At 60.1% G+C, this 55,646-nt stretch carries 54 protein-coding genes, 1 tRNA gene and 1 pseudogene (1 of these 56 running past the window's edge); 26 read left to right on the top strand and 30 right to left on the bottom strand.

Annotated features, from left to right (window positions below):
• From BFQ00_RS04940 to BFQ00_RS04930, 3 genes are all read left to right on the top strand, one after another.
• A protein-coding gene (locus tag BFQ00_RS04940; RefSeq protein WP_065932784.1) for a hypothetical protein crosses the window boundary here: on the top strand, positions 1–1,920 show its 3' portion. The gene continues 45 nt to the left of window position 1, outside the view; only the last 1,920 of its 1,965 coding nucleotides appear in the window; its start codon lies off the left edge, out of view; it ends in the stop codon at positions 1,918–1,920.
• Between the two features lie 292 nt (positions 1,921–2,212).
• Positions 2,213–4,411: an autotransporter outer membrane beta-barrel domain-containing protein gene (locus BFQ00_RS04935; protein ID WP_242527088.1), complete on the top strand. Its 2,199-nt coding sequence runs from the start codon at positions 2,213–2,215 to the stop codon at positions 4,409–4,411.
• 150 nt (positions 4,412–4,561) lie between these two features.
• A complete protein-coding gene (locus tag BFQ00_RS04930; protein WP_065932783.1) occupies positions 4,562–4,849 on the top strand; it encodes a hypothetical protein in 288 nt (95 codons plus the stop codon).
• Positions 4,850–5,005: 156 nt separating this feature from the next.
• On the opposite strand, the gene BFQ00_RS04925 is transcribed toward BFQ00_RS04930, so the two are convergent.
• The 5 genes from BFQ00_RS04925 to BFQ00_RS04905 all read right to left on the bottom strand — a co-directional run bounded on the left by BFQ00_RS04925 (position 5,006) and on the right by BFQ00_RS04905 (position 12,459).
• Positions 5,006–8,164 carry a hypothetical protein gene (locus BFQ00_RS04925; RefSeq protein ID WP_065932782.1) on the bottom strand — a complete coding sequence of 1,053 codons (3,159 nt, stop codon included), beginning with the start codon at positions 8,162–8,164 and terminating at the stop codon, positions 5,006–5,008.
• A 168-nt stretch (positions 8,165–8,332) separates the two neighbouring features.
• Positions 8,333–9,361, bottom strand: coding sequence for an AbrB family transcriptional regulator (locus tag BFQ00_RS04920; RefSeq protein WP_065932781.1), 1,029 nt, complete (start codon positions 9,359–9,361; stop codon positions 8,333–8,335).
• Complete coding sequence (locus BFQ00_RS04915; protein WP_065932780.1) at positions 9,354–10,868, bottom strand: tripartite tricarboxylate transporter permease; 1,515 nt, start codon at positions 10,866–10,868, stop codon at positions 9,354–9,356. Before BFQ00_RS04915 ends, BFQ00_RS04920 begins: the two co-directional genes overlap by 8 nt.
• A gap of 1 nt (position 10,869) precedes the next feature.
• Positions 10,870–11,328: a tripartite tricarboxylate transporter TctB family protein gene (locus BFQ00_RS04910; protein WP_065893465.1), complete on the bottom strand. Its 459-nt coding sequence runs from the start codon at positions 11,326–11,328 to the stop codon at positions 10,870–10,872.
• Positions 11,329–11,475: 147 nt separating this feature from the next.
• Positions 11,476–12,459 (bottom strand): Bug family tripartite tricarboxylate transporter substrate binding protein, encoded by a 984-nt coding sequence (locus tag BFQ00_RS04905; RefSeq protein WP_065897738.1) that lies wholly within the window; start codon positions 12,457–12,459, stop codon positions 11,476–11,478.
• Between the two features lie 230 nt (positions 12,460–12,689).
• Between BFQ00_RS04905 and BFQ00_RS04900 the strand changes: the two genes are divergently transcribed.
• Positions 12,690–13,361 carry a response regulator gene (locus BFQ00_RS04900; RefSeq protein WP_057723066.1) on the top strand — a complete coding sequence of 224 codons (672 nt, stop codon included), beginning with the start codon at positions 12,690–12,692 and terminating at the stop codon, positions 13,359–13,361.
• Positions 13,354–14,745 (top strand): sensor histidine kinase, encoded by a 1,392-nt coding sequence (locus tag BFQ00_RS04895; RefSeq protein ID WP_065886228.1) that lies wholly within the window; start codon positions 13,354–13,356, stop codon positions 14,743–14,745. Before BFQ00_RS04900 ends, BFQ00_RS04895 begins: the two co-directional genes overlap by 8 nt.
• Here the strand turns inward: BFQ00_RS04895 and BFQ00_RS04890 are convergent.
• Together BFQ00_RS04890 and BFQ00_RS04885 are read right to left on the bottom strand one after the other, a co-directional pair.
• Complete coding sequence (locus BFQ00_RS04890; protein WP_065886229.1) at positions 14,739–15,560, bottom strand: HDOD domain-containing protein; 822 nt, start codon at positions 15,558–15,560, stop codon at positions 14,739–14,741. The two genes, BFQ00_RS04895 and BFQ00_RS04890, sit on opposite strands and share 7 nt — an antisense overlap.
• A 38-nt stretch (positions 15,561–15,598) precedes the next feature.
• Positions 15,599–16,540, bottom strand: a complete 942-nt coding sequence (locus BFQ00_RS04885) for a CAF17-like 4Fe-4S cluster assembly/insertion protein YgfZ (RefSeq protein WP_065932779.1) — start codon at positions 16,538–16,540, stop codon at positions 15,599–15,601.
• A gap of 140 nt (positions 16,541–16,680) precedes the next feature.
• Between BFQ00_RS04885 and BFQ00_RS04880 the strand changes: the two genes are divergently transcribed.
• Both BFQ00_RS04880 and BFQ00_RS04875 read left to right on the top strand, forming a co-directional pair.
• Entirely contained in the window at positions 16,681–16,935 is a 255-nt protein-coding gene (locus tag BFQ00_RS04880) for an FAD assembly factor SdhE (RefSeq protein WP_003189444.1), read from the top strand.
• A complete protein-coding gene (locus BFQ00_RS04875) occupies positions 16,919–17,365 on the top strand; it encodes a protein YgfX (RefSeq protein ID WP_065932778.1) in 447 nt (148 codons plus the stop codon). Before BFQ00_RS04880 ends, BFQ00_RS04875 begins: the two co-directional genes overlap by 17 nt.
• Here BFQ00_RS04875 and nadB read toward each other — a convergent pair.
• The gene (gene nadB / locus BFQ00_RS04870) at positions 17,334–18,950 is read right to left on the bottom strand and encodes an L-aspartate oxidase (protein ID WP_065893471.1); all 1,617 of its coding nucleotides are present in this window, start codon (positions 18,948–18,950) and stop codon (positions 17,334–17,336) included. The genes BFQ00_RS04875 and nadB overlap by 32 nt on opposite strands.
• 461 nt (positions 18,951–19,411) lie before the next feature.
• On the opposite strand from nadB, the gene rpoE reads away from it, so the two are divergent.
• From rpoE to BFQ00_RS04850, 4 genes are all read left to right on the top strand, one after another.
• Positions 19,412–19,993, top strand: coding sequence for an RNA polymerase sigma factor RpoE (gene rpoE, locus BFQ00_RS04865; RefSeq protein ID WP_003172477.1), 582 nt, complete (start codon positions 19,412–19,414; stop codon positions 19,991–19,993).
• Between the two features lie 32 nt (positions 19,994–20,025).
• Positions 20,026–20,613: a sigma-E factor negative regulatory protein gene (locus BFQ00_RS04860; protein ID WP_057723059.1), complete on the top strand. Its 588-nt coding sequence runs from the start codon at positions 20,026–20,028 to the stop codon at positions 20,611–20,613.
• Positions 20,614–20,629: 16 nt separating this feature from the next.
• Entirely contained in the window at positions 20,630–21,589 is a 960-nt protein-coding gene (locus BFQ00_RS04855) for a MucB/RseB C-terminal domain-containing protein (protein ID WP_065932777.1), read from the top strand.
• A 234-nt stretch (positions 21,590–21,823) separates the two neighbouring features.
• Positions 21,824–23,263: a DegQ family serine endoprotease gene (locus BFQ00_RS04850; RefSeq protein WP_065886235.1), complete on the top strand. Its 1,440-nt coding sequence runs from the start codon at positions 21,824–21,826 to the stop codon at positions 23,261–23,263.
• Positions 23,264–23,327: 64 nt separating this feature from the next.
• On the opposite strand, the gene BFQ00_RS04845 is transcribed toward BFQ00_RS04850, so the two are convergent.
• Positions 23,328–24,761: a M48 family metalloprotease gene (locus tag BFQ00_RS04845; RefSeq protein ID WP_065886236.1), complete on the bottom strand. Its 1,434-nt coding sequence runs from the start codon at positions 24,759–24,761 to the stop codon at positions 23,328–23,330.
• Positions 24,762–24,856: 95 nt separating this feature from the next.
• On the opposite strand from BFQ00_RS04845, the gene BFQ00_RS04840 reads away from it, so the two are divergent.
• Entirely contained in the window at positions 24,857–25,096 is a 240-nt protein-coding gene (locus BFQ00_RS04840; RefSeq protein WP_065886237.1) for a sulfurtransferase TusA family protein, read from the top strand.
• Positions 25,097–25,114: 18 nt separating this feature from the next.
• Here BFQ00_RS04840 and BFQ00_RS04835 read toward each other — a convergent pair whose 3' ends face one another.
• Both BFQ00_RS04835 and BFQ00_RS04830 read right to left on the bottom strand, forming a co-directional pair.
• The gene (locus BFQ00_RS04835) at positions 25,115–25,588 is read right to left on the bottom strand and encodes a peroxiredoxin (RefSeq protein WP_065932776.1); all 474 of its coding nucleotides are present in this window, start codon (positions 25,586–25,588) and stop codon (positions 25,115–25,117) included.
• 10 nt (positions 25,589–25,598) lie between these two features.
• Positions 25,599–26,159, bottom strand: coding sequence for a glycine cleavage system protein R (locus tag BFQ00_RS04830; protein WP_003189463.1), 561 nt, complete (start codon positions 26,157–26,159; stop codon positions 25,599–25,601).
• A 262-nt stretch (positions 26,160–26,421) separates the two neighbouring features.
• On the opposite strand from BFQ00_RS04830, the gene dapA reads away from it, so the two are divergent.
• The 5 genes from dapA (at position 26,422) to BFQ00_RS04805 (ending at position 30,110) form a co-directional block, all read left to right on the top strand.
• Entirely contained in the window at positions 26,422–27,300 is an 879-nt protein-coding gene (gene dapA, locus BFQ00_RS04825; RefSeq protein WP_065886239.1) for a 4-hydroxy-tetrahydrodipicolinate synthase, read from the top strand.
• A gap of 17 nt (positions 27,301–27,317) precedes the next feature.
• Positions 27,318–28,433: an outer membrane protein assembly factor BamC gene (gene bamC / locus BFQ00_RS04820; protein ID WP_065932775.1), complete on the top strand. Its 1,116-nt coding sequence runs from the start codon at positions 27,318–27,320 to the stop codon at positions 28,431–28,433.
• Between the two features lie 4 nt (positions 28,434–28,437).
• Positions 28,438–29,196, top strand: coding sequence for an MBL fold metallo-hydrolase (locus BFQ00_RS04815; RefSeq protein ID WP_065932774.1), 759 nt, complete (start codon positions 28,438–28,440; stop codon positions 29,194–29,196).
• A gap of 27 nt (positions 29,197–29,223) precedes the next feature.
• Positions 29,224–29,937 carry a phosphoribosylaminoimidazolesuccinocarboxamide synthase gene (gene purC, locus BFQ00_RS04810; protein ID WP_057723050.1) on the top strand — a complete coding sequence of 238 codons (714 nt, stop codon included), beginning with the start codon at positions 29,224–29,226 and terminating at the stop codon, positions 29,935–29,937.
• An 83-nt stretch (positions 29,938–30,020) separates the two neighbouring features.
• Positions 30,021–30,110 (top strand) — tRNA-Ser (locus tag BFQ00_RS04805).
• A 78-nt stretch (positions 30,111–30,188) separates the two neighbouring features.
• Here BFQ00_RS04805 and BFQ00_RS04800 read toward each other — a convergent pair.
• The gene (locus BFQ00_RS04800; protein ID WP_065932773.1) at positions 30,189–30,476 is read right to left on the bottom strand and encodes a type II toxin-antitoxin system RelE family toxin; all 288 of its coding nucleotides are present in this window, start codon (positions 30,474–30,476) and stop codon (positions 30,189–30,191) included.
• Entirely contained in the window at positions 30,466–30,705 is a 240-nt protein-coding gene (locus tag BFQ00_RS04795; protein ID WP_065932772.1) for a type II toxin-antitoxin system RelB/DinJ family antitoxin, read from the bottom strand. The genes BFQ00_RS04800 and BFQ00_RS04795 overlap by 11 nt, the downstream gene beginning before the upstream one ends.
• A 643-nt stretch (positions 30,706–31,348) precedes the next feature.
• On the opposite strand from BFQ00_RS04795, the gene BFQ00_RS04790 reads away from it, so the two are divergent.
• Entirely contained in the window at positions 31,349–31,606 is a 258-nt protein-coding gene (locus BFQ00_RS04790; RefSeq protein WP_065932771.1) for a DUF6124 family protein, read from the top strand.
• A gap of 71 nt (positions 31,607–31,677) precedes the next feature.
• On the opposite strand, the gene BFQ00_RS04785 is transcribed toward BFQ00_RS04790, so the two are convergent.
• From BFQ00_RS04785 to BFQ00_RS04775, 3 genes are all read right to left on the bottom strand, one after another.
• Positions 31,678–32,904: an MFS transporter gene (locus tag BFQ00_RS04785; RefSeq protein WP_065932770.1), complete on the bottom strand. Its 1,227-nt coding sequence runs from the start codon at positions 32,902–32,904 to the stop codon at positions 31,678–31,680.
• A 161-nt stretch (positions 32,905–33,065) separates the two neighbouring features.
• Positions 33,066–33,437, bottom strand: a complete 372-nt coding sequence (locus BFQ00_RS04780) for a helix-turn-helix domain-containing protein (protein WP_065932769.1) — start codon at positions 33,435–33,437, stop codon at positions 33,066–33,068.
• Between the two features lie 3 nt (positions 33,438–33,440).
• Positions 33,441–33,743 (bottom strand): type II toxin-antitoxin system HigB family toxin, encoded by a 303-nt coding sequence (locus BFQ00_RS04775; protein WP_065932768.1) that lies wholly within the window; start codon positions 33,741–33,743, stop codon positions 33,441–33,443.
• A gap of 302 nt (positions 33,744–34,045) precedes the next feature.
• Here BFQ00_RS04775 and BFQ00_RS30310 point away from each other — a divergent pair.
• Positions 34,046–34,813: pseudogene (locus BFQ00_RS30310) on the top strand (MCP four helix bundle domain-containing protein); the annotation flags it as partial.
• Positions 34,808–35,671, top strand: coding sequence for a methyl-accepting chemotaxis protein (locus tag BFQ00_RS30305; protein WP_371914183.1), 864 nt, complete (start codon positions 34,808–34,810; stop codon positions 35,669–35,671). The pseudogene BFQ00_RS30310 and the gene BFQ00_RS30305, both read left to right, overlap by 6 nt.
• Here BFQ00_RS30305 and BFQ00_RS04765 read toward each other — a convergent pair.
• The 7 genes from BFQ00_RS04765 to BFQ00_RS04735 are packed head-to-tail and all read right to left on the bottom strand — an operon-like array spanning position 35,662 to position 41,404.
• Complete coding sequence (locus tag BFQ00_RS04765) at positions 35,662–37,605, bottom strand: response regulator (RefSeq protein WP_065932766.1); 1,944 nt, start codon at positions 37,603–37,605, stop codon at positions 35,662–35,664. The two genes, BFQ00_RS30305 and BFQ00_RS04765, sit on opposite strands and share 10 nt — an antisense overlap.
• Complete coding sequence (locus tag BFQ00_RS04760; protein WP_065932765.1) at positions 37,595–38,458, bottom strand: sensor histidine kinase; 864 nt, start codon at positions 38,456–38,458, stop codon at positions 37,595–37,597. The genes BFQ00_RS04765 and BFQ00_RS04760 overlap by 11 nt, the downstream gene beginning before the upstream one ends.
• The gene (locus BFQ00_RS04755) at positions 38,451–39,458 is read right to left on the bottom strand and encodes an ATP-binding protein (protein WP_083208069.1); all 1,008 of its coding nucleotides are present in this window, start codon (positions 39,456–39,458) and stop codon (positions 38,451–38,453) included. Before BFQ00_RS04755 ends, BFQ00_RS04760 begins: the two co-directional genes overlap by 8 nt.
• Positions 39,449–39,853, bottom strand: a complete 405-nt coding sequence (locus BFQ00_RS04750; protein WP_065886285.1) for an anti-sigma regulatory factor — start codon at positions 39,851–39,853, stop codon at positions 39,449–39,451. The genes BFQ00_RS04755 and BFQ00_RS04750 overlap by 10 nt, the downstream gene beginning before the upstream one ends.
• A complete protein-coding gene (locus tag BFQ00_RS04745) occupies positions 39,850–40,212 on the bottom strand; it encodes an STAS domain-containing protein (RefSeq protein ID WP_065932764.1) in 363 nt (120 codons plus the stop codon). The genes BFQ00_RS04750 and BFQ00_RS04745 overlap by 4 nt, the downstream gene beginning before the upstream one ends.
• Before the next feature lie 2 nt (positions 40,213–40,214).
• Entirely contained in the window at positions 40,215–41,066 is an 852-nt protein-coding gene (locus BFQ00_RS04740) for an STAS domain-containing protein (RefSeq protein WP_065886286.1), read from the bottom strand.
• Between the two features lie 59 nt (positions 41,067–41,125).
• A complete protein-coding gene (locus tag BFQ00_RS04735; protein WP_065932763.1) occupies positions 41,126–41,404 on the bottom strand; it encodes a type II toxin-antitoxin system RelE/ParE family toxin in 279 nt (92 codons plus the stop codon).
• Between the two features lie 182 nt (positions 41,405–41,586).
• On the opposite strand from BFQ00_RS04735, the gene BFQ00_RS04730 reads away from it, so the two are divergent.
• Positions 41,587–42,489, top strand: a complete 903-nt coding sequence (locus BFQ00_RS04730) for a LysR family transcriptional regulator (protein WP_065932762.1) — start codon at positions 41,587–41,589, stop codon at positions 42,487–42,489.
• Here BFQ00_RS04730 and BFQ00_RS04725 read toward each other — a convergent pair.
• Positions 42,481–43,239: a substrate-binding domain-containing protein gene (locus BFQ00_RS04725; RefSeq protein WP_065932761.1), complete on the bottom strand. Its 759-nt coding sequence runs from the start codon at positions 43,237–43,239 to the stop codon at positions 42,481–42,483. The two genes, BFQ00_RS04730 and BFQ00_RS04725, sit on opposite strands and share 9 nt — an antisense overlap.
• The gene (locus BFQ00_RS04720; protein ID WP_065932760.1) at positions 43,236–44,543 is read right to left on the bottom strand and encodes an MFS transporter; all 1,308 of its coding nucleotides are present in this window, start codon (positions 44,541–44,543) and stop codon (positions 43,236–43,238) included. Before BFQ00_RS04720 ends, BFQ00_RS04725 begins: the two co-directional genes overlap by 4 nt.
• Positions 44,544–44,799: 256 nt before the next feature.
• On the opposite strand from BFQ00_RS04720, the gene BFQ00_RS04715 reads away from it, so the two are divergent.
• Positions 44,800–45,723 (top strand): LysR substrate-binding domain-containing protein, encoded by a 924-nt coding sequence (locus BFQ00_RS04715; protein WP_065932759.1) that lies wholly within the window; start codon positions 44,800–44,802, stop codon positions 45,721–45,723.
• A 68-nt stretch (positions 45,724–45,791) separates the two neighbouring features.
• On the opposite strand, the gene BFQ00_RS04710 is transcribed toward BFQ00_RS04715, so the two are convergent.
• The 4 genes from BFQ00_RS04710 to BFQ00_RS04695 form a co-directional block, all read right to left on the bottom strand.
• Complete coding sequence (locus BFQ00_RS04710; RefSeq protein ID WP_065886290.1) at positions 45,792–46,748, bottom strand: LysR family transcriptional regulator; 957 nt, start codon at positions 46,746–46,748, stop codon at positions 45,792–45,794.
• A 137-nt stretch (positions 46,749–46,885) separates the two neighbouring features.
• Positions 46,886–48,073 carry a cyanate transporter gene (locus BFQ00_RS04705; protein WP_065932758.1) on the bottom strand — a complete coding sequence of 396 codons (1,188 nt, stop codon included), beginning with the start codon at positions 48,071–48,073 and terminating at the stop codon, positions 46,886–46,888.
• A gap of 274 nt (positions 48,074–48,347) precedes the next feature.
• Positions 48,348–48,962 carry an NAD(P)-dependent oxidoreductase gene (locus BFQ00_RS04700; RefSeq protein ID WP_065932757.1) on the bottom strand — a complete coding sequence of 205 codons (615 nt, stop codon included), beginning with the start codon at positions 48,960–48,962 and terminating at the stop codon, positions 48,348–48,350.
• Positions 48,963–48,997: 35 nt separating this feature from the next.
• Positions 48,998–49,864: an MBL fold metallo-hydrolase gene (locus BFQ00_RS04695; RefSeq protein WP_065932756.1), complete on the bottom strand. Its 867-nt coding sequence runs from the start codon at positions 49,862–49,864 to the stop codon at positions 48,998–49,000.
• 106 nt (positions 49,865–49,970) lie between these two features.
• Between BFQ00_RS04695 and BFQ00_RS04690 the strand changes: the two genes are divergently transcribed.
• Entirely contained in the window at positions 49,971–50,876 is a 906-nt protein-coding gene (locus BFQ00_RS04690) for a LysR family transcriptional regulator (protein WP_065886294.1), read from the top strand.
• Positions 50,877–50,976: 100 nt separating this feature from the next.
• Positions 50,977–51,156: a hypothetical protein gene (locus tag BFQ00_RS04685; RefSeq protein WP_057723028.1), complete on the top strand. Its 180-nt coding sequence runs from the start codon at positions 50,977–50,979 to the stop codon at positions 51,154–51,156.
• Between the two features lie 178 nt (positions 51,157–51,334).
• Here BFQ00_RS04685 and BFQ00_RS04680 read toward each other — a convergent pair whose 3' ends face one another.
• Positions 51,335–52,201, bottom strand: coding sequence for a helix-turn-helix domain-containing protein (locus BFQ00_RS04680; protein ID WP_065886295.1), 867 nt, complete (start codon positions 52,199–52,201; stop codon positions 51,335–51,337).
• A gap of 180 nt (positions 52,202–52,381) precedes the next feature.
• On the opposite strand from BFQ00_RS04680, the gene pobA reads away from it, so the two are divergent.
• Both pobA and BFQ00_RS04670 read left to right on the top strand, forming a co-directional pair.
• Positions 52,382–53,575, top strand: a complete 1,194-nt coding sequence (gene pobA / locus BFQ00_RS04675; RefSeq protein WP_065932755.1) for a 4-hydroxybenzoate 3-monooxygenase — start codon at positions 52,382–52,384, stop codon at positions 53,573–53,575.
• 66 nt (positions 53,576–53,641) lie between these two features.
• Complete coding sequence (locus BFQ00_RS04670; RefSeq protein WP_065932754.1) at positions 53,642–55,144, top strand: MDR family MFS transporter; 1,503 nt, start codon at positions 53,642–53,644, stop codon at positions 55,142–55,144.
• Positions 55,145–55,646: the final 502 nt, after the last annotated feature.

Here is a 55,646-nt window from a genome sequence, read left to right as displayed (position 1 = left end):
CCTCATGGGCTTGCGCCTCCCGCATCGCGAGCTGTGAACGACATTAGAGTCACCAATGCCCTGCCGCCCGCACCGGGTCTGCCGCCTAATCTGATGGAAACTATTGTCGCGCAAACCGTAGGGGTTAATATTGAGATTGATATGTGGAAGGATACATTTCCTACTCCTGGCACTAACCCGGATGAACTACAGGTTTCTGTTAATGGTGTGCCCTACGGAAATCGCATCCAATTTCCCAAACCATTGGAGGACTTGACGTGGCCCTATAAAACAAACATCAAGGGCGACGATGTAGCCAATCACGGGGAGTATCGCTTAAGTTACGAGATTTTTTTGGGGCCAGGTGGTAATGAGCCGTCCGGCACCACGTTGGTGAACGTCGATACGGTTGGCCCTGCCGGCGGTCTTCTATTGGACGCAATCACCTTATTGGCGGGTGCAGCGGACGGGAAGGTGACGCTGAGTTCTCTGGCAGCCAATGGCGATCAGTTGACCTGCAGAGCCCCGGGGCGTTTGATTGCGCGTCCGCTCGATTCACTTCATATCTATAAAACTTATACGGATGCCGATCCGATAAAAGTAATAACAAACTTACCGGTGGACACATTGCCCGTCGAATTTTCGCTGACCAAAGATGAAGTTGTCGTCGGCGGTACGCGGTTAGATCGTATGGCGTTTCGTTATTTTGACTATTCAAAAAATTCAACCATTTATCCGCCAAAGCTGAGAGAAATTGAGTATATATTGACACCGCAACCGGAGAATTTGAGCGATCCGGCGGTACCGGCGGCGCCGTTGGATCTTCGGGACGCGCAATTGAAATTGGCAGAAGTGCATATTTTTGGCTATGACAATTTCAGATCCGGCCAGATCGTACAAATCGAACTCGATAGTGCCCTCGGTAGCCAGGTATTCCCGCATACATTGCTTACCGAGCCTACGCCCGCTGACCCCGCAAAAATTGAAATTCCCTGGCTCGTTCTCGTCGCGATCTATGGAGTCACCGGGCCGGGCACTGCCAGCCTTCGCTACCGCGTGGTAGAGGGAGGGAACGCTTCAGCGTGGTCCAACACGATCACGGTGGCTGCGGACTTCAGCTCCGCTGCCGGACGCCCTGACGATCCGGGCCCGGTCAGGGATTACCTGCCGTTGGTCACCGTGACGTCCAGCGAGGGACTTACCAATAAAATCGGGCCTGGCGACACGGGTAACGCGACGGCTGAATTTAACGTGTATACGGGCGCGGTCGCGGGACACAAGCTTCAGTTTTACTGGGATGGTATACCAATTTACCCCGCCCCTCGTACCGTGACTCAGACGGACATAGACTCCGGAAAATTCACCGTCATTGTTACTGCCGCCGTCATCGCACAAGGCGCAAACGGACTGGGCAAGAAGGTGTGGTACAGCCTGACGAATGGGGTTAACTCAAACGTGGACACCTCCCTGGCGACGCTGGTCGATGTGCTTGCCAGTGAGCTGCAGAACGTGACGGCGCCGGAGTTCCCCAAGTCTGTCAATGCAGGCGGCGGGATTCGCTCGATCAGTTGCAAACAGTTTGTCGAGCTTGGTATCGATACGAGCATTGTGGACACGGTCAACTTGAAACAGGGTGACACGATCAGGCGCTTCTGGACCCTTTACGGAGAAGGACTGACGTCCACCAACAAGCTTGTCGAAGCGGAAATATTGCCGCCGATTGTCGTCGCGAATGATCATAGCCTGCCCGGCGGTGGGGAGTATTTCCTCGTGGACTTTGCCACTTATGTGCAACCGGCAATTTTGGGCCGTGTTGAATTCTATTACACAATACTCAAGGCCGACGGCGTCACACAGGGCAAGTCACCGACGACCGTGCTTTATGTGAGCCGGCGCAATGCCGATAACAGCGTTTGCGGCGCCCTGCCCGCTACTCCTTAAGGGCATCAATATACGAACCGTCATTGGCAGTACTGACGGTTCGTATCCTTCGCTCGTTGTAAATACCTATCCGCTCTAAACTTGCTACCTACGCATATTTAGGATTAGTCCTACGGTTACAGGGACTTTACCTACATGAACCTATCCGTCTGATACGTACCCTTGCCGCTTCTGAAAGCCTGAGTCGATGGTCCTTAAATCGCTTGGCTTGTTCAGTCACCGACTAGAGGTACTTATCATGATTACTGAAACAACATTTTGTCTTTCTCGCTTATCGCTGGCTATCAAAGTAATGGCTGCGATGCCCATGGCGTTCGTGGCCACACAGGCCAACGCAGTGAACATCAACCCAGGCCAGAACGTGGTGATAGACGGCTCCTCGCAGAATGATCGCTATGTCGTCAAAGAGGCGACCCTGACCTCCAATGGGGCGTCGATGGTGGGCGTCCAGGCGCATGACTCCACGTTCATCATGAATGGCGGCACGGTCAAAAATACCGCGGGCAAGGAAGTTGGCGTGGCGCTTTATGGCAGCAAGGGCACGCTGCGCGATGCTTCTGTATACAGCAGCGGGGCCGCAGGCATGATTGTCGGCACTCAATCGAATCGTGGCTCGACGGTGGAGGTGTCCGACAGCACGATAACCGGTGGCACAGATGGCATCCTGCTCAGCGGCTCCAGCACGTTGTTCTTGAACAACACCCAGGTCAGTGGTGCAAAAGCCGGCTTGAGCGCGTACGACGGGCAACTCACCACCCAGGGCGGCCGGATATACGGCGGCACCAACGGGATCGTGGCGTATCGCTTGCCCACGGTGGACAACCCCTCGGTGTTGAATCTCAACCAGACCGAGGTGGTGGGCGGCACAGGCGCCGCCATCCTGGTGGACTATCCCGGCGGCACCCAGATCAATATCAACGATGGCACCACCCTGGTTGGCGGTAATGGCAACATGCTCGAAATCGACCATGGCGGTGCAGCCGATGTGAATGTGTTCAACAGTGCGCTGAGCGGTAACGTTCAGGTCGGCAAAGACAGCGTCCTGGACTTGAAGATGGATGCCGCCTTCATGAATGGCGATATCGTCAACAGCGGCGGCACCGCCAACGTTGGTCTGAACAACGGCTCGGTGCTGACCGGGCGCCTGGACAATGTCGACAAACTGTCGGTCAACAGTGACGCCACCTGGGTGATGGTCGACGGGCAGCAGGCACTCAATGCGCTGTCGATGAATGGCGGCAACGTCAAGTTCGGCGATTCGGGAGCCTTCTATAAGTTGGATGTGGACAACCTGTCCGGCACGGGCGGTACGTTCATCATGAAGGCCGATTTTGGCCAGATGACCGGTGACTTCCTGAATGTGACGGGCACCTCTTCCGGCGATCATCAACTGCTGATCGCCAGCACGGGAGCGGACCCGCTGTCCGAGCGCCTGCAAATGGTCCACACCGCCGACGGTGTCGCGAACTTCAGCCTCGTGGGCGGGCGGGTCGACCTCGGCACCTATTCCTATGACCTGGTGGCCGACAATCAAAACCATGACTGGTACCTCGACCCGGAGAACAAGGTCATAAGCCCCAGCACCAACTCCGTGTTGGCGCTGTTCAACGCGGCGCCAAGCGTCTTGTTGGGTGAAATGACTACCTTGCGCACGCGCATGGGTGAACTGCGTTTCAATGGTGGCCAGAGCGCCGGCTTGTGGACCCGCGCCTATGGCAACAAATATGAAGTGTCCAACGACAAGACAGGCCTGGGCTATAACCAGAGCCAGCGCGGGTTCACCCTGGGCGCGGATGCGCCGCTGGAGGCCGGCGACGGGCAATGGTTGATCGGTGTCATGGCCGGGCACAGCCAATCGGACCTGGACCTGAACCGGGGCAGCAAAGCGACCATCAACAGTTACTACATGGGTGGCTATGCAACCTGGCTGGACAGCGAGAGCGGCTTTTACTTCGACGGCGTGCTCAAGTTCAACCGCTTGCACAATGAGTCCAATGTCGCCATGAGCGACGGCAAGAAAAGCAAAGGCAACTACACCCAGAATGCCACCGGCGCTTCGGCGGAATTCGGCCGGCATATCACACTGGATGATGGTTACTTCGTGGAACCCTATGGCCAGTTGTCGGCGGTGATCACCCAGGCCCAGAGCTATACGCTGGACAACGGCCTGAAAGCCAAGGGGGACCGCTCAAGTTCGGTCATCGGTGAAGTGGGGGTGACTGCCGGCAACAACATCCAACTCGACAGTGGCGGCATTCTGCAGCCCTACTTGAAGGCCGCCGTCAGCCATGAGTTCGACCAGAGCAACAAAGTGTTCGTCAATGACAACTCGTTCAACAACGACCTGTCGGGCTCACGGCTGAAGCTTGGCGCGGGTGTGGCGATGTCGGTCTCCCAGCAATTGAGCGTGCATGCGGACCTGGAGCGCAGCGTGGGCAAGAATATCAAGCAGCCGTTGGGTATCAACGTCGGGTTGCGCTACGCATTCTAAGTAGCGCGGGTAACCTGGGCGGGCGCCTCCATGGCGTTGAAGGAGGTGCATTCCGTTCGTCGGTCAAGTTTCAAACCTGTCAGATATGACAGTAGGCGGTTATTTTTTTTGACGCTAACTGGGTGGGCATTCTTTTATAAGGAGATTCCCATGGGTTATTCGTTGAAGAGCAAAATGACGCGGGCCGTACCTGGGGTGCTGGTGGCGGCAGGGTTGGCTGTGCTGCTCGCTGCCTGTTCCAGCAGTCCTGAAGAGATAGGCGTGGAGGGTTATCCAGGTGTGGACCCAGCCTGCACCAGTGCGGGCTACTTCAAAAGCGTCTCGCCGGGTTGGTATTACAGGTGCCTCTATCGCACAAGTAGCCAGCGTTGGGAAAGGTATCCGTATCAATGCCCAGCCGGCCAGGAATTCAATCAAGCCAAACAGAAGTGCGAATAAAATAAATGATGCTTGAATAAGCCTCTCTTCCTTACGGCTGAGAGGCTTTTTTTGTTTGCTGTATAAGGGCGCCGGGTGGCGTTGAAGTGCGTATTGAATAACGTCCGGGAACGTTCCGCGCAACATCGCCACTCGGCACCGCTTCTGAAAATGAAGCTATTTAAGTTCTTCCACGAAAATATCATCCAGTGAAAAATCTGCCGGTGAGTACGTGCTTTTGAAGTAGATACGTATCGGCAAGTACTGAGACGGTGCCCCGGCAGGCAACGCAAAGTCCAGTTGGTAGGTGTGCCAATTACCCTCGTGAACATAGACGAAGTTTTTTGACTGACTACCAAACTCAACGAACACCTGGGGTTGGTAAGGGGCCAGATCAACTTTCATTTTGAAGCTGATACGGTAGGTTTTGCCGCTTTTGATTAGAAAGGTTTTAATCACGCCAGGCGCCAGAGCCGTGCCGTTGGGCAGTTTTGCATACCAGTAATTATTGTTATTGAAGTTCCTGATCACGCCGAGCCCATTGATCAAATTGGCCCAGCCATTCCAGAAGGACACTTCAAAATCCGTGAAGTCAGAGAGGCGCAGCGCTTTGATGGAGTAAGTACTCGATGGAAAGGGCGTCGCGTCCGCTTCATATTTGCTGCGGGTATACCCCACTGCGGCCGTCACCTTAACCGTGCTGCCCTCCGGGAGTGCCGTGAACCAACCGATTTGCGCCGGCTCGCGAATAATCCCGCGTTCGGCCTGCTCTTGAGTGACGAGGTGGCCGTTAAGCAGCGTCAACGGTGTTGACGCATCCGTGCTATGGCATTTGAGCCAGATCGGTTGGTCTTTCGCGCTGAGCAGCCATTTTGTCAGGTCCACCCAGCAGTTGAAGGGGCTGACTGTATTAAGGTCTACGACTGAGCCCGATTTCAAACCGTTGAGTGTGGGCTGCGGCAGCGGATTGCCGCCCGGTATCTCATCGAAGCCCAGGACTCGCAGGTTCAATACCCTCGAGTCACGGGTGGGGCCGTTGTTTGTTACGTGGTACTGAATGCGCAGAACGCTTGCGAGGTGGTAGGCCAGTACCCAGTTGGGAAACACAAATTGCACATAGCCTACACTTGAGTTGCCGTATTGAGGCTCAATGGTTGGCAGCGCGATACCGGGCCTGCCTATCAATTCCAGCTTGATGAGGTCCTTATCGGACATTGCAAACTGTACTCGAACGGTCACATTTGGCGTGCCGTCGGCAACCCTCGGATCAATCGTAGCGTTTTCGTCGTCCACGGGCGTGCTGTTGAAGACAAAAGGTGCGGGTAAATGCCGTAATGCGAAGACGCTCATAGGCACGGTTTTTGAAAAGCGCGTTGCAACGCCTGGGCGCGAGCGTTCGTAGAAAATATCCATATTTTGATTGGGCAGGATGTCCTGGCGCTTAAGGGTGAAGGGCAGCGGCCGGTCTTTCCAGGAGCCTGAGACATAGAAGGGTTGAGGTGCAGGGCTTACGACGTTGCCTTGCGCATAGAGGGTGATCGTATCCCTCTCTTTGATATCGCTATGGGCGTCGACCTCAATGTTGGCATCACCAGTGGATTGGTTCGCATCAAACACGTAACCAGGCGGCGGTGCCTCATGCACCGTCGGTTCGGGCAGTACCGCCGTGGAGGCGCCTACATAAACCGTTGTGTCCGGGGATAGCCGTGTTCCCTCGCTATTCTGACGGGTATATGAGGCGGTCAGGCTGCCATCTGCCAACTTGGCAATATCACCGTCGGGGCCATTGATAATCGAGAACAGCACATTGCCTGTGCCTGCATTTTTGGATTCTTCGTAGTAGTAAAACTTGCCGTTAGGGTAGCGCCCCAACAGTATCAGCGTGATGCGGTCAAAGAAGTCCTGTCCGTGATATTTAGAGATGTCGATGTTAACGATGAGGGTATCGGCAGGCAGTGTTCCATCGACAGCCTCCCTGAAAATCGGGGCGTGGAGCCCACCGGGAATGGCGGTGCCGATCACACTGACCGTCGTGATGAGCGAACCTCTATTCGGCGCGCCAAAGCGGACTCGCTCATAGCGAAGTCGAGCCTGGCCTCCGATCAACGGTACCAGGTCGCTGACCGGGCATGGGATCCTGAGCTGGCGCGTCGTGGTGGATGTCAGTGGAGGGGAACTGTAGGTTTTCCTCACCGTTTGCCCGTCTGCCGTCCTGCCGGTGAGGGTCACCTTGATCACGTCGCCCAACGCGTAGCCGTTACGCGCGATGGGAACGATGATGGTCACGCTATCGCCACTGACCTCGTCGAGGTTGAGAATGTCTTCTGGCGCCTCATCGAAGAAACAATGGGGCAACAATGGCTCTGAACCGTCGTTCAGGTATACCTCGAGAAATTCGGGCACCGACCAGCCATCCGAATAGTTTCCGCATTCGTCAATCACGTTCCACTCGACGACGTGAGCGCCGCTGCCGATCTGGTACCAATCGTCAAGGCGCAACCTGAAGACAAGGTCGTCATAGCCATCTGCTTCTGGCTGCGACACCGTGTGCTCAAACACGGCGTCGCCGATTTTCAGGCGAACACTATCGCGCACTGCTCGGTAGGTGCGTGGTGACAATGAGGTATCGGCGGGGTAGTAGGGGACGCGAATGTCTATGCCGTTTCGGGCGTCCTCCTCTGTAACGCCAAGTTCGAGGAATTCCGGAGGAATGATCGGCTTGGGCAGGTTCGTGTTTACAAAACTGTTTCCGTCCGGGTTGTCCCCGCCGGGTTTCACCTTATCGACCTTCAGCGCGAGTTTCTTTGTTTCCCCCACCGCATTGCCCAGGCGTGTCACCCTGATGAACACCGGGTAGACATTTGCGTCGGTGATCACACTTGGCGGTACGAACAGCACAATCAACTCAGCGTTATCCACTTCATGCGGGTGGATGGTGGTAGAGGCGACGGGATTGCTCAGGTTGCCATAGTACAGTGCCACGAGATCCAGCGCTGCCATCTCCAGAAATGGCAGCAGGGCGAACAACAACCCCTCCTTATGCGATGTTATCGCGGCAAGATTGATACCTGCATCGACACCTTGCACCGGTTGGGTGCTTGCGGGGATGTACAGTGCCAAATCCTGGAGGGGAACCTTTTTGAAGGCTTGTGTTGAGTTCAGGGATACGTCGGACGGGCGTGGCACCAGGTAAAGAGGGTCGATGAACGTACGTCGCACTGGCGGTGGCTTTTGCGGGGGCAGCGTGCTTGAGTAGGGCGCCAGCAGTGAGCGGCCCTCTGGGAGGTGGATCAATTTCTGGTCTGGATTTCCGGAAAGCTCTTTGTCGTTATCCATGGTGGAACCCTCTGCAGTCAGTGAGGAACTCATGTCTACGGCCCAACTACTGAGTGGGAGTAGCTGCGCAGAGGTGTAGCGCGGAAGTCGGGGAGCAACCAGCTGTGAGAATTGACAGTGCCGACAAGTGGTAACGGCCCAAAGGCGGGCCATTACCGTCGCGCAGGATCAGGGTTGGCGGTTCCAGTGACGGAAAAGGGGTTCGGCGAGGAATAGGACGAACAGCAAGCGCATCACCTGCATGGCTGTCACCAACGGGACGGACAATTGCAGTGTTTCGGCGGTAAGGCTCATCTCGGCAATGCCGCCCGGCATCATGCCCAGGGTCAACGAGCGCAGATCCAGGTGCGTCAGTGCACTCAGGCCCACGGCCGCCAATGTCGCCAGTACCATGGTCAAGACTGTGCCGATCAAAGTGCGGGCCATGAACGACGGCGCCCGGCGAAAAAACTGACGGTTGAAGTGACAGCCCAAACCGCTGCCGATCAGCCATTGGCCGATCTGGCTACCGCCATCGGGCAGCCCGATATGCAGGTCAAACACCACACTGGCCGTTGCACTCACCAGCAATGGCCCGAACAACCAGGGGTTCGGCTGACGCAAGCGCTGCCAGCCCCAGGCTACCAGCGCGCCGATCGGAAACAGCATCAACAGCCAGGGCCAGCTCACCGGTGCCGGATGAAACTGCGGCGCGCCGCCGCCCAACACATACTTGAAAATCGCCGGTACGCACAGCACCACCAGCAGCACACGCAAACTCTGGCCGGCGGCAACACGGCTAAGCACCGCGCCGTTTCGCGCGCCGAGGTTGACCATCTCGCCGGACCCGCCCGGCATGCTGGAGAAAAACGCGGTGGCGCGATCTTCGCCACTGCGGCGCATCAGCCACACACTGACCACACTCGACAGGCTGGTGACCAGCGCGCCGAAAAAGATCAGCCCGAAGTGGCTCATCACTTGCTCGATCACCACCGGTGTGAAGTGCAGGCCGATGCCGATGCCCACCACCCATTGGCCGCATTTGCGCCCGCCGGGGATTTCCGCCAACTGCCACGGCGTCAGGCAACGCACCAGGATGATCGCCAGCAACGAGCCGACCATGTAGGGCAAAGGCCAGCCGACGAGGCTGGCCAGGTAACCGCCGGCCAGGCCGACCAGCGGTGTTCCCCACCAATGTTTGAAGGTGACCTCAGACATCGGCCACGGCACGACGCTGCAGGGCGCGTTTGCGGTAGATGCGTACCAGCGGGAACATCAGCATCAGTGCGGTCAGTACCCACACGCCAAAGGTGATCGGGCTCGACCAGAGGATTTCCAGTGCGCCGTTGGAGATCGACAGCGCGCGGCGCAGGTTCTGTTCCATCAGGCCGCCGAGGATAAAGCCGAGCAATACCGGCGACAGCGGGAAGTCCAGCTTGCGCAGGATGTAGCCGAAGATGCCGATCCCGACCATCAGGAACAGGTCGAACGTGGTGGCGTGAACCGCGTACACACCGATCGCGGTAATGATGGCGATCACCGGCACCAGCGCCCAGTTCGGCACGGCGAGGATACGGGTGAAGATGCGGATCATCGGGATGTTGAGGATCACCAGCATGATGTTGGCGATAAACAACGACGCGATCAGGCCCCAGACAATGTCCGGTTGCTGTTGGAACAGCAGCGGGCCGGGCGTGATGTTGTACAGCGACAGGGCGCCAATCATTACGGCGGTGGTGCCCGAGCCGGGAACGCCCAGGGTCAGCATCGGCACCAGTGCGCCGCAGGCGGAGGCGCCGATCGCGGTTTCCGGGGCGGCCAGGCCACGCATGTCGCCCTGGCCGAATTTGCCGCCGGCACCGGCCAGGCGTTTTTCGGTCATGTAGGCCACGGCGGACGCCAGGGTTGCACCGGCACCCGGCAACACGCCCATGATGAAACCGAGCAAGCCGCAGCGGATGTTAACCACGAACACCGCACCGGCTTCCTTGAGGTTGAACATCATGCGCCCGGTGGCCTTGACCGCTTCCTGGCCACGGTGGGTTTTTTCCAGCAGCAACAGGATCTCGCTGATGGAGAACAGGCCCAGCACCAGCACCACAAACTGGATGCCATCGGTGAGGTGGATGTTGTCGCCGGTAAAGCGGTACACGCCGCTGTTGGCATCGATGCCCACCGCCGAGAGGAACAGGCCAATCAGCGCTGCCACAAAGGTCTTCAGCGGCTTGTCACCGGCCATGCCGCCCAGGCACACAATCGCGAACACCATCAGTACGAAATACTCCGCCGGACCGAAGGCAATCGCCCATTTGGCCAGCAGCGGTGCGAACAGCACCATGCCGCAGGTGGCGATAAAGGCACCGATGAACGAACTCCAGGCCGACAACGACAGTGCCACGCCGGCCAAGCCTTTGCGGGCCATCGGGTAGCCATCAAGGGTGGTCATTACGGTGGAGGCTTCGCCCGGAATATTGAGCAGGATCGAGCTGATGCGACCGCCGTATTCGCAGCCCAGGTACACCGCCGCGAGCAGGATCAACGCCGACTCGGGTGGCAGGCCCAGGGCGAATGCGATGGGGATCAACAGCGCCACGCCGTTGATCGGGCCCAGACCCGGCAACAGGCCGACCACGGTGCCGATCAGCGTGCCGCACAGCGCGGTGATCAGGTTGTACGGGCTCAGCGCGACGCCGAAACCCTGGCCCAAATAACCAAAAGTATCCATATCAGTTCTCCAGAACGTCGAGCAGGCCGAGGGGCAGCGGCACATCCATGGCTTTATCGAACAGCAGGTACAGGCCGATAGCCATGAGGCCAACGATCACCACGCTGGGCATCCAGCGGCCGCCATACAGGCGCGCCATCGGGATGCCGATCAACATGCTGCTGAGGATGAAACCCAGGGATTCGAAGGTGGCGGCGAACACGAGCAACAGCACCACGCAAATGCCTATCTTGATCAGGGTGTCGCGGTCCAGCGCCGGGTCTTCTTCGGTGTGTTTGGTGGGCTGCGGGCGAAACAGCATGTAGATCAGCGCCAGGCTCATCAGCCCGAGCATCAGCAGCGGGTAGGCGCGCGGCCCGACCGGCTCGTAGGAAAACGCCGCCTGATACGGCCAGGCCATCAGGGCGAGGCCGGCGCAGGCCAGCAACAGCACGGCGGCGAAAATGCGTTGTAAGAGCATAGAAAACTCCAAGGCCCCTCTTGCAGGAGCGAGCTTGCTCGCGAAGAACGTCAACGGTAACGCGTGCTGTCTGGATGCACGGGGTGTCTTTGACTTCTTCGCGAGCGAGCTCGCTCCTACAGGGGCATTACACAAAAGAGGGGGCGTTTACTGGATCAGGCCGAACTCTTTGGCCAGCACTTTGTAGTCAGCCACCTGTTTCTTCACGTAGGTGTCCAGCTCCGGGCCGGTCATGGCGAAGGGGAACAGCTCGCGCTGGTCACGCAGCTTGGCGAACTCGTCGGAGGCCAGCAGTTTGTCGAACGCCTCTTTCCACCAGGCGTAGTCGGCATCGCTGACTTTTGGCCCGAGGTAGAAACCGCGCACCACAGGCCAGACGATGTCGTAGCCTTGCTCCTTGGCGGTGGGGATGTCTTTCATTTCCGGCTCGTCCAGGCGCTGCTCGGAGAACACCGCCAACAGGCGCATGTCACCGCTGAGGATGTGCGGCATGGAGTCGGAGATATCGGTACTGCCCACCTGAATGTGGCCACCGAGCAACGCGGTGGCAATTTCGCCGCCGCCTTCGAGTGCGACGTAACGCAGCTCGCGCGGGTTGATCCCGGCCGCCTTGGCGATCAGTGCGGTTTGCATCCAGTCCTGACTGCCGACCGTGCCGCCCGAACCTATCACCACGCTGCCTGGATCTTTCTTCAAGGCTTTTACGAGATCGTCGAGAGACTTGTAGGGCGAATCACTTTTCACCGCGATAGCACCGTAGCTGGTACCCACTGCGGCGAGCCAGCGCACGGCGCTTTCATCGAAACGACCAAACTTGCCCTGGGCCAGGTTCAGCAACGAACCGCTGGACCAGGCCACCAGGGTGCCGGCATCCGCAGGGCGCTGAGCGACCACCGCGTTGTAGGCCACGGCACCCACGCCGCCTGGCATGTAGGTCACACGCATTGGCTTGCTCAAGAGCTTCTGGTTGACCAGCGCGCTTTGCGCCAGTTTGCAGGTCAGGTCAAAACCACCGCCCGGGGAGGCCGGGGCGATGCATTCAGGGCGCTTGGGTTCGTCGGCGGCCAGCAGGTGGCCGGCAAACAGCATGCAGCCGGCGGCGAGGGCGAGCTTACGTAGGGGGAACGTCATGTGTGTCTCCAGTTATTGTTCTTATTTGGCGAAAACGCTTCGAGGCGTTTTTCGGGTGCTATCGCTCAATAGCCTGGCAGGCGTAACCTGCCGTCGCCCGATGCTAAACGGCGAAGCTTTCAGTATCCTTTCAACTGCCTTTCACGGTTTTCGGGCTTCACAGGGCAGTCGGCGCCTGTAAACTGCCTCGCAAAGCGTGGCGCCGACCACCCCGAATAAGGTAGAAATCCATGCGCGTCCTCCTGGTTGAAGACCATTTGCAACTGGCCGAAAGTGTCGCCCAGGCGCTCAAGAGCACGGGGTTGACCGTCGACGTACTGCACGATGGCGTGGCCGCGGACCTGGCCCTGAGCAGTGAGGAATACGCCGCGGTGATCCTCGATGTAGGGCTGCCGCGCATGGATGGTTTCGAAGTGCTGGCACGCTTGCGCGCCCGTGGAAAAAATGTGCCGGTGTTGATGCTGACGGCCCGCAGCGATGTAAAGGACCGCGTGCATGGCTTGAACCTGGGCGCTGACGATTACCTGGCCAAACCGTTTGAACTGACGGAACTCGAAGCGCGGGTCAAGGCGTTGCTGCGGCGCAGCGTGTTGGGCGGCGAGCGCCAGCAGGCGTGCGGCGTGCTGGTGTACGACCTCGATACGCGGCGCTTCACGGTCGGTGGTGAATTGATGACCCTGACCTCTCGTGAGCAAGCCGTGCTTGAGGCACTCATTGCCCGGCCTGGTCGGGTGATGAGCAAGGAGCAACTGGCCTCCCAGGTGTTCGGTCTCGACGAAGAAGCCAGCCCCGACGCCATCGAAATCTACGTGCACCGCCTGCGCAAGAAGCTCGATGGCCAGCCCATCGCCATTGTCACCTTCCGTGGCCTCGGCTACCTGCTGGAAGCCCGCGATGCATAAGCCCCGCAGCCTGCGCTGGCGCCTGCTGTGGAACCTTGCGCTGTTGCTGGTGCTGCTGATGCTCGCCAGCGGCATGAGCGCCTACTGGAACGGTCGTGAAGCCGCCGACACCGCCTACGACCGCACGCTGCTGGCCTCGGCGCGCACCATTGCCGCCGGCTTGACCCAGGTGGACGGCACGCTCAGCGCCAATGTGCCTTATGTGGCCCTGGATACCTTCGCCTACGACAGTGCCGGGCGTATTTATTACCAGGTCAACGACATCCACAAGCAGCTGATTTCCGGTTATGAAAACCTGCCCGGGCCGCCACCCGGCACCCCGCGCACTGACGATTACCCGGCCCTGGCGCGGTTCTACGACGCTGTGTATCAGGGCCAGCCGGTGCGCGTGGTGAGCCTGCTCAAGGCTGTCTCCGAGCCGAACATGAACGGCATGGCGGAGGTGCGTGTGGCGGAGACCGACGAAGCCCGTGTCGCCATGGCGCGCAGCCTGATGGCCGACACCTTGTTGCGCCTGGGCATGCTTGCCATTGGTGCGTTGCTGCTGGTGTGGTTTGCCGTCAGCGCGGCCTTGCGCCCGTTGGAGCGCCTGCGCACGGCGGTGGAAGAGCGCCAGCCCGACGACCTGCGGCCCTTGCCGCTGGTGGAGGTGCAGGATGAGTTCGGCCCGCTGGTGCGCTCCCTCAATCATTTCACCGAACGCCTGCGCGGCCAGTTCGAACGCCAGGCGCAGTTTATTGCCGACGCCGCCCACGAGTTGCGCACGCCGCTGGCCGCGCTCAAGGCCCGCCTGGAACTCGGCCTGCGCGCCGAAGAGCCGGCCACGTGGCGCAGCACCCTGGAAACCGCCGCCCAGGGCACCGACCGTCTCACTCACCTGGCTAATCAGTTGTTGTCCCTGGCCCGCATTGAAAACGGTGCCCGGGCCATTGCCGAAGGCGGCGCGCAGCTGCTCGATCTCAGTCAACTGGCCCGTGAGCTGGGCATGGCCATGGCGCCGCTGGCCCATGCGCGCGGCGTTGCCCTGGCGCTGGAGGCGGACGAACCGGTATGGCTGCGTGGCGAACCGACGCTGCTCAACGAGTTGCTGAGCAACCTGGTGGACAACGCATTGGCCCACACCCCACCGGGTGGCAACGTGATTTTACGGGTGACGGCGCCGGCGGTGCTGGAGGTCGAAGACGATGGCCCGGGTATCCCGCTGGAGGAGCGGGACCGGGTGTTCGAGCGATTTTATCGACGCAGTCAGCAGGGGATGGGGTCCGGTCTGGGGCTGGCGATTGTCGGCGAGATCTGCCGTGCGCATCTGGCGCAGATCAGCCTGCATGATGGCGCGTCGGCGGGCTTGAAAGTGCGAGTGAGCTTTATTGCCGGCGATCAATAGAACATTGAGCGTGCTTCATGCAGCTCAAGGTGCAGTTTCTCGCTGGAGGGGTCGAGCCGCAGTTTTTTCATCGCCGGCACGCTCGCCATGTCGACTTTCGCCAATGGATGTTCCGTGTTGTGGTGACAGAACAGCACGGCGACCTGCACCAGGTCGATGTAATCGAGCGGGCCGCCTTCGCGTTCCAGGTTCAGGTACTGGCCCGGTAGTTTTGCCAGCATTTCCGGGAAGTCCCAGCCACTGAGCAACTTGTCGCCCAGTATCGGATGGATGCTGTCGATCACGTGGTTAAGGCTGACCGGATCGGACAGCAACTCGTAATGGTCTTCGGCGTAGGTGAGGATCGGCAGCACGCCAATCTGGTGCACCAGGCCTCCCAGGGCCGCCTGGTCCGGCTTGAGCTGGCTGTGCCGGCGACACAAGGCATAGCTGACGCCGGCTACTTCAAGGCTGCGGCGCCACACATCGCGCATTTTCTGTTCCACCACCTCGGAGCGGGCGTGGAAGATTTGTTCCATGACCAGGCCGATGGCCAGGTTGCTGCTGTAATTGGTGCCGAGCCGCGTGATGGCGGTGTGCAGGTCGGTGACTTCCTGAGTCGCCCTCAGCAACGGGCTGTTGACCACTTTGATCAGGCGCGCCGACAGGGCCGTATCACGACCGATCACCTTGCTCAAGTGGCTGATGCTGATCTCCGGGTCTTCGGCGGCCTGACGAATCTTCATGGCCACCTCCGGTAATGTCGGCAGAACCAGGTCATCGTTGTCGATGGCCTTCACCAAAGCCTGTTGGACTTTTTCCGCCAGCTGGTTCATTCATGCTCTCTAGGGTGTCGCAAAAAAAGGTGCAGCGATCAACGCTGGATCTCGCGATCGCGATCCAGCGCGTAGGGCAGGTCGAGCAACTGCAGGCCAGGGCCTTCCAGGCTGCCTAAACGGATGTCGCCATTGTCGGCAGCTTCGGCTTGCAGCACGGCGAGAAGTTCAATTGACTGGTCAGCTTTTGCCGCGATGACCACTTCGCCGATCGAACTGTTATGGCTGGGAGCAAACAGTGCGGTGCCTGGCTCGGGCAATTGGGCCGCAACCAGGCTCAGGCGGTACAGGCGGCGCTTGAGTTTGCCGAGGTACTGCATGCGCGCGACGATTTCCTGGCCGGTATAGCAGCCTTTCTTGAAGCTGACCCCGCCCACGGCTTGCAGATTAAGCATCTGCGGGATGAACAGTTCGCGGGTCTGCGGCATCACCTGGCCGATGCCGGCGCGAATCTGGCCCAGCAGCCATTCGTTCAGCTCGGCTTGCGGCAGGGTGGCCGCCAATTGGCTGAGCAGGCTCTCGGCGTGTTCGACGGGTGCCCAGAGTTCAGCGCGGCCCGGCGATACACGGATGGCGATCAGCGTCTCGGTGCGCACCACGCTGTCGGTCTCCACCGGTAACGCCAAACCAAGGGCGGATAAGGCCTGATCGGCATGCGCCAGGCCAAAACGCACCCACGCGGCGCTTTCATCGGTGAGTTTGGATTTGGAGAACACCGCGTATTTTTTCAGGTCCGCCAGTTGCGGTTCGAGCAGTTCGCTGGCCATGGCCAGGAGCACGCCGTCACCTTGTAACAGGATGCGAAAACTGGACTGCATCCGGCCTTTTTGCGTGCAGCGCGCGCCCAGGCTGGCCTGGGTGTCACTCAGGTAATTGAGGTTGCAGGTCAACTGGCCCTGCAGGAACTTGGCAGCGTCAGCACCGCGGACGGCAAGAACGCCTTCGTGGGTCAGGGAGCAGAAGAAAGCAGAGTCGGCCATGGGTCATCGCAGGTTAAAAAGTCATGGGTGCATCATAGAGGGGCGCCCGGCAAATGCATAGTTTCCATGGGGCGCGACCAAAGCCGACTGGTCCGGTGCCGTCGGGCCTGTATACTTGCGCTCTATTTGAGGAGCGTTCCATGGTCGAAGATGTAGAAATCAATCGCCTCTACTGGCACAGCCGTCGTGGCATGCTGGAATTGGACGTGTTGCTGGTGCCATTCACCAAAGAAGTCTACGCAACGCTCAACCAGGTGGACCGCGACCTTTACGTGCGACTGCTGGAATGCGAAGACCAGGACATGTTCGGCTGGTTCATGGAGCGCGCCGAATCGGAAGATCCGGAGCTGCAGCGCATGGTTCGGATGATTCTGGACCGTGTCCAGCCCAAGTAACCGTTTTGAATGCCGCTGGCAGGCCTCACGGCTGTTGCTGGCGGCGTATCTGTTCGCCCAGCTGTTCGCGCTGGGTGCCTGCCTGGTGGTCGACCTGCCTTTTGCATCCCTTGGCCTGCTGGTGTGCCTGGCCCACGCCGCGTGGGTGTTGCCGCGACATATCCTGCTGACTCATCGCTCGTCGATTCGCGGCCTGCGCCGCGATGACGATGGCTGGCAAGTGTTCAGCGCCGAGCGCGGCTGGCACAGCGTGCAGCTAAGGCCCGACAGCCTGGCGCTGCCGCTGGTGGTGGTGCTGCGTTATCGCGTGCAGGGTGAGCGGTGGGTGCGCTCCCTTTGTGTGCCTCGCGACTCGCAGAGCGCCGATATGCATCGGCGCCTGCGCGTACGCTTGAAGTTCAGTCGCCGTAGGTGGCTGGCACCAGAATAGTGTCGCGGGCCTCGGGCAGCATCTGCGGGTAGTCCAGGGTGTAATGCAGGCCCCGGCTTTCCTTGCGCTCCATGGCCGAGCGAATCATCAGTTCGGCGACTTGAGCCAGGTTGCGCAGTTCGATCAGGTCGCGGCTGACTTTATAGTTGCTGTAGAACTCGTCGATTTCATCCAGCAGCAAACGCACCCGGTGCTGTGCCCGTTGCAGGCGCTTGTTGGTGCGCACGATCCCCACGTAGTCCCACATGAAGCGCCGCAGCTCGTCCCAGTTGTGCGCGATGATCACGTCTTCGTCCGAATCCGTCACCTGGCTGGCATCCCAGCGGGGCAGGGCGGCCGGTACCGGGATGCGCGGCAGTTGTTCAAGGATGTCCGCCGCTGCCGAGCGCGCGTACACGAAGCATTCGAGCAGCGAGTTGCTGGCCATGCGGTTGGCGCCGTGCAGGCCGGTGAAGCTGGTTTCGCCGATGGCGTACAGGCCGGGCACGTCGGTGCGGCCATGCTGGTCGACCATCACGCCGCCGCAGGTGTAATGCGCGGCAGGCACCACCGGGATCGGGCCTTTGGTGATGTCGATGTTGAAGGTCAGGCAGCGTTCATAGACGGTGGGAAAGTGCGTCTTGATGAAGGCCTCCGGTTTGTGGCTGATGTCCAGGTAGACGCAGTCGATACCCAGGCGCTTCATTTCATGGTCAATGGCGCGGGCGACGATGTCGCGCGGCGCCAGTTCGGCGCGTGGGTCGAAGCGCTGCATGAAGCGTTCGCCATTGGGCAGCTTCAAGTGCGCACCTTCGCCGCGCAAAGCCTCGGTGATCAGGAAACTCTTGGCCTGGGGGTGATACAGGCACGTGGGGTGGAACTGGTTGAATTCCAGGTTCGCCACTCGGCAGCCCGAGCGCCAGGCCATGGCGATGCCGTCGCCGCAGGCGCCGTCAGGGTTGCTGGTATAGAGGTAGACCTTGGCTGCGCCGCCCGAGGCAAGGATGGTGAAGCGTGCGCCATAGGTGTCGACTTCACCGCTGGCGCGGTTCAGCACATAGGCCCCGAGGCAGCGCTCGCCGGCAAGGCCCAGGCGTTTTTCGGTAATCAGGTCGACGGCGACGCGCTGCTCCAGCAATTCGATATTGGGCCGTTGGCGGGCTTGGTCGAGCAGCGTCCTGAAGATGGCGGCGCCGGTGGCATCGGCGGCGTGGATGATGCGGCGGTGGCTGTGGCCGCCTTCACGGGTCAGGTGGAACTCGAATCCACCGTCGTCGTTGCCTGCATGCTCATCGCGCGTGAAGGGCACCCCCTGGTCGATCAACCATTGAATGGCTTCCCGGCTATGCTCGACCGTGAAGCGCACCGCGTCTTCATTGCACAGGCCGCCGCCGGCATTGAGGGTGTCTTCGACATGGGATTGGACGGTGTCGGTGTCGTCCAGCACGGCCGCGACGCCGCCTTGCGCCCAGAATGTCGAACCGTTGGCCAGGTCGCCCTTGCTCAGTACGGCAATACGCAGATGGCCGGGGAGGGTCAGCGCCAGGCTCAAGCCGGCGGCACCGCTGCCGATCACCAGGACATCGTGTTGAAACTGTTGGCTCATTGAATGGATTCCGCAAAAAGCGATCCGGAGAGGAGGCGCAAGCAGGACGCCTGGATCGGCGAATCAAAGGGGCACACAGGCCACTAGTATATAGAGGGGTGGAGCGGCACAATAGCCAGGCATTCGTGGCATTGTGAGATTACGGTGCACAGCTTCGGTTTCACAGCCAGTCAGCGAGCGGGAACTTTTTGCATAGACTCCGACTCAATAGCAGGTTGCCCGAAAGCTGGGAAGACGTTGTGTTTATTGGCCCGTCGGGAGCATTGGACGCGTCAGAAGACCGACGACAAGATTATTCGCGCAGCCGGCGTTGCCTGAGCTGCGTTTTTCGTGTGTGCCAAATCAGTGCGTGCCGGAAACTTGCTTGAAGGGGGAGAACTTTTGCGAAAAGCCCGAGTCTATGTTTGCAAGCCTGATCGTTTAGTTATGCAAGCCTCCTTCGAGTACAACGAGGAGTGTTCATGCTAACCCAGGAAGAGGATCAGCAGCTGGTCGAGCGCGTACAACGCGGCGACAAGCGCGCATTTGATCTGCTGGTGCTGAAATATCAGCACAAAATTCTCGGGTTGATCGTGCGGTTTGTGCACGACACCCATGAAGCGCAGGACGTTGCACAGGAAGCCTTTATCAAGGCATACCGTGCACTGGGCAATTTTCGCGGTGATAGCGCGTTTTATACGTGGCTGTACCGCATCGCCATCAACACGGCGAAGAACTATCTGGTGTCTCGCGGTCGCCGCCCACCAGACAGTGATGTCAGTTCAGAAGATGCTGAATTCTATGATGGTGATCACGGCCTCAAAGATCTCGAGTCGCCGGAGCGTGCTTTGCTGCGCGACGAGATCGAGGGAACCGTTCATCGAACGATTCAGCAACTGCCAGAAGATTTGCGTACGGCGTTAACTTTACGTGAATTCGATGGTCTGAGTTACGAAGACATTGCGAGCGTCATGCAATGTCCGGTGGGGACTGTGAGGTCACGGATTTTCCGGGCCCGGGAAGCCATCGACAAAGCCTTGCAACCGTTGTTGCAGGAAAACTAAAGACAGCGGCGACAGCCAAGAGAGGAACCGCCATGAGTCGTGATGCCCTGCAGGAATCGCTGTCCGCAGTGATGGATAACGAAGCGGATGAACTGGAACTTCGTCGAGTGCTCAACGCATTTGATGATGCCCAAACCCGTGATACCTGGTCTCGTTACCAAGTCGCTCGGGCGGTGATGCACAAGGATCTTCTAATCCCTCGTCTGGATATTGCTGCGGCCGTTTCTGCCGCGTTGGCCGATGAAGCCGTTCCGGCAAAAGCTGCTCGTGGTCCATGGCGTAGCCTGGGTCGTCTGGCAGTCGCTGCTTCGGTGACCGTCGCCGTACTGGCCGGTGTTCGTCTGTACAACCAGGACGAAATCGCAGGTGCCGAACTGGCCCAGCAGACTCAGCAACCGGTCATGGCCGGTCCGCAAGTCAAAGGCCCGGCTGTACTGGCTGGCTACAAGGAAAGCTCTGACACCGCCGGCCCTATGGCTAACGGTGTGCTTCAAGGGCAATCCGGCTGGCAGGATCAGCGCCTACCAGGCTACCTGCGCCAACATGCACAGGAAGCAGCTGGCAAGAACGCTGAAAGTGCCCTGCCATACGCTCGCGCAGCAAGCCTGGAAAACCGCTGAACCGTTAAGGAGCCCTATGCGCGCCATACCGCTCCTTACGCTTTTGCTCAGTAGTTGGTTTGCACTACCCGCCCACGCCGATGAAGCCCAAGACTGGCTGACTCGACTTGGGCGTGCAGAGCGGCAGCAAGGCTTTCAAGGTACGTTCATCTATGAGCGTAACGGCAGTTTTTCTACCCACGACATCTGGCATCTCGTCCAGAACGGTCAGGTCCGGGAGCGTCTGTTGCAGCTCGATGGTTCTGCCCAGGAAGTGGTACGGGTAGAAGGGCATGCACAGTGCGTCAGCGGCACACTTGTTGCCGGCCTGGGCAGTCCCCGTGACGCCGCGGCACATTCGCTGGACCCACAAAAACTCAGTCAATTCTATGATCTGGCCGTCATCGGCAAATCTCGCGTGGCCGGTCGTAATGCGGTTATCGTGTCGATTACTCCGCGTGACCATGACCGTTATGGCTTCGAGCTGCACCTGGACCGTGAAACTGCATTGCCCCTCAAGTCGCTGTTGCTCAGTGAGCAAGGGCAACTGCTGGAGCGCTTTCAGTTTGTGCGATTGAATACCTCCGCCCCACCCACTGAGCATGATTTGCAGCCCAGCAGCGAATGCACCCCTGTCGCGATTGATCATGGCAACGCCGTGCAGGCGCCTGCCTCGAATGCGTGGCACCTGGATTGGCTGCCAGCTGGCTTTGAGCTGACGCGCAATGCATCGCGCAAAGACCCTCAGACAAAATCCACCATCGACAGCTTGATGTATGACGATGGGCTTGCACGTTTTTCGGTGTTTCTCGAAACCACCAACGGTGCGAGCGTGTCGCAGACGCGTACTCAGCTTGGGCCTACGGTTGCGGTATCCCGGCATTTGAATACGGTGGACGGCGAGATAATGGTGACGGTGGTGGGGGAAATCCCGATCGGCACCGCCGAGCGCGTCGCATTGTCGGTGCGCGGTGAAAAGACCGCAGCCAAACCGTGAGTCGTTAATCCAGTGTTCATCCTGATCTTCCACTCTGCCCCCATGCCAGGGTGCCTGCCGAGAGCATGAAATGTCTGGATCAGCATTTTCACTTGCAAAAAATCCTTATGTTTTTTATAGGTCAGGGCTTCTCGGCCCTGGCCTTGTTTGTTCGCGGAACAAAAAATGTCGGTCGCGGTTTTCGGTGTTTTTTGAACCCTGTCGCTCAACCCTGCTCGTCGTAACGGGAGCTGTATGTCGATACCACGTTTGAAGTCTTACCTATCCATAGTCGCCACGCTGCTGGTGCTGGGTCAGGCCGTGCCCGCGCAAGCGGTCGAACTGCCTGACTTCACCCAACTGGTGGAGCAGGCCTCGCCTGCGGTGGTGAACATCAGTACTACGCAGAAATTGCCGGATCGCAAGGTGTCGAATCAGCAGATGCCGGACCTGGAAGGCCTGCCGCCGATGCTGCGCGAATTCTTCGAGCGAGGCATGCCGCAACCCCGCGCCCCGCGCGGTGGTGGCGGTGGCCAGCGTGAAGCGCAGTCCCTGGGTTCGGGGTTCATCATTTCGCCTGACGGCTACATCCTGACCAACAACCACGTAATTGCCGATGCCGACGAGATCCTCGTGCGCCTGGCCGATCGCAGTGAGTTGAAAGCCAAGCTGGTCGGCACCGATCCACGTTCGGACGTTGCCTTGCTGAAAATCGAAGGCAAGGACTTGCCGGTGCTTAAACTGGGCAAGTCCCAGGACCTGAAAGCGGGCCAGTGGGTCGTGGCAATCGGTTCGCCGTTCGGGTTTGACCACACTGTCACCCAGGGCATCGTCAGCGCCATCGGTCGCAGCCTGCCAAACGAAAACTACGTACCGTTCATCCAGACCGACGTGCCGATCAACCCGGGCAACTCCGGTGGTCCGCTGTTCAATCTGGCTGGCGAAGTGGTAGGGATCAACTCGCAGATCTACACCCGCTCCGGTGGATTCATGGGGGTTTCTTTCGCGATTCCGATCGACGTGGCCATGGACGTCTCCAATCAGCTGAAGGCCGGTGGCAAAGTCAGCCGCGGTTGGCTGGGTGTGGTGATCCAGGAAGTGAACAAGGATCTCGCAGAGTCGTTCGGTCTCGACAAGCCTGCGGGTGCGCTGGTCGCGCAGATCCAGGATGACGGCCCGGCTGCCAAAGGTGGCCTGCAGGTCGGCGACGTCATTCTGAGCATGAACGGCCAGCCGATCATCATGTCGGCCGACTTGCCGCATCTGGTAGGCGCGCTGAAAGCGGGCAGCAAAGCCAAGTTGGAAGTGATTCGGGACGGCAAGCGCCAGAATGTCGAGCTCACTGTTGGCGCAATCCCGGAAGAGGGTGCGACCCTGGATGCCCTGGGTAACGCCAAGCCGGGTGCCGAGCGCAGCAGCAATCGCCTGGGCATTGCCGTGGTTGAGCTGACGCCTGAGCAGAAGAAGGCCTTCGATCTCAAGAGCGGTGTGGTAATCAAGGAGGTCCAGGATGGCCCAGCCGCCTTGATCGGCCTGCAGCCGGGCGATGTGATCACCCACCTGAACAACCAGGCAATCGATAACACCAAGGAATTCACCGACATCGCCAAGGCGTTGCCGAAGAATCGTTCGGTGTCGATGCGTGTGTTGCGTCAGGGGCGTGCCAGCTTCATCACCTTCAAGCTGGCCGAGTAACCTTCCAGCCCAATAAAAAGCCCCGCCATTGAAGGATGGCGGGGCTTTTTTGTGGGCGATGGGTTTAGCTCATCATCCCTTTCACCAGGCGTTCCTGTTCGATCAACTCACGCTGGCGCGCATCGATTCGCGAGGACAGCGGGAAGTTGTTGCCGGCGCGACGCTTGGCAAAGTCCAACTGCTGGATGGCTTGCTGGAAATCGCCCACCAGGGCGAAGTATTCGGCGCGCGCCTGATGCAGGCCAATGATATTGCCCGACAAACCGCGCGTTTCGGCGACCTGATACCACACGTCCGGATCATCCGGGCGGGACTTGAGCAAGCCGTCCAGGGCTTTTTCCGCATCGGCGGTACGGTTTTGTTTGAGCAGCAGATCGACGCGTACCTGGTTCAGTGGATAGTTGCTGGGGTACTGGGTCAGCATGCGGTCGGTGCGTTGTTGGGCGTCCGGCATGCGATTGCTGGTGATATCCAGCTCGATCTGCGCCAGGTTGTAGGTAATGTCGTTGGGCGCCTTGGCCAGCAGCGGCGCCAGGCTTTCCCGTGCTTCCTTGAGCTGGGTGCCCTTGATCTGGGCGATGGCCAGGCCATAACGCGCCACATCGTTTTTCGGGTTCTCATCCAGCTGTGCCTGGAAACGCTTGGCGGCCAGGCCCGGCGTATCTTCATACTTCAGTTGCACCCGCGCGCGAATCAACTGATAGCGCAGGCTGTCTTCCTTGCCGCCAGGCTTGGCTTGTTCCGCGCGGTTGCGGGTGTCGGCGATTCGCGATTCGGTGACCGGGTGCGTCAGCAGGAATTCCGGTGGCTTGGCATCGAAACGGTACTGGCGCATCAGGCGCTCGAACATGGTGGGCATGGAGCGCGGGTCATAGCCGGCTTTCTCCAGGTTGAGGATGCCGATACGGTCGGCTTCCTGCTCATTCTGGCGAGAGAATCGACGCTGTTCCTGGATCGCGGCGGCCTGGGAGCCGGCAATCGCGGCAATGCCCGCATCGCCGGCGCCGGCCGCGGCGGCAATGATGCCGCCGAGCAGGGCAGCCATCATCGGGATCTGCATGCGCGACTGCGCTTCCACGCCTCGGGCAAAGTGGCGCTGGGACAAGTGCGCCAATTCGTGGGCCAGCACCGATGCGTATTCACCTTCGGTCTGGGCATTGAGGAACAGGCCGCCATTGACCCCGACGATCCCGCCGGGTGCGGCGAAGGCGTTGAGCTGCGGGCTGTTGATCAGGATGAATTCCAGGCGCCGGTCGTTGACCTGGCTGGTTTCCACCAGCTTGTACACGCTGGTTTCGACGTAATCCTTGAGCTGTGGATCATTGAGCTGCGAGACCTGGCCGCGCAGATAGGCCAGCCATGCGCGGCCCAGTTGGTATTCCTGTTGCGGCGAGACAATGGCAGAACTGGCGTCGCCGAGTGACGGCAGCTCATCAGCGAAGGCCGGGGAGGCCAGCAGGCAGGCCAGCGTCAGCAGGGTAGGGCGCAAAAAATTCATGCACAAAGCCTTTCGACAAAGAGCTTACTGTAGCCGGACACTGAGCTTCGGACCAGATATTCTAAGCCGCTCAAATGTTTGCCTGGAGTAACACCATGATCGACGCTGTCGCCTTTGACGCCGAACTCGATGCCAGCGGCCTCAATTGCCCGTTGCCCTTGCTCAAGGCCAAGCTGGAACTCAATCGACTGGCCAGCGGTGCCGTACTCAAGGTTACCGCCACGGACGCCGGTTCCCAGCGGGACTTTCGCACCTTTGCCAGGCTGGCGGGCCATACGCTGGTCCAGGAAGAAGAGGCTGCTGGTGTGTACCGTTACTGGTTGCGCAAGGCCTGATCGCCTTGTAAGCGCCAATCAGGCCTTGTTCAGCGCCTGCGCCGCCGCCAACACCGCGTCCACGTGCCCCGGCACTTTCACGCCGCGCCATTCCTGGCGCAGCACACCTTCGCTGTCGATCAGAAAGGTGCTGCGATCCACGCCCAGGTATTCCTTGCCGTAGAGCTTCTTGAGCTTGATTACATCAAACAGCTGGCACACCGCCTCGTCCTTGTCGCTGATCAACTCGAAGGGAAACGCCTGCTTGGCCTTGAAGTTCTCGTGAGACTTCACGCTGTCACGCGACACGCCGAACACCTCGGTGTTGGCGGCCTTGAACGCTGCGTACTGGTCACGAAAGCCCTGGCCTTCGGTGGTGCAGCCCGGCGTGCTGTCCTTGGGGTAGAAGTAGATCACCACTTGCTTGCCCTTGAGGGCTGCGAGGCTGAAGGTCTGGCCGCTGGTGGACTGGGCTTGGAAATCGGCTACAGGTGTGTCGATGGCTACCGGCATGAGTCCTTCCTTACATTGGGTTCTGTGGGCGCCATGGTTCGATCAGCGCGTCAAGGTTCAGGGCATCGGCGAAGTCCAGGAACTGGTCGCGCAACCAACTGATCTGCACGCCGGCCGGCAAGGTCACAGTGAAGGTGGCATTGAGCATGGTGCCGCCTGTTTGCGGCGCCTGATAGGTGTCGCAGGTCAGGTTCTCCAGCTCGACGTTGTGGTCGATGAAGAACTGGCACAGCTCGTTGACGATGTCCGAGCGATAGGCCGAGCTGACATACGCCACATAAGGCAGGGCCTGCGGGCGATTTTCCAGGGCGGCGCTGCGCACTACATTGACGGTGAAGTCGTGCTTCTTGGCCAGGCCCGGCAGGCCGGTCTCAAGGCGCGCCAGGGCGTCCCAGCTACCGGAAATCTGCAGCACCAGAGCGCTGCACTCGCCATGGCGGGTCAGGCGCGAGGTCACCACGGCGCAGCGGTTCTCATGGCTGGCGCGGCACAGGACGTTGGTCAGCTCCATGGGGTTGGCGCCGAGGGCACTGATAACAAGGAATTGTTCGCGAACTGTGGGGGTGGACATGCAGCCTTCCTAAAGCGATGAGCGGTCGATACCGCCAGGGCGGTACCGATCAAAGGATCAAGGGTAGCGAAAAGCGTCGCCAAGGGCTAGGAGGTGGCGTTTTCATTGCGTGAACGACCTGATTCAGACGCTGCTTTGGCCCAATGATGGCATTGCCCGTCGTTTAGTTGCGCCATAACGCATCCTCGCACGGTACTTCGCTTGTACAAGCATCTTGGCGCCAGTACCATTACGGCTCTCTTTTTCCGGCAGGAGCGGTTGCATGATTGCGGGCAGTATGGTGGCACTGGTCACACCCATGGATGCACAAGGTCATCTCGACTGGGACAGCCTGGGCAAACTGGTGGACTTCCACCTGCAAGAAGGCACCAACGCCATCGTGGCGGTCGGCACCACCGGTGAGTCGGCCACCCTCGACGTGGAAGAACACATCCAGGTGATCGAGTTCGTGGTCAAGCGCGTTGCGGGCCGTATCGCCGTGATCGCAGGTACCGGCGCCAACTCGACGCGTGAGGCGATCGAATTGACCCGCAATGCCAAGAAGGCCGGCGCAGACGCCTGCCTGCTGGTGACGCCGTACTACAACAAGCCGACCCAGGAAGGCCTGTACCAGCACTTCAAAGCCATCGCCGAAGCCGTCCAGATCCCGCAGATCCTCTATAACGTACCGGCTCGTACCGCGTGCGATATGAAGGCCGAGACCGTGATCCGCCTGTCCACCGTGCCGAACATCATCGGCATCAAGGAAGCCACGGGCGACCTGCAGCGCGCCAAGGACATCCTGGCCGGCGTCAGCAGCGACTTCCTGTTGTACTCCGGTGACGACGCCACCGCCGTGGAACTGATGCTGCTGGGCGGCAAAGGCAACATCAGCGTGACCGCCAACGTCGCCCCGCGTGCCATGAGCGACCTGTGCGCTGCCGCCATTGCCGGTGATGCCGTGACCGCCCGCGCGATTCACGAAAAGCTGATGCCGCTCAACAAGACACTGTTTACCGAATCCAACCCTATTCCCGTGAAATGGGCGCTGACTGAAATGGGCATGATGCCGGACGGTATCCGTCTGCCGCTCACCCGTCTCAGCGAAGCCTTTCACGAACCGCTGCGACAGGCCCTGCGCCAGTCCGGCGTCCTGGTTTAATTGAGGAAGCACTACGCATGAAGCGATTGGCCGGACTTTCCGCACTTGCCTTGATTATCTCCAGCACCAGTGGCTGCGGTTGGGTATGGGGCCCGGAAGGCTACTTCCGTGACCGTGGCAGCGATTACCTGGAAGCGCAAGCAACCAAACCGATGCAACTGCCGCCTGACGTGAACGTCGCCAAGCGTCTCGACCCGCTGCTGCCGATTCCGCGCAATGTCGCCGACGACACCGTCAAGGGCGAATATGTGGTGCCACGTCCGCAGCCGATCACGGCAGTGGCCGATGCGAGCGACTACAGCCTGCAAAAGAGTGGCGACAACCGCTGGATCGTGGCTCAGCGCCCACCCGCCGAAGTCTGGCCGGTGGCGGTGCAGTTCTTCCAGGACAATGGCTTTCGCATCGACGAGCAGCGCCCGCAGACGGGTGAGTTCACCACGGCGTGGCAGCCAGGCCGTGAGTTGTCCGCCAACATGGCCCAGCGCCTGTTGGCTGGCGGTGTAGCCGCCGACAGCGAGGCCCGTGTGCGTGTGCGCATCGAGCCAGGCGTACAGCGCAACACCAGTGAAGTCTATGTGGTCAGCGCCGAGCGCCCTGCCGGCAGCACGGCCAGCGTCGATTTCACGCCGCGCTCGGTCAATACCGGTGTCGACGCCGCGCTGGTCGACGAGATGCTGGCCAGCATGAGCCGCATCTCCGAGAAGGGCGGCTCGGTTTCCCTGCTCGCCGCACGTGATTACGACACGCCCAGCCGCGTCAGCCTCACCGAAGATGGCAGCGGCAACGTGGTGCTGAACCTGGGTGAAGACCTGGACCGTGCCTGGGCCAGCGTAGGTCGCGCACTGGAGCAAGGCCCTTGGCGCGTTGAGGACATCAACCGCAGCCTGGGTCTTTACTACATCAACGTGGCTGAAAAGGCCGAGAAAAAAGACGACGAGCCAGGTTTCTTCGGCAAGTTGTTCGGCAGCCAGCCGACCAAGGAAGAAGTCGAGACCCGCGCCGAGCGTTATCAGGTTCGTTTGAGCAAGGTCGGCGAGAGCGTGCAAGTCACCGTCGAGAAAAACATCAACACTGTCGCGCCAGCTGAAACAGCGCGCAAAGTATTGGGTGTAATTCAGGACAACCTGGGCTGATCCGATGCGTTTTGCTGTTCTCGGTAGCGGTAGCCAAGGGAACGGCACGCTGGTCGCCCATGACGACACGTACATATTGGTCGATTGTGGTTTCTCGTTAAGAGAAACCGAGCGGCGCCTGCTGCGCCTGGGGGTTCACCCCGCGCAGCTGAGCGCGATTCTGGTGACCCACGAACATGCCGACCACGTGCATGGCGTGGGTTTGCTGTCTCGACGCTACAATCTTCCGGTGTACTTGAGTCGCGGTACCTTGCGCGGGATGCGCAAACCCATTGAGCCCGCAGGTTTCCTGGCCGGTGGCGAGCAGCTGCAGATCGGTGCCCTGAGCATCAGTGCCGTCGCCGTCGCTCACGACGCGCAGGAGCCGACGCAATATGTATTCAGTGATGGTGAGCGACGCTTCGGCGTGCTGACCGACCTGGGTTCCTACTGCGCGAAAGTGTTGGACGGTTACCGCGACCTCGATGCCTTGATAATCGAATCCAATCACTGCCGAGACCTGCTGGCTCGCGGTCATTACCCCTACTTTCTCAAGCAGCGGGTGGGCGGCGAACTGGGACATTTGAACAACCATCAGGCGGCGTACCTGGTGTATGAGTTGGGCTGGCAAGACCTGCAACACCTGGTCCTGGCCCACCTGAGCAGCAAGAACAACCTGCCGACGCTTGCCCGGCAATGTTTTGTCGACACCCTCGGGTGCGACCCGGACTGGCTGCAACTGGCCGATCAAGATTCAGGGCTCGACTGGCGCCACATCGCCTAGCCCACCTCACTCAAAGCGGAGCCCATCATGGAAAAACGTGAAGAACTCTACCGCGGCAAAGCCAAGTCGGTATACAAGACCGACGACGCCAACCGCCTGATCCTGCTGTTTCGCAACGACACCTCGGCGTTCGACGGCAAGCGCATCGAACAGCTTGATCGCAAGGGCATGGTGAACAACAAGTTCAACGCCTTCATCATGCAGAAACTCGAAGAAGCCGGTGTTCCGACCCAATTCGACAAACTGCTGGGCGATAACGAATGCCTGGTCAAGAAGCTCGACATGATTCCGGTCGAATGCGTTGTGCGCAACTACGCCGCCGGCAGCCTGGTCAAGCGCCTGGGCGTGGAGGAGGGCCTCAAGCTCAACCCTTACACCTTCGAGCTGTTCCTGAAGGACGACGCCAAGGGCGACCCGTTCATCAATGAATCCCACGTCGTAGCGTTCGGCTGGGGCACCGCTGAACAACTGGCACGCATGAAAGAGTTGTCCCTCAAGGTCAACGACGTGCTGAGCAAGCTGTTCGACGACGCCGGCCTCCTGCTGGTGGACTTCAAGCTCGAATTCGGCGTATTCCACGATGGCTCCATCGTCCTGGGCGACGAGTTCAGCCCGGACGGCTGCCGCCTGTGGGACAAGGACACCAAGAAGAAGATGGACAAAGACCGCTTCCGCCAGGGCCTCGGTGACGTGATCGAAGCCTACGAAGAAGTCGCCCAGCGCCTCGGCGTACCGCTTTAATCGACGCAAGCATCTGATAGCACGGAAAAAAATCGCCTTTGGGGTTTGCTTCCGTGATACACACTGTTATGATGCGCGCCGTTGGAGAGATGCCAGAGTGGCCGAATGGGACGGATTCGAAATCCGTTGTACCTTCACCGGTACCTAGGGTTCGAATCCCTATCTCTCCGCCATTACATGAAAAAGCCCCGTAGCTGCATAAGCTACGGGGCTTTTCCGTTTGGGGCGTCTTTTGGGCTATCAACCCACGGTTAGCTCAAGCGCTCATTCGCCTTGCGATAGGCCTGATCGTGCTCCCGCTTATCCACGGCCACCACGACGACTGTAATTTCCTGATCGATCACTTGATAGACCAGTCTGTAGCCGCTACTGCGTAATTTGATCTTGTAGCAGTCAGGGAGTCCATGCAGGCGATTGGCTTCATTGCGGGGATTGTTCAGAGTCTCCGCCAGCTTCTTCTTGAACTGCTGACGGAGGGTGTCGCCGAGTTTTTGCCATTCCTTCAATGCGCGCGCATCAAAATCAAGGCTATAGGTCATCTAACGAAACCTTCACTCGCTGGGTCGATGCTAAGCGTTCACGTACGGTGGCCATCAAGGCTTCATCTTCCTCCGTCATCAGCACGGGCTTAAATGGCAGCTGACCACGCTCGGCTACGTACTGCAGCGCCTGACGCATCAGCTCGGAGGGCGTGACGCCGAGCTTCTCCAATTCGAGGTAGGCGCGAGCTTTCAGGTCGTCATCAATACGAACGTTGATAGATGCCATGGGAAAGGTCCTCGTGTAATGACGTTGGTCATTACATTGAGTCAGATGCGTCCCTTTGGCAAGTCTGTCTGGACATACGGCAATCGCTTTCATTCGTTGACCCTACTTTTTTCCCTTCGGTTTTGCTGACGGCTTTTTATCCGTTTCCTTAACCGTCTCTCTTGGCCTTTTCTTTGCCTCACCCTCTGTCACGTATTCCCCTGTGACCGCATCGCGATATCTCGTTGGCATATAAGCTCCCTGGCAGGTACGTCGCCAACCCGGCGACTCTTTTGAGGCTAGCTTAGAGACCTGGATGCTCAAGTTTCACTGCGGGAATTCTCGTTACCAAGACTTTCCGAAATAGCCGCTTACGTTGTGTGGGATCGGCAGTTTCCGAGCAGGGTTGCGTTGGCTGGGGCAGGGCGCTAACCTTCCGCCGTCGCCCTGATGGCGACCGGTTTTGACAGACCGATTTACAGGTGTACAACCTCCATGCGATTACAGACGTTTGTGCTGTGACGTCGTTTTATGGCGGCTGTGCGTGGGGCATCCTCGGGTGCGCCGGGTCCTGTATACCGGTCTGTCAACCCGCGCATAGCTGCCACCTGATTCTGTTTGACAGCGGGATGTGGCAGCTCCCATTACATACAGGAGCTACACAATGAACATGAGCAACCTCGATTCTGCTTCCGAGTTTTCCCCTCGTAAAATATTTCACGTAGGTGCAGATGTCGGCACCGAAGAAGCCCTGACAAACACCTCCGAAATTCTTTCCTCCGCTCTCCAAACTGCCTACCAATGCGCCGAAGATCCGGACAGTACTCAGTCACCCGTGATCATGGGTCTGGCTCAACTCATCGAGAATGCCCAGTCGCTGGTCGACTCAGTCCTTGAGCGTGATTTCCCGACAGCGAAATAAACACCAGTTTTTGAAACAAAAAAGCCTGCCGAGCTCAATGCTCAGCAGGCTTTTTAGTGTGTCCAGGCTCGTCAGGCCGGCTGCGCCACCAGGCGATTGCTGATGTTACGCCCCAGCACCAGCACCGTGACAAAACCTGCGCCCACCAGCGCCGTGGCCAGGCTCAACAACACCGAAGTGCCCAGGTGGTCTACGATCTGTCCACCAAAGAACGAGCCCAGCGCAATGATCACCTGGAACAGCGCAACGAATAGCGGCATGCCACGTTCCACATCCTTGGGTGCGACCACGAACATCCAGATACTGGCGCACGCCGGGAAGGCGCCGAAGGCGAAGCCCCACAGCGCGATCAGCATCGTGGCGCCGATCATGCCGGTGGCGAAGTAGGGGAACAGGGCGGTGCTGGTGCCGATCATCAGCGCGACCAGCAGCAGGGTGTGACGCACGCTGCGGTTGGCGGCGAAACCGGCAAAAATGTTACCTGCCACACCGGCCACGCCAAACATCAGCAACAGCGAACCGATCGTCGGCCCGTCGAAGCCGGCGCTGTTCTTGAAGAACGGCGCGACATAGGTGTAGGCGGCAAAGTGCGCGAGGCCGATCAGCAACACGGCGATCAGTCCGACTCGGGCACGTGGGTTGATAAACAACGCCGGCAAGTCACGCACGAGGATGGCCTTCTCCGGGTAGAGTCGAGGCAACAGGAAGACCTGCGCCAGCAGTACCGGTACGCCCAGCAGCGCGGTGACCAGGAAGGTCATGCGCCAGCCCATCAGGCCACTCAACCAGGTACCGACCGGCACGCCCAGTACGGTGGCCAGGGTCACGCCCATCATGATGATCGAGGTGGCTTTCGCGACGTCCACTCCCCTGGGGGCCAGGCGGCCGCTGAGGGCGATGGCCGTCGCCCAGAAACCACCGATGCTGATGCCCAGCAATACGCGGCCGAACAGCAGCAGGCTGAAGTCGCTGGCCAAAGACACCACCAGGTTGGCGATGATCATGACCAATGTCAGGCCGATCAGCAGATAACGGCGATCCATCTTGCCAATGATCACCGACAGCAGCGGCGCCGCGAGAGCGGCCATGATACCCGGCAGGGTCACCATCAGGCCCGCGTGGCCGGCGCTGATGCCGAGATCGCTGGCGACGTCGTTGAGCACGCCCACGGGCAGAAACTCGCTGGTCACCAGGGCGAACGCGCCCACGGCGACCGAAAGAATCGCCAACCACTGCTGTTTGACACTCTGTTGATTATGTTCGGGAAGGCCGCGAGGGGCCTGGCTGGCATTTGGCATGGCGTTCAGTTCCGGGGTGAGCGTCGCCTGAAGTCAGGCGAGGGGGAGGGAATTTGGAGGCGATTATAGAAACCAGTTGTGGTAATTGAGCAGGCGCTCGGTTCGATAGTAATCATCAGTGCAATCGATGCGACTGGATTCAGTCGTTACGGCCTTAGATTTCACGCATTTTTTATCGGCCGGATCAGGCTCTCAGCCGGAATTCCAAACATTTCATGTAGTTTCCAAATCATTGGCAAAGTGAGTGCGCGTTTTCCATTAAGCACTTCATAGACCCGGTTTTGACGGCCAATGGCGGGCACCAGGTCTGCTGCCGAAAGACCAGACTGTTCCATTCTGAAACGAATGGCGTCGACGGGGGTGGGCAGGTCAACCGGGAAATGCTTGGCCTCATAGGCTTCAATCAGGGTGATCATCACGTCGAAGTAGTCACCTTCTGGCGTACCGGGTTCCGGTTCGTCATCGAACAGTGGGGAGACTGACTTCAGTGCGTCTTTATAGTCCTGCTCGGTATGGATGGGGCGGATATTCATGGGTTACTCCGTTTCAACAGTGTCGGCGTCAATCGCGTCGTACTGCTTATGCGTACCGACGAACTTGATGTAGAGAGCGCCGTAGCGATAGGCCACTGCGACCACGAGCCGGTAGTCGTTGCCTTTTATATTGAAGACGACTCTGCGGCTCTTGAGGACGCTTGCATGACGAAACTGTTCCTTGATGTCAGCCGGGGCGGACCAGTCCGCGTTTTTCGCCTCATCTATCCAAGCCAGTAGCGATTGCTCGGCGTCCGGGTACTTGCGCCAAAAGGTTTTGAGTTGGCTGATCGCGATGATTCTCATGAGGAAATCCTAGTCCCGTGATGGGACTTGTGCAAGCTCGTATTATTGGTAACGGTTGTTTTTGGATAGCCGCCTTAGGTCAGAAAAGGTTTTGCCGCATAAGGAATCTCCGTTGTAACGGTGAAGGAATACGTTCCGAACCCAGTATTGCCCTCAAGTAGCTTTTTGCTCGTCAACAGGTCAAATAACTCCCTGATATTCATGACAATTAATTTCCCTTCAAGCTACGCTCTAAAGTCCCGCCTGCGCAGGCCGAAACCCTCTCATACGACGTCATATACCTAATAAGAGATCTCCTCGAAATGTCCCTTCGCAACCTGTCCATCGCTCGCCGTGCGGGTCTGGGTTTTGCCTTGATCGCTTTGCTCGTGGCCCTGCTGGGTTTTTTTGCCCTGTCGAACATGGCCAGCATCCGCGCCAGTGCGGTGCAGGTTGAAAGCGGGCTGGTGCCCAAGATGCGGCTGGTGGCGGACATCCGCGAAATAATGCTGCGCATTCGTACGATCTCTTTGCGCATGGCGCTGGACCCGAATCCGGCAGGCATCCCGCAATACCGCAGCCAGATGGACACTCGCAGCCAGGACCTGACCAAAAAGCTGGCAGAGCTCGATGCGGTCATCGATACCCCGCAAGTGCGCGCGCTCTACGATCAGTTCCAGGGGTCGCTGCGTCAGTACCAACAGGGCCTGGCCCAATCCTTCGTGCTTGCCGACAAACAGCAGGGCGCCGAGCTGAACAAGTTGCTGCTGGTGGACATGAAAACCGTGATCGATGGCTCCGGTACGCAGCTCAATGCGCTCGCTGACTACTACAACGCGCAGATCAACCAGCAGGGCCAACTGGCCGAGTCGCAGTACAGCCGCTCGCGCACCATGGTGTTCGGCTTCGTACTCCTGGCCGCTCTGAGTACCGTGGCACTGGCCTGGTTGTTGACGCGCAGCATTGTCGGTCCGCTGAGCCATGCGGTGCGAGCTGCCGAAAACGTGGCTCAAGGCGACCTGACCCAGACGGTGGACGTGACCGGTGACGATGAAGTGACGCGTCTGCTGGTTGCGCTCAAGACCATGCAGGCCAATCTGCGCGGGACGTTGCAGCTGATCCGCCAGTCGGCGGGGCAGATGGCCGCATCCGCCACCGAGTTGAATGGCATTACCGACCAGAGCAGCCGCAGCCTGCAGAAGCAGACCGCCGAAATCGAGCAGGCCGCTACCGCCGTCAACGAGATGACATCCGCAGCGGACGAAGTGGCGCGCAACGCAGTGTCCACCTCTGAATCCACGCGTGTTTCCAATGAAACGGCGCGCGAAGGCCAGCATCGCGTTGGCGAAACCGTCAGCGCCATCCAGGCCCTGAGCACGAACATAGGTGAAACCTCGAAGCTGGTGCAGAACCTCGCCGAACAATCGCGTGATATCGGCAAGGTCCTCGATGTGATTCGCTCCATTGCCGAACAGACCAATCTGCTGGCGCTCAATGCCGCTATCGAGGCCGCGCGGGCCGGTGAATCCGGGCGCGGCTTTGCGGTCGTTGCCGACGAAGTGCGCGCGCTGGCACATCGTACCCAGCAATCGACGCTGGAAATCGACCAGATGGTCACGGCCATGCGCACAGGGTCGGACCACGCGCTGACCTCAATGCAATCGAGTACCCAGCGCGCCACCGATACCCTGGTCCTGGCCGAAGGGGCGGGTGGCGCATTGAGCCAGATCACCGACTCCATCGATCAGATCCACCAGCGCAACCTGGTAATTGCCAGCGCGGCGGAAGAGCAGGCGCAAGTGGCCAAGGAGGTCGATCGCAACATCGTCAACATTCGCGACTTGTCTGCCCAATCCTCATCCGGGGCTGGGCAGATCAATGGATCGAGTCGCGAGCTGGCACAGTTGGCGGCTTCGCTGAACGAAGCGGTGGCCCGGTTTCAGCTGTAGTCAGCGGCGCCAGGGCTTGCCTCCAGGCCCTGGCGAATCTTCTCGAGCAGTTCATCGATATGGAACGGCTTGGTGATCAGGTCCATGCGTTCACCCAGGAAGTTTTGCCGATTGGCTGCATTCTCGGCGTAGCCGGTCATGAACAGGATCGGCAAATCATTGCGCAGGCCACGGGCGAAGTCCGCCAGTTCGCGACCGGTCATGTAGGGCAGGCCGACATCGGTGAGCAGCAGATTGATCGTCAGGTCAGTCTCCAAGCGGGCAAGCGCTTCGTCACCGTCGGCGGCCAGGCTGCAGCGGTAACCGGCGTCTGCCAGTACTTCGGCGACAAAGCTGCGCACTGAAGGCATGTCCTCGACGATGAGTATGTGTTCACCGTTGCTCTTGCCCGGTTTTGCAAACGTCCTGGTGGTTACCGATGCAGGACCTTCTGCGGCCGGAAGCATGATCGTCACTTCAGTGCCCTGGCGGGTGACGCTGCGGATCTGCGCATCGCCGCCGGACTGGCGGGCGAAACCGTAGATGGTCGACAGGCCCAGGCCGGTGCCCTGGCCCACTGGCTTGGTGGTGAAGAAGGGATCGAACACCTTGTCGATGACGCTGTGCTCGATGCCCACGCCGTTATCGCGTACCGACAGCGCGATGTAGGGACCGTCTTCCAGCTTGAGGTTGCCGTTGGAGTAGGCAGGGTAGGTGGTCACCCAGATATTGCCGCCTTTGGGCAGCGCATCGCGGGCGTTGATTACCAGGTTCAGCACTGCACTTTCCAGCTGGATCGGGTCGACCATCGCCACCGCAGCGTTGTTGGTCAGCTCCAGTTTCAAGGTGATGTGTTCGCCGATGGTGCGCACCAGCAACTCTTCCAGGGAGCGGATATGCGCATTGATATCGATGGGCCGCGTGTCCAACGGCTGCTGGCGGGCGAAGGCGAGCAGGCGGTTGGTCAGGCCGGCGGCGCTCAGGGCTGAACTGAGTGCGGCGTCGGCATAGCCCAGGACCTTATCGGTGCGCTGGCTTTCAATGCGCTTCTTGATCAGCTCCAGGCTGGTGATGATACCGGTAAGCAGGTTGTTGAAGTCGTGGGCGATGCCGCCGGTGAGCTTGCCCAGGGCGTCCATTTTCTGGGCCTGGAGCAGCTGCGCCTCAGTGCGTGCCAGGCGGGTCGCCGCGTTGGCGAGTTCGGCCTGTTGATGACGCTCGCGATGGCGGTATTCAGTCACGTCCTCGACAAATACCAGGCTCAGCTCGGCACGGTCATAGGGCGATATCTGCCATTCGGTTTCGCGCAGCTGGCCGTCGACTTTCATCTGCAACGTGCCTTTCCAGCGTTCGCCGGCCGCCAGGCGCAGGCACAGTTCCTGGATAACCGCATACTGGTCGCCGGCGAAGCATTCAAGCAGGGCATCGGGGTTGAGGTTGTCGTGAATCAACTGGGCGAACGCGTGGTTGCACTCGTGAACCTTCAGTTGCGCATCCAGCACTGCAATCGGCGCGCTGATATTAAAGAAGATTTCTCGAAAGCGTGCCTCGCTTTGCCTTAACGCGTATTCGGTGTCGCGCACGCGCAAAAGGGTGCGCAGCGTCGCCAGCAGGACCTCGGGGTCGATCGGGTGGATCAGGTAGGCGTCGGCCCCGGCGTCCAGGCCGGTGATGATGTCGCCGGTCTCGATGGACGCCGCCGACACGTGCACCACCGGCAGCAAGGCGGTGTTCGGGTCGGTACGCAAACGGCGCACGATGTCGAAGCCACTCATGTCCGGCAGGTTGACGTCGAGGATCAGCGCATCAATTTTTCCCGTGGCGATCAGGTCCAGCCCCTCCTGGCCCGTGCCGGCTTCGAGCACCAAGTAGTGATGGCGCTCGAGGCGTCGGCGCAGGGCGTAGCGCGTGGCGGCATTGTCGTCGACGATCAGCAGCTGGATGTCACGTTTCATCGACGTTCTCGCTGGCAATGGAGAGAGGGATAACTACAAAGAACAGCGAGCCTACGCCGGGTGTGCTTTCAACACCGACCCTGCCGCCCAGCAACTGGGCAAAACGCTTGCACAGTGACAGGCCCAGGCCGGTGCCGCGCAGGCGTTTCTGCAGCGGTGAGTCGATCTGGGAAAAGTCTTCGAACAGGTTGTTGTGTAACTCGGCGGGTATGCCCAGGCCGGTGTCCTGCACCGCAAATCGGATCTCGTGTTCGCTCTCCATGCGCGCCGAGACCCGCACTTCGCCCAGCAGGGTGAATTTCAGGGCGTTGGAAATGAAATTGCGCAGTATTTGCGCGAGTTTTTTGTCATCGGTATAGAGCTTGGGCAGGCCGGAAGGCTTCTCGAAGATCAGGTCGACCGATGATGCGTCCACGATGGGGCGAAACATTCCGCGCAGCGCCGAGAACATGTCGAACATATCGAACCAGGCGGGAGAAATAGTGATGCGCCCGGCCTCGATCTTGGCCAGGTCGAGCAAGTCGTCGACCATCTCGCGCAATTCGCGCGCCGAGCTGGCGATAAACCCGACCTGGGTGTGTTGCTCCGGGCTCAACGGGCCGTCCAGTTCGTCGGCAAGCAGGCTGGTGATACTCAGGATCGAGCCCAGGGGCGTGCGGAACTCATGGCTCATGTACGACAGGAAACGGCTCTTGAGGTCTGACGCCTCACGCAGTTGGTCGGCTTGCATGTCCAGTTCGGCATACAGCGCCAGCACGCCTTGGTTGGTTTCATCCAACTCCGCGCGCAGGGCATCCGCTTCCTGGCGCAGACGTTGGATTTCAGCGGCGAGCGAGGCGGTGGTTTCAGCCATCGATGGCCTCCAGGGCAATCACGAAGACAGTAACGTCGTCCCGGCCGCGGCAGAAGTCACGGTGCAGGATGGCGGCAATCAGGGCGGGGTGGCGGTGGACGAGCCCCGGATAGTCCGAAAGATTCCAGCGTGATTGCAGGCCGTCGCTGTACAGGATCAGCAACTGATCGGCCACCTGAGCATAGTCGAAGGGTTGGGCCTTGCGAAACTGCACGCCGATGATACCCGGGTGGGAGGCCAGGCCGCGCGGCTTGCCAGGCCCGATCAGGCTGCCGCCGATATTGCCGATGCCGGTAAACCTGAGTGTCTCGGCCACGGCATCGTACTGGGCCACCGCCATGGCGGCGCCACGGGTGCCGTTCATGCCGATGTGCATATCGCTCATCAATACCGTCGAATCCATGAAGGCATTCTGTGCAAACACCTCCTCTCCCGCTCGGGCTGCCTGCTCGGCGTATTCGCCATGGCCGAGCCCGTCGGCCATCATTACGCTGAACCGCCCAGGCTCGATCGCGAGGTGCCAGGCATCACCGCAGTGGGGGTCGTTATGCAGGGAGTGCTGGCTGACGCCATAGCGAATATCGCGGGTCGTTGCGGCACGCGGCATCAGCCTGGCCAGTATCGCTGCGCCACGCTGATCGGCATGGGCATCGAACACCTGCGCCAGGCGCGATATTGCCCCCAGCCCGATGCCCTGGGTGCCCCCGGTGGAAAAACCGTCCACCAGCCCGCTGTCGATATCAAAGCCCTGCCCACGGTCGATGGCGATCATTTCGACGCCGCCGTTGCCGGTGGCGCGCAGGTGCAACTCACCGTGCGTGGCATGTTTGAGGATATTGCTGGCAAGCTCGGTGGCGACCAGCGCTACGCGCCCCGCATCGGTCTCATCGAAGCCCAGCGACTCGGATAAGTGCTGGGCCGTGCGCCGGGCGTGGCCGATCTGGCTGGTATCTTCAATCAACAGCACGTGCGTGAGCGCGCTGGGAATATTCAGGCCCATCGGGTGATCGTCACGCGGGTACCCTTGCCAGGCTCGGTGTCCAGTTCAAACTCGTCCACCAGGCGCTTGGCTCCGGTGAGCCCAAGGCCCAGACCACCGCCGGAGGTCCAGCCGTCGGTCATCGCCAGCTTGAGGTCGGGAATGCCCGGCCCTTCGTCGCGAAACGTGAGGCGTACGCCGGGGCGGTGGTCTTTCTCGAGCACTGCCCAGTCCATGTAGCCACCACCGCCATAGACCACGGTGTTACGCGCCAACTCGCTGACCGCCGTGACCAGTTTGGTCAGGTCGATCAAGCGCATGCCGCAGTCCTGGGCCAGTCTGCGTACCAATTGTCGAGCCAGCACAACGTCCTGTTCTATCAGCACAGGGTGCGTGCCGCTGCTGGCTTGGTTCATGAGTGTTCTACCCGTTCGCGCAACAGCTTCATGCCGCGCTCGACGTTGAGTGCGGTCGCGACGCCGGGCAGGGTCATGCCTAACTCCACCAGGGTAATGGCGACCGCAGGCTGCATGCCGACCAGTACGGTTTGTGCATCCATGATCCGGGACAACCCGGAGATGGTGCCGATCATGCGGCCGATGAAGGAGTCGACCATGTCCAGCGCCGAGATATCGATAAGCACGCCGCGCGCCGAGGTGCGGCTGATACGCTCGGACAGGTCGTCCTGCAAGGTCAGCGCGAGTTGGTCGTGCATGTCCACCTGGATGGTCACGAGCAAAAACTCGCCCATCTGCAAAATAGGGATGCGTTCCATGCTTAAACAGCCTTGGTGATATTGACACCCAGGCGTTTGAGCGCCAGAGCCAATGCATCGGCGAGGTTGGCTTTGGTCACCACACCCTGAAGGTCCAGGCCCAGGTGCACGATGGTCTGGGCGATCTGCGGACGCACGCCGCTGATAATGCAATCGGCACCCATCAAGCGGATGGCGGTAACGGTTTTCAACAGATGCTGGGCCACCAGGGTATCCACGGTTGGCACGCCGGTGATATCGATAATGGCGATCTCCGCGCCGGTGTCGACGATCCGCTGCAGCAGCGATTCCATCACGACCTGGGTGCGTTGCGAATCCAGGGTGCCGATCATCGGCAGGGCGAGTACGCCATCCCACAGCTTGACCACCGGAGTGGAGAGTTCCAGCAGTTCTTCCTGCTGGCGCTTGATCACCGACTCACGGGATTTCTGGAAGGTGCGGATGGTGTGCATGCCCAGTGCATCGAGCAGCTCGGACATTTCCCAGAGTTGTTCGCCCAGTTGCGCCGGTTGTTCGGCGTACTCGCGTTGCAGCAACGCAAACAGGGGGCCCTTGAGGGCGAAAATGAAGCTGGCGGTCTGTTGCGAGTCCTGCCCGGCCAGGGCACGGCTGTGGGACAGCTTCTCCAGGAATACTCGCGTTTGCGCCCAGTTTTCGTGGTTGGTATTTTGCGAGCCGCCCTGGTGCAAGGCGGCGCTCAGCAGTTCGAGGAATTCGCGGGTCTGCTGTTTGACATCGTCACCCTTTACGTTACGCGTGGCACCCGAAGCCTCAAGGCTGGTGTTCCATTCGTCAAGGAGAGCGTTACGGTTTTCATGCAGCGCCTGGATTGTGTTCGTTTGCAGAGTTGCCACGGGTAACCTCCTTGAGTGCCTTGAATAAGCTGCACGCAATTTATACTAAACCGCAGGATTTAGAAGTATTTCGAGTGCTTTCGTATCGAACTTGCGCAGGTTTCGCCTATGTCGAACGCAATGACGGTGCTGTGTCGGTAATGCGTGATGCGCAAGTCAGTCAGCAGGTCGTCACGGCGCGTGCCGCGCAAGGGAAACAGAGAAAAGCTTTCGCAGTGGCTGATGAGCCTGTCGACAAAGCGTGCAGCCACTGCCGCAGAGGCTGCCTCGCTGATGAAGTCTTCAAGCGCATCGAGATGAGCCAGGGCTTGCGGTGCGAAAACCACCGAATAGCTCACGGTTTACCTGGGTTTTTTCGCTGGCGTCCAGCCGCCATGTGTTCGCGAACCTGCTCGGTGGACAAGGCCCGCTCAGGCTCTGCCTTAAGGGCAGCAGCCGCAGACCCGACCCGGTCCGCATGGCATCCTGCCCGCTCCCATACGATAATGCCCGCCACGTCGTCCATCCTGGCTTGCCTTCCGTGATCATCAACTTCGACCTCAATGACCTCCAAGCCTTCCGTGCCGTGGTAGACAAGGGCAGTTTCCGGGGGGCCGCCGAGGCCATCCGAATCTCGCAACCCGCGCTCAGCCGGCGCATCGAAAAGCTCGAGTCGGCCCTGGATGTAAAGCTGTTCGAACGCACCACGCGGCGAGTCAGCCTGACCATGGTTGGCCGTGCATTTCTGCCCCAGGTCGAACGCATGCTCGACGACCTGGACATCGCCTTGATGGGCATCAGTAACGTCGCGTCCACGCGCATGGGCAATGTCACCATCGCCTGTGTGCCGTCCACCGCGTATTACTTCATGCCCCACGTCATCTCCGAATTCCACAAGCTGTATCCGAAGATTCGCCTGCGGGTGCTGGATGCCAGTGCCGGTGAAGTGTGCAATGCGGTGGAAAGTGGCGAGGCGGATTTTGGCGTGAGTTTCAGCGGCAGCCTGGCCGATGAAGTGGAGTTCGAGCTGTTGCTGCAGGAACGCTATGTGCTGGCCTGTCGTCGTGATCATCCGTTGGCCGCGCGTGAAAGCGTGACCTGGACCGAAGCCTACGAGCATGACTACATCACCGTGGACAAAACCTCGGGCAACCGCTTCCTGCTGGACCAGGCCCTGCGCGGTGTGCGGGTGAAAAAGCCGAGTATCTGCGAGACCCACCACGTGACCACGATGATCGGACTGGTGGAGGCGGGGCTGGGGGTGGCGATGGTGCCGTCGATTGCGATGCCGGCGTGTGAGCACCTGATTCTGGTGAGTGTGCCGTTGGTGGAACCGCAGGTGATGCGCAATGTGGGCTTGATCAAGCGCCGCGGGCGGACATTGCCGCCGGCGGCGCTGGAGTTGGAGCGGTTGGTGCGGGAGATGCCGTTTCGGTCAGCGTGACACCGAGTCCAGTCCGGTGGATCGCACCACCGGTTGTGCCTCGGGCGATGCCATGAACTGCAGTAATGCCTTGGCCTCTTCCGGGTGTTCGGCGTTGACCGGGATGCCCGCCGCAAAACGCGTGACGGACTGCACGTCTTCCGGGATCTTGCCGACGAACGTCACGCCCTTGACCGGCAACAATTCCGCCACCTGCTGCAAGCCGACTTCGTAGTCACCCTTGGCCACCTGTTCGCCCACCGGTACGCGTTCGATCATGGTGCCCTTGGCCGGCATGCCGAGCTTCTTGAACAGTTCCTTCTCGACATACACGCCGCTGGCGCTGTCCGAATAGGCAACGGATTTGGCCTTGCTCAGCACGGCCTTGAGCTCGGCGTCAGTACTGATCGCAGGTTTTGCCGCGCCTTCCTTCACCACCAACCCGATCCGTGAGTCGGCCAGTTCCACGCGGGACGCGGGGTCGACCTTGCCTTGTTTGATCAGCTCATCCAGGGCGTAGCCGACCATGATCACGACATCGGCGTGTTCGCCACGGGCCAGGCGGTTGGGAATCGCTTCCGGCGCCTTGCCCATGGACGGTCCCAGGACCGTGTCCAGGGTGTCACCGCTTTGCTTGGCGTATTGCGGGCCGAGCAGTTTATAGGCGGCCGTGAAGCCGCCGGAGGTCATCACTTTGAGTTCTTCAGCCTGGGCTGACAGCGCCAGAGCGGCGAGGACCAGGGCTGTGAGGGTGTTGAACAGCGGCTTCATTGCGCAGCCCCCTGCATGACCTGGCCACGGGTGTTGGCGCGGCGATACAGCGCCAGGGTGGAACACAGGGCGCACAGTGCAGCGAACATCATCCAGTAGGCGGGCGAGGCCTTGTCTGCGGTGATGTGGATGAACCAGGTCGAGATGGCGGGAGTGAAGCCGCCGAAGACGGCGGTTGCCAGGCTGTAGGCCAGGGAGAAACCTGCCACGCGCACTTCCACCGGCATGATTTCCGTCAGCGCCGGGATCATTGCGCCGTTGTACATACCGTAGAGGAAGGAGAACCACAGCAGGGTTTCCAGCATGTGTGCAAAGCTTGGTGCGTTGACCACGTAGGACAGCGCTGGATAAGCCGTGAGAACGGTCAGCACGGTCATGGCTATCAGCACCGGCTTGCGGCCGAAGCGGTCGCTCAGAGTGCCGCCGATCGGTAGCCAGACAAAGTTCGACACCGCCACCAGCAACGTCACCAGCAGCGCGTCGGAGGTGCTCAATTGCAGCACGGTCTTGCCGAAGGTCGGTGCGTACACGGTAATCAGGTAGAACGCGGTGGTGGTCATGGCCACCATCAGCATACCGCCGATGACCACGGTCCAGTTTTTCACCAGGGTGGCCATCACTTCACGCATGGTCGGGCGGTGCTTGCGCTTGGCAAACTCCTCGGTTTCCTGCAGGTTACGCCGCAGCACGAAGATAAACGGAATGATCACGCAACCGACGGCGAACGGAATGCGCCAGCCCCAGTCTGCAACCACCGCCGGCTCCATCCACACGTTCAAGCCATAGCCCAGCGCGGCGGCAACCACGATGGAGATCTGCTGGCTGCCCGACTGCCAGCTGGTGTAGAAACCCTTGCGGCCCGGTGTGGCCATCTCGGACAGGTACACCGACACACCACCCAGTTCCGCACCGGCCGAGAAGCCTTGCAGCAGACGACCCAGCAGCACCAGCAACGGTGCCCACAGGCCAATGGTGTGATAACCGGGCACCAGCACGATCAACAATGTGCCGCTGGCCATGATCGACAACGTCACGATCAAGCCTTTGCGGCGGCCCACGTCATCGATATAGGCACCCAGAATGATCGCGCCCAGGGGCCGCATCAGGAAGCCTGCGCCGAACACGGCAAAGGTCATCATTAATGATGCGAATTCATTGGCGGCAGGGAAGAAGGCGGCAGCGATGTAGGTGGCATAGAACCCGAACAGGAAAAAATCGAACTGTTCGAGGAAGTTGCCCGAAGTAACGCGCAGTACGGCGCCTACTTTCGAAGGGGCAGCCGCAGGCCGGGAAGGGCTAGTCATGGTTTTGTGTCTCCAGCGTTCTTTTTAAAGTGCTTGTTTCGCTTAAGACTAGGGATAGTGGCTGACACATTTAGAAATGATAAGTGACAAATTTGGATAGATTGATGCGCATGGGCTATCAATTCAACGGATCGTCTGGAGGGTTGGTCCTGTTCTGCGATACGACCCCCCATAGAAACCGATGCATCGACCGACATAGACGCCGCCCCGTTGCCTTTCTAAACTGCGGCTTGTCGTGGGGAAGGGGCAGGCGCCGATGAATCGCAATGAATTACGCAAGGCCGATATCAACCTGATGGTGGTCTTCGAAGCGCTGATGCTCGAGCGCAACGTGACGCGGGTGGCGGAGAAGCTGTTTCTCGGCCAGCCGACCATCAGTTCGGCCCTGAACCGTCTGCGAACCTTGTTCAATGACCCCTTGTTCATTCGCGTCGGCCACCGCATGGAGCCCACCGCGCGCGCCGAGCAAATCATCCAGCACCTGTCGCCGGCCCTGGATTCGCTGTCGTCGGCCTTGAGCCTGACCCACGATTTTGACCCGTCCATCAGCACCATGACCTTTCGTATCGGCTTGTCCGATGACGTCGAGTTCGGCCTGTTGCCGCCGTTGCTGCGGGCGCTGCGCCAGGAAGCGCCGCAGGTGGTGTTCGTGGTGCAGCATGTGGATTACTGGCGCATTCCCGACCTGCTGGCCTCCGGCGATATCACTGTCGGCATCACCCAGACCCGCGGCCTGCCGGCGAATGCCAAGCGCAAGCTGCTGCGGCATATCCGCCCGTGCCTGTTGCGCGCCGATGCGTCCGACACACCGCTGACCCTCGATGAATATTGCGCACGGCCCCATGTACTGGTGTCCCACACCGCCAACGTGGCCGGGTTTGCCGATGAGTGGCTGGCCGAAATCGGTCGCAAGCGGCACGTGGTGCTGTCGGTGCCGCAATACAGTTCGCTGCCGGCGTTGCTTGCCGGCACTGACATGATCGCCAGCCTGCCGGACTACGCGGCCCAGGCCATGGCCGCCGGCGGGAACCTGTTCTGCGAGGCGTTTCCGTTTGAAACGCCGACCCTGGACTTGTCGATGGTCTGGCTCAGCCACGTCGACACCGACCCGGCGGAACGCTGGATGCGCTCAAGGCTGGAGGCGTTCATGAGTGATCGCGGGCTTGCGCTCCCGGGGTAACGCGCAGGAAAGAAGCAGCGGCAAGCTGCAAGCGCCAAGTCAAGGCGACCGCACCGCTTGCCGCTTTTTCAGCTCGCCGCTTTCAGCTTGCCGCTTGCCGCTTCATCCTCACACACCTTGACCACCTGCTCGCGAAACCAGGTATTGGCGCTGTCCTGTTCGCTGGCCTGGTTCCATTGCATGTCCAGGGTGAAGCCCGGCAAACCCTGCGGGGCTTCGCAACACCCGTACGCAGAGGTCGGCGCCAGCAGCTTTTGCACGCGGCGTGGCAGGGTCACGATAAAGTCGGTGCCGCTGATCATCTTCAACGCCGCGCTGTAGCTGTTGGCCCGCGCGATCACTTGGCGTTTGTGCGCCTGGCGCGCCAGCCAGCCGTCGATCATGTTGGTGGCGGAGGTCCACGGCGTGGGAAACACGTGGCGCCGCTCGACGAAGGCTTGCAGGCTGAACGTCGCTTCCCGCGGCGCCGAGCGTTTGTCGAAGACGCACACCAGGTCGTCTTCGAGCAGCATTTGGCGCTTGAAGTCTTTATGGACGCGGTGAAAGTTCGGGCCGAAGCCGATCACCAGGTCCAGGCGGCCTTCGCGCAAGTCGTCGGCGGGAATGTCGGCTTCCAGCTTTTGCACATTGACGATCACCGGCAGGTCGGCGCGGTCGAAGTTTTTCAGCAGGCGCGGCAGGATCAGGTGTTCGAAGTATTCCGGGGCGCACACATTGAAAGTCACGGCCTCGCGGGTCGGGTCGAAGGCCTGGCCTCCGGCGTGGCACAGGTTGATGCTTTCGAGGATTTTCTGTACGTGGCCGTACATCGTGGTGGCCTTGTACGTCGGACGCATGCCCGCTCGCGTGTTGATAAACAACTCGTCTTCGAAACTGGTGCGCAGTTTCTTCAGGCTGTAGCTGACGGTGGACTGACTGACGAACAGGGTTTCAGACACGTCGGTAACGCTGCTCTGGTCGTAGACAGCGATAAACACCATCAAGTCCTGCATATCGAGCTTTCTGAGCAAGTTGCTGTTTAGCATCGGTTTCGTCCGTAAACCCTTTGTACCGAATTCAGTACAAGACTGAGCAAAATGTTAACGGAACGCTCGTACCAATAGAAAGCTCTGTAGGACTCTTCTATGTTTTGGGTGAGACAAATACTGTTTACAACACGACCTCAGCGGATATGTCGCGCGTAATGCGTTGGATTGAAGCGCATGACCATCAGCAGCATCACTGCCACTACCGCCGCCAATGACCACCAGGCCCCCTCGAAGCTGCCCAACTGGTCGCGGATCATTCCGGCGATCAGCGGCGACAGGCCCGCGATCAGGTAGCCGATACCCTGCACGAACGCGGTCAGGCCACCGGCGCGGCGCGGGTTATCGAGGTGGTCCAGGGACAGGATCAGGCTCATGGGAAACAAGCCGCCGATACCCAGGCCGAGCAGGCACGGCCAGAGCAAAGTCAGGTGCCGGGGGCTGAGGATCAGGCCAGCGAAGCCGATCAGGATCAGCACCAGCAATACCGCCACCACGCCGCGCTTGTCCCGGCGGCGATTGGCGATGGCGGGCGTTACCAGGCCGGAGACCACTTCCATGGCGGTGAGCAAACCCAGCAGCAAACCGGCATGCTGCTCACGCAAGCCCTGCTCGACGTAATACGGCGCCAGCCACGCCAGCACGCAGGTGTAGCACGCCGTGCCGAAGCCGAAGAACAGGGCGAGCAACCAGGCCCGGCGATTGCCGAAAAACGATGCCTGCGGGCCGCTGTCGGCCTGAGGCAAAGCGGGTAACGCCGAGCGCTGGGCGTACCAGAACACCAGCGCCGGCAGCGCCAGCCCGGCCCACATCGCCAGGCCGATGCGCCAACTGCCGGTGTGCACTTGCACAAACGGCGCAAAAGACGCGGCCAGTGCGGCGCCGCCCATGATCGCGGTGACATACAGGCCCATTAACAATGAAACGTTGTCGCCCGGTCGCGACTTGATCAGCGCCGGCAGCAACGCCTGGATCAGCGCAATCCCGACGCCTGCCGCCATGGCGCTGACAATCAGCTCGAACGCCGAATCCAGCCACAACCGCGACAGTGTCGCTGCGCCAATTACCAGCAGCGACACCACGATACTGCGGTATTCGCCAAAGCGCCGGGCCAGGCCCATTCCGAAGAACATCGCCAGGCCCATGCTCATCACGGGCAACATGGTCAGCAATGCGGCGCTGCTGAAATTGAGCGGCACATCAGCGCGGATCGACGACAGCAAGGGCCCCACGGCCGCCATCGACGGGCGCAGGTTAAGGGCGACCAGCACCACACTGATTATCAGCCACACGGCGGTGGTGGGTTTTGCCTGAACGTTTTGCATGGGCCTGCCTTGGATGAACAAGGGCGAATCAGGCCACGGGAGGGGGAGGCTGGGCAAATGAGAAAGTCATTGGCCCTATTGAAAAATTGCAGGCGCCGGATATGCCACCGTTCAAATGTGGGAGGAGCAAGCCCTAATGCCAGTCTGTAGGAGCGAGCTTGCTCGCGAAAAACGTCAACGATAACGCGTACTTTCTGAATGAACGCGGTGCCTGTGAGTTTTTCGCGAGCAAGCTCGCTCCTACAGGCTGGTATCAGGGCTTGCTCCCGGTGTATCAGTAGCCCACGGTGAAGCGCTGACGCGAGTGCTTCGGCGTTTCCACTTCATCGATCATGGCGATGGCGAAGTCGGCGAAACTGATCGAGCTTTGACCGTCGTCGCTCACCAGCAAATGATCCTGGCCCAGGCGGAATCGACCGGTGCGCTCGGTGCCATCGAACAGGGCCGACGGCGACAGGAAGGTCCAATCCAGTTCCTGCTCTTGACGCAGCACGTCTAGAAACGCTGCTCCCGCACTGGCTTCAGCTTTGTATTCCGCCGGGAAGCCCGGGCTGTCGATCACGCGGCTGCCGTCCGGCAACAGCAACGAACCGGCGCCACCCACCACCAACAGGCGTTTGACTCCGGCTTTTTTCACCGGGCCGAGCACGGCGCTGGCGGGCAAAGTGGCGAAGTGTGCGGCACTGATCACCACGTCGCTGCCGCTCACGGCCTGTTGCAGGGCATCGGCATCCAAAGCGTCCACTTGTTTGACCGTGACGCCTGGGCGTGCGGCCAGTTTGTCGGTATTGCGCGCGATGGCGGTGACGGTATGCCCACGGCGCAGCGCTTCTTCCAGCAGTTGGCTACCGGCACGGCCGGTGGCACCAATGATTGCGATCTTGCTCATGAGGTTCTCCAGTAAAGGTCAGGGTTTAAAACCAGTCACCACTTCATTTCGCCCTTGGCGACTTTGGCGCTCAATTCCAGCGAGCTCTCGTCGGCGAGGTTCGGGTAACGCTTTTTCATGGCCGCGATCAGGGCGGTGGAATCCTTGGCCTGGGCGGTTTCGATGTCGAAGGCCTTGATGTAGTCGGCGGTGAACGCGACCGAGGCGGGCGATGGAGTGCCCAGGTAGTGGCCCGGAATCACGGTGGTCGGCTTCAAGTCTTCAATGCGTTGCAGGGTGGCCAGCCAATCCTTGTGGGACTGTGCAGTCTGGGTATCGGCCATCCAGACGTGGATGTTTTGCGCGACCACTACGCCACCAATCACGGCCTTGATCGACGGAATCCACACAAAGCTGCGGTCCGCCTGCGGGCCGTCCAGGCCGATGACGTCCAGTTGCTGCCCTTCCAGCGTCAGGCTGTGGCCCTCGAGAACTTGCGGTACGAGGGTCCTGGCCGGTTTGTCGGCGCCCATTTTCGGGCCCCAGAACGCCAGCTTGCCGGCGACGGTGGCGTTGATATGGTCGACCACCGGCTGTGGCGCCAGCACTTTCGCGTCGGGAAAGGCGGCAGTCAGGGTGTCGAGGCCGAAGTAGTAGTCCGGGTCGCCGTGGCTGATGTAGATGGTGGTCAGGTGCTTGCCGCTGGCGCGGATTTTCTGCACCAGTTGCTCGGCCTGGCCCTTGCCGAATTGCGCGTCCACCAGGATCGCGTCCCGGGCGCCGCTGACCAGTACCGAGCTGACCGGGAAGACGGCGGCTTCGCCCGGGTTGTACACGTCAAGTTTCAAGTCTGCCGCCATGGCATGAGCAGTGAAGGCCATGGCGGCAGTCGCCAGGGTCAAGCGTTTGAACGTCGAGAACATCGGGGCAGCTCCTGCCTTCGGTAAGGGGTGAACAGAGCTTAGTTGCATAAAACACCACAAAAAATGCGATGCTGGAACATAGTTTGTTTCTGAAATCGGGCAAATCATGGATCGTCTTCAAGCAATGCGCGTGTTTGTCACCGTGGTGGACCTGGGCAGCCAATCCGCCGCCGCCGACCACCTGGACCTGTCGCGCCCAGTGGTCTCGCGTTACCTGGCCGAGCTGGAGGATTGGGTCGGCGCACGCCTGCTGCACCGCACCACGCGCAAGCTCAGCCTCACCGCTGCCGGCAGTGAAACCCTGCCGCGTTGCCGGCAATTGCTGGAACTCTGTGGCGATATGCAGGCCGCCGTCAGCGAGCCCGATGATGCCCCGCGTGGGCTGTTGCGCCTGAGTGTCAGCACCTCGTTCGGCCAGGCGCAGTTGGGCGCTGCGATTGCCGAGTACGTCAGACGCTACCCGCTGGTGACAGTCGACCTGCAAATGCTCGACCGCACGGTGAACCTGGTGGACGAGCGCATCGACCTGGCGATCCGCACCAGTAACGACCTGGACCCGAACCTGATCGCCCGACGCCTGACGGTGTGCCGCTCGGTGGTGTGTGCCACGCCAGCCTATTTGCGCGAGCATCCGGCACCGCAGAAAGTCGAAGACCTGGCCCGGCACAACTGCCTGACCCACTCCTACTTTGGCAAGAGCCTGTGGCATTTCGAAGAGCGTGGTGAACATGTGTCGGTGGCGGTGCACGGCAATATCACCGCCAACGAGGCCGGCACGTTATTGCGCATCACCCTGGCCGGTGCCGGGGTGGCGATGCTTCCCAGCTATGAGGCCGGTGAGCTGATTCGCAGCGGCAAACTGGTGCGCCTGCTGCCGGATGCGCAGCCACGGCAGATGAATATCTACGCGGTATACGCCTCGCGCAAACACATGCCCTTGGCGTTGCGCAGCCTGTTGGATTTCCTGGTGCAGCGGTTTCCCGAAGAGCCTGAGTGGGATGTCGGTCTCTGAAGCGGCATAAGCGCGCTGAATGGTCTGCAATCATGGCAACTTGCCCTGAGTGACCTATGCTTTAAACAGCACCTTGTAGATCCGTGCAGAGGTCTGTGCCATGAGCATTAAAACCAGAAAGTACCTGACGATTTTCAGCCTGTGCGCCTTGGCTACTGCGCTGTATGGCACAGCCGCCTATCGCGTCGAGCAGACGCGAATGCAGCCGGCGGCTTTTGCCATCAGTTGCCACCAAAACCAGTGCGTCCCGCACACCGGCAGTTTCAGCGCCCTGCGTTGATTCTCAAAGCGCCGCGAATCACTATGGGAGTGGGCGTGCCCCAATGCCAGTCTGTAGGAGCGAGCTTGCTCGCGAAAAACGTCAACGATAACGCGTGCTTCCTGAATGAACGCGGTGCCTGTGAGTTTTTCGCGAGCAAGCTCGCTCCTACAGTATCAGGGCTTGCTCCCTCGCGCATTCAGCTCTGCTTCAACTGCTCGCGAAACGCCTTGGGCGAAAATCCCACCCGGCGGCGAAACAGCCGTGAGAAGTTGGTGGGGTCGGAAAACCCCAGCACCTCGGACATTTCATTGATGGTCATGCTGGTGTAGGTCAGCAAACGCTTGGCTTCCAGCAACTGGCGGTCATGCATGATCTGCAGGGCCGGCTGCCCGCCCAACTCCCGACATGTGCCATTGAGATGGGAGACCGAGATGCCCAGTTTGTGGGCCAGGTCTTCAATCTTGGGGTGCTCGCGGTAATGCTGTTCGACCAGTTGGGTGAAACGTCGGAAATACTCACGGTTGCGCGGTGTCCTGGGGTGGCGGCGCTGGATCGCCTGGCGGCTGACCCACACCAGCAGCACGCTGACCAGGGCGTGCATCATCATGTCCCGAGCCGGTTGTTCGCCGGCGTATTCGTCCTGCAAACGCACGAACAGGCTATTGAGGTAGTCGCTGTCCTTGCCCGCGGGGTAACTGCCGAGGGTGTGCAGGCCATCGACCGTGCTGCCCAGTTGCGCTTGTAAATGGCTGACCAGGGGCGCCGACAGGGTCACCACATAACCTTCGACATCTTCGCAAAAGCGAAAACCGTGCACACACAGCGGCGGCAGCACTTGCAGGCTGGCTTCGTCGAGCGTGGTGCGCTGGCCTTCGATTTCCAGGTGTGCCTGGCCTTTATGCACGTAGAGCAGCTGGCACAGGTCCGCGTGCCGGTGGGGCTGGATCTCCCACTGGTATTCCCGGCTGCGCCGGGAAATGGTTTCACAGTGCAACAAATCGGGCGTCGGCCACTGTTGGCTTTCCCCGTAAAGCTTGAAGACCGGAATCGCGGTGTTGGTCATGTTTTCAATCCGATACTCAGGATAGTGGTGCGGTAATCGCCCCGATTGGCAAAAAGCGCAGGCTTTAAAGCAGTTTTCACCTTCTTATGCTGCTCGCTCAGGTGAAAAATGTCAGCTACACGTCCAATGACAACTCTTTCACTCGTTCGGTTCGGGTGAAGCCAGCAGGCCATAAAAATAATGAAAACGCTGAAAACCCAAGTCGCCATTATTGGCGCCGGTCCTTCCGGATTGCTGCTCGGACAATTGCTGCACAACGCTGGCGTTCAGACCCTCGTCCTGGAACGCCAGACCGCCGACCACGTACAGGGCCGCATCCGCGCCGGGGTGCTGGAGCCAGGCATGGTCGACCTGCTGCGCGAGGCGGGCGTCAGCCGACGGATGGACACCGAGGGCCTGGTGCATGACGGTTTCGCCCTGGCGCGCGATGGCCGACTCACCCACATCGACCTCAAGACCCTAACCGGTGGCCAGTCGGTGATGATCTACGGCCAGACCGAAGTCACCCGCGACCTGATGGCGGCCCGTGCGGCTGTCGGCGCCACGACCTTCTATGAAGCCTCGAACGTACAGCCCCATCACCTCAAAAGTGATCAGCCCTGGCTGACCTTCGAGCATCAGGGCCAGGCCTTTCGCCTGGAGTGTGATTATGTCGCGGGCTGTGACGGCTTTCACGGTGTGGCCCGTCAGTCGATTCCGCCGGAGGCGTTGCAGGTGTTCGAGCGCGTCTACCCCTTCGGCTGGCTGGGCATGCTTGCCGATACGCCGCCGGTGCACCCGGAACTGGTGTACGCCACGCACTCGCGTGGCTTTGCGCTGTGCAGCATGCGTTCGCAGACCCGCAGCCGTTACTACTTGCAGGTTCCGGCACAGGAGCCGTTGGCCGACTGGTCGGACGAGCGCTTCTGGGCCGAGCTCAAAACCCGTCTGCCGGTCGACCTGGCTGAACAACTGGTCACCGGCCCGTCGATTGAAAAAAGCATCGCGCCGCTGCGCAGTTTCGTGGTGGAGCCGATGCAGTACGGGCGCCTGTTCCTGCTCGGCGATGCTGCGCATATCGTGCCGCCTACCGGGGCCAAGGGCTTGAACCTGGCGGCCAGTGATGTGAGCACATTGTTTAGCATCCTGCTCAAGGTGTATGACGAGGGGCGTGTGGAATTGCTTGAGCGCTACTCCGCCATCTGCCTGCGGCGGGTGTGGAGGGCCGAACGGTTTTCCTGGTGGATGACGTCGATGCTGCATCAGTTTCCCCAGGCGGATGACTTCACCCGGCGTATTGCCGAGAGTGAGCTGGACTACTTCATGAATTCCGAGGCCGGGCGCACAACCATCGCGGAAAATTACGTCGGGCTTCCTTACGAGGCTATCGAATAGCCTGCTATCGTATTCAGCATTTGCGCAGGCTGCCGTTGCCTGCGTGCCTTGCTCGAAGGTTGTGCCGTGACCCCTCTCAATCAGTCCGCTCCCGCTGTTCCCGCCGTGCGCAGCATTCTTGCCGCGCTGATGCTGGCGATCTTTCTTGGCGCCCTGGACCAGACCATTGTCGCCGTGTCGATGCCGGCCATTTCCGCGCAGTTCCATGACGTCAACCTGCTGGCCTGGGTGATCTCCGGCTACATGGTGGCGATGACGGTGGCGGTGCCGATCTACGGCAAGCTCGGTGACCTGTATGGGCGACGCCCCATGATGCTGATCGGCATGGGCGTGTTCACCGTCGCCTCGCTGTTCTGCGGCCTGGCGCAGAACATGGAGCAACTGGTGCTGGCGCGGATTATCCAGGGCATCGGTGCCGGCGGCATGATTTCGGTGAGCCAGGCGATCATCGGCGACATCATCGCGCCCCGTGAACGCGGGCGTTACCAGGGCTACTTCAGCAGCATGTACGCGGTGGCCAGCGTCGCCGGGCCGGTGCTGGGCGGCTACATGACCGAGTTCCTGTCCTGGCGCTGGGTATTTTTGATCAACCTGCCGTTGGGCGCGCTCGCCTGGTATGTGGCCCATCGCACCCTGGTGGGGTTGCCGGTGCCGCAGCGCAAGCCGGTTATCGATTACCTCGGCACCGTGCTGATGATCATCGGCCTGAGCGCCTTGTTGCTCGGCATCACCCAAATCGGCCAGGGTCGTGCGTGGCGTGACGATCAAGTGCTCGGGCTGCTGGTCTGTGCGTTGTTGGCGTTGAGCGTGTTCGTCTGGCATGAACGCCGCGCGCGCGAGCCGTTGTTGCCCATGCACCTGTTCGTCAACCGCAGCGCGGTGTTGTGCTGGTGCACGATTTTCATCACCAGCTTCCAGGCGATTTCCCTGACCGTGCTGATGCCCCTGCGTTACCAGACCGTGACCGGTGCCGGCGCCGACAGCGCGGCCTTGCACCTGCTGCCCCTGGCGATGGGCTTGCCGATGGGCGCTTATTTCGCCGGACGCATGACCTCAGTGACCGGCCGATATAAACCGATGATCCTCAGTGGCGCCGTGTTGAGCCCGCTGGCGATTCTCGGCATGGCCTTCAGCGCGCCCCAGGCGGTCGGGCTGACCTCGCTGTTCATGCTGTTGTGCGGCATCGCGGCGGGCATGCAGTTTCCGACCTCGCTGGTGGGCACGCAGAACTCGGTGGAGCAGCGCGATATTGGTGTGGCGACCAGCACCACCAACCTGTTCCGCTCCCTGGGCGGGGCGGTGGGGGTGGCGTGTATGTCGGCATTGCTGTTGGCGTTGTTGCGCGATGCCAGTTTTGCCCACTTGGCCAGTGGCGCGCTGCTGACCGAGGGCAGCTCCGGTAATGTGCTGCTCGATGGGCTCAATGCTGCGCCGGGTGAGGCACGGGATGCGTTGCGGGGGGAGTTGGCGATGACGTTTCGGCGTTTGCTGATGGTGAGTGCGGGGGTCTCGGTGTTGGGGTTGGCGGCGGCTATTGCGATGCCTGATCGGGTGTTGCGGGGGCGTTAGCGCGGCGGCCTTAGAGCCGACCGGTATTTTGTGTCGATCCCGATCCAAATGTGGGAGGGGCGGTGCGACGATTCGACTTGCCCCCGATGGCGGCCTCTGGGCCGACCAGGGTGTTGGATCAGATCGAGTACATATCCGTTTCTGCGGTAACGGCTACTTAGGGTTCCGCTTTTACAGCGGCTCACTTTTGAAAAGCGCAAAAGTAAGCAAAACGCTCTTGCCCCACCACTCGGCACCTCGCTTAGGCTCGGTGTGCCCGAACGCAGGCTTGAATCCGTGGGCCCACGGATTCACGCCTGCGTTCGGCCAGCGTGGTTTAACGGGGCGCCCAGGATCAAAAGCAAAAGCGCGGCGGCCTTAGAGCCGACCGGTTTTTTTGCCGATCCGCAATCCAAATGTGGGAGGGGGCTTGCCCCCGATGGCGGCCTCTGGGCCGACCAGGGTGTTGGATCAGATCGAGTACATATCCGTTTCTGCGGTAACGGCTACTTAGGGTTCCGCT

It is taken from the genome of Pseudomonas sp. 28 E 9 (assembly GCF_900004785.1).
Classification (GTDB): Bacteria; Pseudomonadota; Gammaproteobacteria; order Pseudomonadales; family Pseudomonadaceae; genus Aquipseudomonas; species Aquipseudomonas orientalis_A.
This window is presented reverse-complemented; position numbering and strand designations above follow the sequence as displayed.

Bases quoted from the DNA above. Each gene is read 5' to 3' on its own strand.
- BFQ00_RS04935 (WP_242527088.1), top strand. From the start codon at position 2,213: ATGGCTGCGATGCCCATGGCGTTCGTGGCCACACAGGCCAACGCAGTG.
- BFQ00_RS04930 (WP_065932783.1), top strand. From the start codon at position 4,562: ATGGGTTATTCGTTGAAGAGCAAAATGACGCGGGCCGTACCTGGGGTG.
- BFQ00_RS04925 (WP_065932782.1), bottom strand. From the start codon at position 8,164: ATGGATAACGACAAAGAGCTTTCCGGAAATCCAGACCAGAAATTGATC.
- BFQ00_RS04920 (WP_065932781.1), bottom strand. From the start codon at position 9,361: ATGTCTGAGGTCACCTTCAAACATTGGTGGGGAACACCGCTGGTCGGC.
- BFQ00_RS04915 (WP_065932780.1), bottom strand. From the start codon at position 10,868: ATGGATACTTTTGGTTATTTGGGCCAGGGTTTCGGCGTCGCGCTGAGC.
- BFQ00_RS04910 (WP_065893465.1), bottom strand. From the start codon at position 11,328: ATGCTCTTACAACGCATTTTCGCCGCCGTGCTGTTGCTGGCCTGCGCC.
- BFQ00_RS04905 (WP_065897738.1), bottom strand. From the start codon at position 12,459: ATGACGTTCCCCCTACGTAAGCTCGCCCTCGCCGCCGGCTGCATGCTG.
- BFQ00_RS04900 (WP_057723066.1), top strand. From the start codon at position 12,690: ATGCGCGTCCTCCTGGTTGAAGACCATTTGCAACTGGCCGAAAGTGTC.
- BFQ00_RS04895 (WP_065886228.1), top strand. From the start codon at position 13,354: ATGCATAAGCCCCGCAGCCTGCGCTGGCGCCTGCTGTGGAACCTTGCG.
- BFQ00_RS04890 (WP_065886229.1), bottom strand. From the start codon at position 15,560: ATGAACCAGCTGGCGGAAAAAGTCCAACAGGCTTTGGTGAAGGCCATC.
- BFQ00_RS04885 (WP_065932779.1), bottom strand. From the start codon at position 16,540: ATGGCCGACTCTGCTTTCTTCTGCTCCCTGACCCACGAAGGCGTTCTT.
- BFQ00_RS04880 (WP_003189444.1), top strand. From the start codon at position 16,681: ATGGTCGAAGATGTAGAAATCAATCGCCTCTACTGGCACAGCCGTCGT.
- nadB (WP_065893471.1), bottom strand. From the start codon at position 18,950: ATGAGCCAACAGTTTCAACACGATGTCCTGGTGATCGGCAGCGGTGCC.
- rpoE (WP_003172477.1), top strand. From the start codon at position 19,412: ATGCTAACCCAGGAAGAGGATCAGCAGCTGGTCGAGCGCGTACAACGC.
- BFQ00_RS04860 (WP_057723059.1), top strand. From the start codon at position 20,026: ATGAGTCGTGATGCCCTGCAGGAATCGCTGTCCGCAGTGATGGATAAC.
- BFQ00_RS04855 (WP_065932777.1), top strand. From the start codon at position 20,630: ATGCGCGCCATACCGCTCCTTACGCTTTTGCTCAGTAGTTGGTTTGCA.
- BFQ00_RS04850 (WP_065886235.1), top strand. From the start codon at position 21,824: ATGTCGATACCACGTTTGAAGTCTTACCTATCCATAGTCGCCACGCTG.
- BFQ00_RS04845 (WP_065886236.1), bottom strand. From the start codon at position 24,761: ATGAATTTTTTGCGCCCTACCCTGCTGACGCTGGCCTGCCTGCTGGCC.
- BFQ00_RS04840 (WP_065886237.1), top strand. From the start codon at position 24,857: ATGATCGACGCTGTCGCCTTTGACGCCGAACTCGATGCCAGCGGCCTC.
- BFQ00_RS04835 (WP_065932776.1), bottom strand. From the start codon at position 25,588: ATGCCGGTAGCCATCGACACACCTGTAGCCGATTTCCAAGCCCAGTCC.
- BFQ00_RS04830 (WP_003189463.1), bottom strand. From the start codon at position 26,159: ATGTCCACCCCCACAGTTCGCGAACAATTCCTTGTTATCAGTGCCCTC.
- dapA (WP_065886239.1), top strand. From the start codon at position 26,422: ATGATTGCGGGCAGTATGGTGGCACTGGTCACACCCATGGATGCACAA.
- bamC (WP_065932775.1), top strand. From the start codon at position 27,318: ATGAAGCGATTGGCCGGACTTTCCGCACTTGCCTTGATTATCTCCAGC.
- BFQ00_RS04815 (WP_065932774.1), top strand. From the start codon at position 28,438: ATGCGTTTTGCTGTTCTCGGTAGCGGTAGCCAAGGGAACGGCACGCTG.
- purC (WP_057723050.1), top strand. From the start codon at position 29,224: ATGGAAAAACGTGAAGAACTCTACCGCGGCAAAGCCAAGTCGGTATAC.
- BFQ00_RS04800 (WP_065932773.1), bottom strand. From the start codon at position 30,476: ATGACCTATAGCCTTGATTTTGATGCGCGCGCATTGAAGGAATGGCAA.
- BFQ00_RS04795 (WP_065932772.1), bottom strand. From the start codon at position 30,705: ATGGCATCTATCAACGTTCGTATTGATGACGACCTGAAAGCTCGCGCC.
- BFQ00_RS04790 (WP_065932771.1), top strand. From the start codon at position 31,349: ATGAACATGAGCAACCTCGATTCTGCTTCCGAGTTTTCCCCTCGTAAA.
- BFQ00_RS04785 (WP_065932770.1), bottom strand. From the start codon at position 32,904: ATGCCAAATGCCAGCCAGGCCCCTCGCGGCCTTCCCGAACATAATCAA.
- BFQ00_RS04780 (WP_065932769.1), bottom strand. From the start codon at position 33,437: ATGAATATCCGCCCCATCCATACCGAGCAGGACTATAAAGACGCACTG.
- BFQ00_RS04775 (WP_065932768.1), bottom strand. From the start codon at position 33,743: ATGAGAATCATCGCGATCAGCCAACTCAAAACCTTTTGGCGCAAGTAC.
- BFQ00_RS30305 (WP_371914183.1), top strand. From the start codon at position 34,808: ATGCAGGCCAATCTGCGCGGGACGTTGCAGCTGATCCGCCAGTCGGCG.
- BFQ00_RS04765 (WP_065932766.1), bottom strand. From the start codon at position 37,605: ATGAAACGTGACATCCAGCTGCTGATCGTCGACGACAATGCCGCCACG.
- BFQ00_RS04760 (WP_065932765.1), bottom strand. From the start codon at position 38,458: ATGGCTGAAACCACCGCCTCGCTCGCCGCTGAAATCCAACGTCTGCGC.
- BFQ00_RS04755 (WP_083208069.1), bottom strand. From the start codon at position 39,458: ATGGGCCTGAATATTCCCAGCGCGCTCACGCACGTGCTGTTGATTGAA.
- BFQ00_RS04750 (WP_065886285.1), bottom strand. From the start codon at position 39,853: ATGAACCAAGCCAGCAGCGGCACGCACCCTGTGCTGATAGAACAGGAC.
- BFQ00_RS04745 (WP_065932764.1), bottom strand. From the start codon at position 40,212: ATGGAACGCATCCCTATTTTGCAGATGGGCGAGTTTTTGCTCGTGACC.
- BFQ00_RS04725 (WP_065932761.1), bottom strand. From the start codon at position 43,239: ATGAAGCCGCTGTTCAACACCCTCACAGCCCTGGTCCTCGCCGCTCTG.
- BFQ00_RS04720 (WP_065932760.1), bottom strand. From the start codon at position 44,543: ATGACTAGCCCTTCCCGGCCTGCGGCTGCCCCTTCGAAAGTAGGCGCC.
- BFQ00_RS04715 (WP_065932759.1), top strand. From the start codon at position 44,800: ATGAATCGCAATGAATTACGCAAGGCCGATATCAACCTGATGGTGGTC.
- BFQ00_RS04710 (WP_065886290.1), bottom strand. From the start codon at position 46,748: ATGCTAAACAGCAACTTGCTCAGAAAGCTCGATATGCAGGACTTGATG.
- BFQ00_RS04705 (WP_065932758.1), bottom strand. From the start codon at position 48,073: ATGCAAAACGTTCAGGCAAAACCCACCACCGCCGTGTGGCTGATAATC.
- BFQ00_RS04700 (WP_065932757.1), bottom strand. From the start codon at position 48,962: ATGAGCAAGATCGCAATCATTGGTGCCACCGGCCGTGCCGGTAGCCAA.
- BFQ00_RS04695 (WP_065932756.1), bottom strand. From the start codon at position 49,864: ATGTTCTCGACGTTCAAACGCTTGACCCTGGCGACTGCCGCCATGGCC.
- BFQ00_RS04690 (WP_065886294.1), top strand. From the start codon at position 49,971: ATGGATCGTCTTCAAGCAATGCGCGTGTTTGTCACCGTGGTGGACCTG.
- BFQ00_RS04685 (WP_057723028.1), top strand. From the start codon at position 50,977: ATGAGCATTAAAACCAGAAAGTACCTGACGATTTTCAGCCTGTGCGCC.
- BFQ00_RS04680 (WP_065886295.1), bottom strand. From the start codon at position 52,201: ATGACCAACACCGCGATTCCGGTCTTCAAGCTTTACGGGGAAAGCCAA.
- pobA (WP_065932755.1), top strand. From the start codon at position 52,382: ATGAAAACGCTGAAAACCCAAGTCGCCATTATTGGCGCCGGTCCTTCC.